General features: G+C 65.1%; 54 protein-coding genes and 1 pseudogene (1 of these 55 running past the window's edge). 39 read left to right on the top strand and 16 right to left on the bottom strand.

Features of this window, described 5'->3' with window-relative positions; all coding sequences use genetic code 11:
- Both AB4Y79_RS08940 and AB4Y79_RS08935 read left to right on the top strand, forming a co-directional pair.
- A protein-coding gene (locus tag AB4Y79_RS08940) for a glycoside hydrolase family 95 protein (RefSeq protein ID WP_441860540.1) crosses the window boundary here: on the top strand, window positions 1–2,204 show its 3' portion. The gene continues 187 nt to the left of window position 1, outside the view; 2,204 of the gene's 2,391 nt are visible here — the last part of the coding sequence; the start codon falls outside the window, past its left edge; it ends in the stop codon at window positions 2,202–2,204.
- 85 nt (window positions 2,205–2,289) lie between these two features.
- Window positions 2,290–3,792, top strand: a complete 1,503-nt coding sequence (locus AB4Y79_RS08935; protein WP_441860538.1) for a family 43 glycosylhydrolase — start codon at window positions 2,290–2,292, stop codon at window positions 3,790–3,792.
- Window positions 3,793–3,809: 17 nt separating this feature from the next.
- Here AB4Y79_RS08935 and AB4Y79_RS08930 read toward each other — a convergent pair whose 3' ends face one another.
- Window positions 3,810–4,640, bottom strand: coding sequence for an IclR family transcriptional regulator (locus tag AB4Y79_RS08930; RefSeq protein ID WP_441860536.1), 831 nt, complete (start codon window positions 4,638–4,640; stop codon window positions 3,810–3,812).
- A gap of 151 nt (window positions 4,641–4,791) precedes the next feature.
- On the opposite strand from AB4Y79_RS08930, the gene AB4Y79_RS08925 reads away from it, so the two are divergent.
- Genes AB4Y79_RS08925 through AB4Y79_RS08910 form a run of 4 tightly spaced genes read left to right on the top strand, consistent with a single transcriptional unit; the run spans window position 4,792 to window position 10,352 of the window.
- Entirely contained in the window at window positions 4,792–7,539 is a 2,748-nt protein-coding gene (locus AB4Y79_RS08925) for a family 78 glycoside hydrolase catalytic domain (protein WP_441860534.1), read from the top strand.
- On the top strand, window positions 7,536–8,528 hold the full coding sequence (locus AB4Y79_RS08920; RefSeq protein WP_441860532.1) for an alpha/beta hydrolase fold domain-containing protein: 993 nt from the start codon (window positions 7,536–7,538) through the stop codon (window positions 8,526–8,528). The genes AB4Y79_RS08925 and AB4Y79_RS08920 overlap by 4 nt, the downstream gene beginning before the upstream one ends.
- Window positions 8,525–9,499, top strand: coding sequence for an alpha/beta hydrolase (locus AB4Y79_RS08915; protein WP_441860530.1), 975 nt, complete (start codon window positions 8,525–8,527; stop codon window positions 9,497–9,499). Before AB4Y79_RS08920 ends, AB4Y79_RS08915 begins: the two co-directional genes overlap by 4 nt.
- A 31-nt stretch (window positions 9,500–9,530) precedes the next feature.
- Window positions 9,531–10,352: a class I SAM-dependent methyltransferase gene (locus tag AB4Y79_RS08910; RefSeq protein WP_441860528.1), complete on the top strand. Its 822-nt coding sequence runs from the start codon at window positions 9,531–9,533 to the stop codon at window positions 10,350–10,352.
- 24 nt (window positions 10,353–10,376) lie between these two features.
- Here AB4Y79_RS08910 and AB4Y79_RS08905 read toward each other — a convergent pair whose 3' ends face one another.
- A complete protein-coding gene (locus AB4Y79_RS08905; RefSeq protein ID WP_441860527.1) occupies window positions 10,377–10,598 on the bottom strand; it encodes a hypothetical protein in 222 nt (73 codons plus the stop codon).
- Window positions 10,599–10,977: 379 nt separating this feature from the next.
- On the bottom strand, window positions 10,978–11,385 hold the full coding sequence (locus tag AB4Y79_RS08900; RefSeq protein ID WP_441860526.1) for a winged helix-turn-helix transcriptional regulator: 408 nt from the start codon (window positions 11,383–11,385) through the stop codon (window positions 10,978–10,980).
- Window positions 11,386–11,458: 73 nt separating this feature from the next.
- Here AB4Y79_RS08900 and AB4Y79_RS08895 point away from each other — a divergent pair, with 73 nt between their 5' ends.
- From AB4Y79_RS08895 to AB4Y79_RS08880, 4 genes are all read left to right on the top strand, one after another.
- Complete coding sequence (locus AB4Y79_RS08895; RefSeq protein ID WP_441860524.1) at window positions 11,459–12,049, top strand: dihydrofolate reductase family protein; 591 nt, start codon at window positions 11,459–11,461, stop codon at window positions 12,047–12,049.
- Complete coding sequence (locus tag AB4Y79_RS08890; RefSeq protein ID WP_441860523.1) at window positions 12,046–12,687, top strand: MBL fold metallo-hydrolase; 642 nt, start codon at window positions 12,046–12,048, stop codon at window positions 12,685–12,687. Before AB4Y79_RS08895 ends, AB4Y79_RS08890 begins: the two co-directional genes overlap by 4 nt.
- Window positions 12,688–12,692: 5 nt before the next feature.
- Window positions 12,693–13,169, top strand: a complete 477-nt coding sequence (locus tag AB4Y79_RS08885) for an AAA family ATPase (protein WP_441860522.1) — start codon at window positions 12,693–12,695, stop codon at window positions 13,167–13,169.
- A gap of 181 nt (window positions 13,170–13,350) precedes the next feature.
- On the top strand, window positions 13,351–13,905 hold the full coding sequence (locus AB4Y79_RS08880; protein ID WP_441860521.1) for a GNAT family N-acetyltransferase: 555 nt from the start codon (window positions 13,351–13,353) through the stop codon (window positions 13,903–13,905).
- 898 nt (window positions 13,906–14,803) lie between these two features.
- Here the strand turns inward: AB4Y79_RS08880 and AB4Y79_RS08875 are convergent.
- Window positions 14,804–15,307 carry a GNAT family N-acetyltransferase gene (locus tag AB4Y79_RS08875; RefSeq protein WP_441860520.1) on the bottom strand — a complete coding sequence of 168 codons (504 nt, stop codon included), beginning with the start codon at window positions 15,305–15,307 and terminating at the stop codon, window positions 14,804–14,806.
- A 114-nt stretch (window positions 15,308–15,421) separates the two neighbouring features.
- Complete coding sequence (locus AB4Y79_RS08870; protein WP_441860518.1) at window positions 15,422–15,895, bottom strand: DUF6278 family protein; 474 nt, start codon at window positions 15,893–15,895, stop codon at window positions 15,422–15,424.
- A gap of 330 nt (window positions 15,896–16,225) precedes the next feature.
- Between AB4Y79_RS08870 and AB4Y79_RS08865 the strand changes: the two genes are divergently transcribed.
- The 4 genes from AB4Y79_RS08865 to AB4Y79_RS08850 all read left to right on the top strand — a co-directional run bounded on the left by AB4Y79_RS08865 (window position 16,226) and on the right by AB4Y79_RS08850 (window position 19,907).
- Window positions 16,226–16,741 (top strand): hypothetical protein, encoded by a 516-nt coding sequence (locus tag AB4Y79_RS08865; RefSeq protein WP_441860516.1) that lies wholly within the window; start codon window positions 16,226–16,228, stop codon window positions 16,739–16,741.
- Window positions 16,742–16,910: 169 nt separating this feature from the next.
- Window positions 16,911–17,606 (top strand): hypothetical protein, encoded by a 696-nt coding sequence (locus AB4Y79_RS08860; RefSeq protein WP_441860515.1) that lies wholly within the window; start codon window positions 16,911–16,913, stop codon window positions 17,604–17,606.
- Entirely contained in the window at window positions 17,599–18,699 is a 1,101-nt protein-coding gene (locus AB4Y79_RS08855) for a hypothetical protein (RefSeq protein ID WP_441860513.1), read from the top strand. The genes AB4Y79_RS08860 and AB4Y79_RS08855 overlap by 8 nt, the downstream gene beginning before the upstream one ends.
- Before the next feature lie 851 nt (window positions 18,700–19,550).
- Window positions 19,551–19,907 carry a DUF6984 family protein gene (locus AB4Y79_RS08850; RefSeq protein WP_441860511.1) on the top strand — a complete coding sequence of 119 codons (357 nt, stop codon included), beginning with the start codon at window positions 19,551–19,553 and terminating at the stop codon, window positions 19,905–19,907.
- 607 nt (window positions 19,908–20,514) lie between these two features.
- Here AB4Y79_RS08850 and AB4Y79_RS08845 read toward each other — a convergent pair.
- Window positions 20,515–21,522 (bottom strand): IS481 family transposase, encoded by a 1,008-nt coding sequence (locus AB4Y79_RS08845; RefSeq protein ID WP_441860509.1) that lies wholly within the window; start codon window positions 21,520–21,522, stop codon window positions 20,515–20,517.
- 213 nt (window positions 21,523–21,735) lie between these two features.
- Between AB4Y79_RS08845 and AB4Y79_RS08840 the strand changes: the two are divergent.
- Window positions 21,736–22,026 (top strand): annotated as a pseudogene (locus AB4Y79_RS08840) (recombinase family protein); the annotation flags it as partial.
- 134 nt (window positions 22,027–22,160) lie between these two features.
- Here the strand turns inward: AB4Y79_RS08840 and AB4Y79_RS08835 are convergent.
- Entirely contained in the window at window positions 22,161–22,628 is a 468-nt protein-coding gene (locus AB4Y79_RS08835) for a MarR family winged helix-turn-helix transcriptional regulator (RefSeq protein WP_441860507.1), read from the bottom strand.
- Window positions 22,629–22,758: 130 nt separating this feature from the next.
- Between AB4Y79_RS08835 and AB4Y79_RS08830 the strand changes: the two genes are divergently transcribed.
- The 6 genes from AB4Y79_RS08830 (at window position 22,759) to AB4Y79_RS08805 (ending at window position 29,305) form a co-directional block, all read left to right on the top strand.
- Window positions 22,759–23,697 carry an SDR family NAD(P)-dependent oxidoreductase gene (locus tag AB4Y79_RS08830; RefSeq protein ID WP_441860506.1) on the top strand — a complete coding sequence of 313 codons (939 nt, stop codon included), beginning with the start codon at window positions 22,759–22,761 and terminating at the stop codon, window positions 23,695–23,697.
- A gap of 2 nt (window positions 23,698–23,699) precedes the next feature.
- Window positions 23,700–24,593 carry an amidohydrolase family protein gene (locus tag AB4Y79_RS08825; RefSeq protein WP_441860505.1) on the top strand — a complete coding sequence of 298 codons (894 nt, stop codon included), beginning with the start codon at window positions 23,700–23,702 and terminating at the stop codon, window positions 24,591–24,593.
- Window position 24,594: 1 nt separating this feature from the next.
- Entirely contained in the window at window positions 24,595–25,806 is a 1,212-nt protein-coding gene (locus tag AB4Y79_RS08820) for an acyl-CoA dehydrogenase family protein (protein ID WP_441860503.1), read from the top strand.
- Between the two features lie 42 nt (window positions 25,807–25,848).
- Complete coding sequence (locus tag AB4Y79_RS08815) at window positions 25,849–26,304, top strand: MaoC family dehydratase (RefSeq protein ID WP_441860501.1); 456 nt, start codon at window positions 25,849–25,851, stop codon at window positions 26,302–26,304.
- Window positions 26,305–26,409: 105 nt separating this feature from the next.
- Window positions 26,410–27,735, top strand: a complete 1,326-nt coding sequence (locus AB4Y79_RS08810) for an MFS transporter (RefSeq protein WP_441860499.1) — start codon at window positions 26,410–26,412, stop codon at window positions 27,733–27,735.
- Between the two features lie 7 nt (window positions 27,736–27,742).
- A complete protein-coding gene (locus AB4Y79_RS08805) occupies window positions 27,743–29,305 on the top strand; it encodes an acyl-CoA synthetase (RefSeq protein ID WP_441860498.1) in 1,563 nt (520 codons plus the stop codon).
- Between the two features lie 25 nt (window positions 29,306–29,330).
- Here AB4Y79_RS08805 and AB4Y79_RS08800 read toward each other — a convergent pair whose 3' ends face one another.
- A complete protein-coding gene (locus AB4Y79_RS08800) occupies window positions 29,331–30,143 on the bottom strand; it encodes a DeoR/GlpR family DNA-binding transcription regulator (protein ID WP_441860497.1) in 813 nt (270 codons plus the stop codon).
- Window positions 30,144–30,232: 89 nt separating this feature from the next.
- Here AB4Y79_RS08800 and AB4Y79_RS08795 point away from each other — a divergent pair, with 89 nt between their 5' ends.
- The 10 genes from AB4Y79_RS08795 to AB4Y79_RS08750 all read left to right on the top strand — a co-directional run bounded on the left by AB4Y79_RS08795 (window position 30,233) and on the right by AB4Y79_RS08750 (window position 42,097).
- Entirely contained in the window at window positions 30,233–30,880 is a 648-nt protein-coding gene (locus tag AB4Y79_RS08795) for a bifunctional 4-hydroxy-2-oxoglutarate aldolase/2-dehydro-3-deoxy-phosphogluconate aldolase (RefSeq protein ID WP_441860495.1), read from the top strand.
- 57 nt (window positions 30,881–30,937) lie between these two features.
- Window positions 30,938–32,233, top strand: a complete 1,296-nt coding sequence (locus AB4Y79_RS08790) for an MFS transporter (RefSeq protein ID WP_441860493.1) — start codon at window positions 30,938–30,940, stop codon at window positions 32,231–32,233.
- 50 nt (window positions 32,234–32,283) lie between these two features.
- Entirely contained in the window at window positions 32,284–32,871 is a 588-nt protein-coding gene (locus tag AB4Y79_RS08785; RefSeq protein ID WP_441860491.1) for an AAA family ATPase, read from the top strand.
- 169 nt (window positions 32,872–33,040) lie between these two features.
- Window positions 33,041–34,039 carry a bile acid:sodium symporter family protein gene (locus AB4Y79_RS08780; protein WP_441860489.1) on the top strand — a complete coding sequence of 333 codons (999 nt, stop codon included), beginning with the start codon at window positions 33,041–33,043 and terminating at the stop codon, window positions 34,037–34,039.
- Window positions 34,040–34,134: 95 nt separating this feature from the next.
- Window positions 34,135–36,600 (top strand): molybdopterin oxidoreductase family protein, encoded by a 2,466-nt coding sequence (locus AB4Y79_RS08775; RefSeq protein ID WP_441860488.1) that lies wholly within the window; start codon window positions 34,135–34,137, stop codon window positions 36,598–36,600.
- Complete coding sequence (locus AB4Y79_RS08770) at window positions 36,597–37,079, top strand: hypothetical protein (protein WP_441860486.1); 483 nt, start codon at window positions 36,597–36,599, stop codon at window positions 37,077–37,079. The genes AB4Y79_RS08775 and AB4Y79_RS08770 overlap by 4 nt, the downstream gene beginning before the upstream one ends.
- Window positions 37,080–37,280: 201 nt before the next feature.
- Window positions 37,281–38,201 (top strand): alpha/beta hydrolase fold domain-containing protein, encoded by a 921-nt coding sequence (locus AB4Y79_RS08765; RefSeq protein ID WP_441860484.1) that lies wholly within the window; start codon window positions 37,281–37,283, stop codon window positions 38,199–38,201.
- 56 nt (window positions 38,202–38,257) lie between these two features.
- Window positions 38,258–39,139: a fumarylacetoacetate hydrolase family protein gene (locus AB4Y79_RS08760; RefSeq protein ID WP_441860482.1), complete on the top strand. Its 882-nt coding sequence runs from the start codon at window positions 38,258–38,260 to the stop codon at window positions 39,137–39,139.
- The gene (locus AB4Y79_RS08755; protein ID WP_441860481.1) at window positions 39,139–40,875 is read left to right on the top strand and encodes an FAD-dependent monooxygenase; all 1,737 of its coding nucleotides are present in this window, start codon (window positions 39,139–39,141) and stop codon (window positions 40,873–40,875) included. Before AB4Y79_RS08760 ends, AB4Y79_RS08755 begins: the two co-directional genes overlap by 1 nt.
- Window positions 40,853–42,097 carry a DUF3500 domain-containing protein gene (locus tag AB4Y79_RS08750; RefSeq protein WP_441860479.1) on the top strand — a complete coding sequence of 415 codons (1,245 nt, stop codon included), beginning with the start codon at window positions 40,853–40,855 and terminating at the stop codon, window positions 42,095–42,097. The genes AB4Y79_RS08755 and AB4Y79_RS08750 overlap by 23 nt, the downstream gene beginning before the upstream one ends.
- A gap of 56 nt (window positions 42,098–42,153) precedes the next feature.
- Here the strand turns inward: AB4Y79_RS08750 and AB4Y79_RS08745 are convergent, their stop codons facing one another.
- The 6 genes from AB4Y79_RS08745 to AB4Y79_RS08720 all read right to left on the bottom strand — a co-directional run bounded on the left by AB4Y79_RS08745 (window position 42,154) and on the right by AB4Y79_RS08720 (window position 47,506).
- Window positions 42,154–42,369 carry an AsnC family protein gene (locus tag AB4Y79_RS08745; RefSeq protein ID WP_441860778.1) on the bottom strand — a complete coding sequence of 72 codons (216 nt, stop codon included), beginning with the start codon at window positions 42,367–42,369 and terminating at the stop codon, window positions 42,154–42,156.
- 68 nt (window positions 42,370–42,437) lie between these two features.
- Window positions 42,438–43,508 carry a quercetin 2,3-dioxygenase gene (locus AB4Y79_RS08740; RefSeq protein ID WP_441860477.1) on the bottom strand — a complete coding sequence of 357 codons (1,071 nt, stop codon included), beginning with the start codon at window positions 43,506–43,508 and terminating at the stop codon, window positions 42,438–42,440.
- Between the two features lie 113 nt (window positions 43,509–43,621).
- Window positions 43,622–43,921, bottom strand: a complete 300-nt coding sequence (locus AB4Y79_RS08735) for a DUF4193 domain-containing protein (protein WP_308928900.1) — start codon at window positions 43,919–43,921, stop codon at window positions 43,622–43,624.
- Window positions 43,922–44,044: 123 nt separating this feature from the next.
- Complete coding sequence (locus AB4Y79_RS08730) at window positions 44,045–44,941, bottom strand: SDR family NAD(P)-dependent oxidoreductase (protein WP_441860475.1); 897 nt, start codon at window positions 44,939–44,941, stop codon at window positions 44,045–44,047.
- 320 nt (window positions 44,942–45,261) lie between these two features.
- The gene (locus AB4Y79_RS08725; protein WP_441860474.1) at window positions 45,262–46,641 is read right to left on the bottom strand and encodes an MFS transporter; all 1,380 of its coding nucleotides are present in this window, start codon (window positions 46,639–46,641) and stop codon (window positions 45,262–45,264) included.
- A 301-nt stretch (window positions 46,642–46,942) separates the two neighbouring features.
- Complete coding sequence (locus AB4Y79_RS08720; RefSeq protein ID WP_441860472.1) at window positions 46,943–47,506, bottom strand: hypothetical protein; 564 nt, start codon at window positions 47,504–47,506, stop codon at window positions 46,943–46,945.
- 331 nt (window positions 47,507–47,837) lie between these two features.
- On the opposite strand from AB4Y79_RS08720, the gene AB4Y79_RS08715 reads away from it, so the two are divergent.
- Both AB4Y79_RS08715 and AB4Y79_RS08710 read left to right on the top strand, forming a co-directional pair.
- Window positions 47,838–49,046 carry an aspartate transaminase gene (locus AB4Y79_RS08715; protein WP_441860471.1) on the top strand — a complete coding sequence of 403 codons (1,209 nt, stop codon included), beginning with the start codon at window positions 47,838–47,840 and terminating at the stop codon, window positions 49,044–49,046.
- 46 nt (window positions 49,047–49,092) lie between these two features.
- On the top strand, window positions 49,093–49,788 hold the full coding sequence (locus AB4Y79_RS08710) for a 4-carboxy-4-hydroxy-2-oxoadipate aldolase/oxaloacetate decarboxylase (RefSeq protein ID WP_441860470.1): 696 nt from the start codon (window positions 49,093–49,095) through the stop codon (window positions 49,786–49,788).
- Between the two features lie 154 nt (window positions 49,789–49,942).
- Here AB4Y79_RS08710 and AB4Y79_RS08705 read toward each other — a convergent pair whose 3' ends face one another.
- Both AB4Y79_RS08705 and nac read right to left on the bottom strand, forming a co-directional pair.
- A complete protein-coding gene (locus AB4Y79_RS08705; RefSeq protein ID WP_441860469.1) occupies window positions 49,943–50,185 on the bottom strand; it encodes a hypothetical protein in 243 nt (80 codons plus the stop codon).
- Window positions 50,186–50,308: 123 nt separating this feature from the next.
- A complete protein-coding gene (gene nac, locus AB4Y79_RS08700) occupies window positions 50,309–51,271 on the bottom strand; it encodes a nitrogen assimilation transcriptional regulator NAC (RefSeq protein WP_441860468.1) in 963 nt (320 codons plus the stop codon).
- A gap of 391 nt (window positions 51,272–51,662) precedes the next feature.
- Here nac and AB4Y79_RS08695 point away from each other — a divergent pair, with 391 nt between their 5' ends.
- The 6 genes from AB4Y79_RS08695 to AB4Y79_RS08670 form a co-directional block, all read left to right on the top strand.
- Window positions 51,663–52,448, top strand: a complete 786-nt coding sequence (locus AB4Y79_RS08695) for a LamB/YcsF family protein (protein ID WP_441860467.1) — start codon at window positions 51,663–51,665, stop codon at window positions 52,446–52,448.
- A 2-nt stretch (window positions 52,449–52,450) separates the two neighbouring features.
- Window positions 52,451–53,182, top strand: a complete 732-nt coding sequence (locus AB4Y79_RS08690) for a 5-oxoprolinase subunit B family protein (RefSeq protein WP_441860466.1) — start codon at window positions 52,451–52,453, stop codon at window positions 53,180–53,182.
- Window positions 53,179–54,192 carry a biotin-dependent carboxyltransferase family protein gene (locus AB4Y79_RS08685; RefSeq protein ID WP_441860465.1) on the top strand — a complete coding sequence of 338 codons (1,014 nt, stop codon included), beginning with the start codon at window positions 53,179–53,181 and terminating at the stop codon, window positions 54,190–54,192. The genes AB4Y79_RS08690 and AB4Y79_RS08685 overlap by 4 nt, the downstream gene beginning before the upstream one ends.
- Window positions 54,193–54,332: 140 nt before the next feature.
- A complete protein-coding gene (locus AB4Y79_RS08680) occupies window positions 54,333–55,088 on the top strand; it encodes an SDR family oxidoreductase (RefSeq protein ID WP_441860463.1) in 756 nt (251 codons plus the stop codon).
- Between the two features lie 47 nt (window positions 55,089–55,135).
- The gene (locus AB4Y79_RS08675) at window positions 55,136–56,077 is read left to right on the top strand and encodes a 2-hydroxyacid dehydrogenase (RefSeq protein WP_441860461.1); all 942 of its coding nucleotides are present in this window, start codon (window positions 55,136–55,138) and stop codon (window positions 56,075–56,077) included.
- The coding region (locus tag AB4Y79_RS08670) for an SDR family NAD(P)-dependent oxidoreductase (protein ID WP_441860775.1) at window positions 56,074–56,234 on the top strand (161 nt) is incomplete at its 3' end. The genes AB4Y79_RS08675 and AB4Y79_RS08670, both read left to right, overlap by 4 nt.

The following is a 56,234-nucleotide window of genomic DNA, read 5'->3' as shown; positions in this document are numbered from 1 at the left end:
ATCCATCCGCCGGACCGGCCACCTTGCAGGCTGTCCGCGCGGCGGTGGAAGGCGGGGACGTTCGACGGGCCGAAGAACTGCTGCTGGCATTCCAAGGCACGCACTCGCAGGCCTACCTGCCATTTGCGGCCCTGACAGTGGACGTCGCCGGCACCGCGGCGGCCGTTGACGGCGGGGCCGCCCGGTGGCTCGATCTCCGGACCGGCACCGCGGGGCACCGGTACGTGGTGGATGGCTCCGAGGTCCGGCACCGGACCTTCGCCTCCCACCCCGACGCCGTCATCATCCACGAGATCACCGCCGACGCTCCCATCACCGTCCGGATCGGGTTGCACGCCGACGGTATCCGGCCCCTTGGACAGGACGCCGCAGAGCATGAGTGGGGGAGCGAAATCCGCCTGCGGGTGCTGCTGCCCAGCGACGTGGCGCCCGCCTTTGAGCGGACTGCCGAGCATATCCATTACGACGGCGACTCCCGCGCCGGAGCAGTCCATGCCGGCATCGCCACGGACGGGGCTACGGACCTCACCGGGGGAGTCCTGGCGGTCACGGGCGCACGTTCCGTGCGGCTGGTCATTGCCACGGGAACGGTCCTCGATCATTCGCATGCAGTCCGGCACGCGAACACTGGGGGTTCCCCTGAAGATCTTGCCGTATTGCTCACCGGCCGGCTGGCGCGAGTCCTCCAGGACTCCGCGGACGCCGTTTTCGAGCGCCACGTTGCCGACCATGCGGAGCTTTACGGCAGGGTCACGCTGGAACTCGGCCCCGAAGCCGGGCCGAGTCCTGGACCGGACTCCGGTCCGTGGAAGCCAACAGATGAGCGCGTGCGTTCCTTCGAAGAGGACCAGACCGACACCGCCCTGGTCTCCCTCCTGTTCCACTACGGCCGGTACCTGTTGATTGCCTCCTCCCGCGCCGGCGGGTTCCCGGCCAACCTCCAAGGCATATGGAACGAGGAACTGCCGCCACCGTGGAGCAGCAACTACACCGTGAACATCAACACGGAAATGAACTATTGGCCGGCGTTGCCCGCCAACCTTGCCGAATGCCACGAACCACTGCTGCAGCTGGTGGACACGCTTGCCCGCACCGGCCCGGCCGCTGCCGCCCTGTACGGTGCGCGGGGATGGGCAGTCCACCACAACACGGATCCCTGGGGCTACCCGTTTGCCGCCGGCGCCAGCGAAGGCGACTCCATGTGGGCCAGCTGGGCCATGGGAGGCACCTGGCTGGTCCAGTCAGCCTGGCAGCACTACGCCTACACCGGGGATGCCGGCCGGTTGCGGGCTTCCTGGCCGGCCATCGAAGGCGCGTGCCTCTTCGCACTGGACTGGATCATCGGGGACGCGGGCACCGGAACGCACACGTCGCCGTCGACCTCTCCCGAGAACCAGTTCGTCGCCCAGGACGGGGCGCCTGCCTCGGTAAGCCGGTCCTCCACCATGGACGTTTCCCTGCTCCGCGGACTCCTCGATTCGGCCCGGCACGCTGCCGCAGCCTTGGCGGAAGAACCACCCTGGCTGGCGGAACTCGCGGACAAGGTGCGGGCCTTGCCGCGGCCGGCCATCGGTGACCGGGGAGAAATCCGGGAATGGTCGGTTCCGGCCACTGAGCATGCACCGGACCACCGGCACACCTCCCACCTGGCGGCCGTCTATCCCCTGCGGCAGTGGAACCCGGAGGCTACGCCGGCGCTCGCCGCCGCCGCTGCCAGGACCCTGGAACTGCGGGGCCCCGAGTCCACGGGCTGGGCCATGGCCTGGCGCATTGCCCTCTGGGCGCGCCTTGGCAACGCCGCCAAGGCCGAAGAGAGCCTCACCCTGGCACTCCGGGTGGCGGGGGAGGGCTTCGACGGGCGCGGCGGGGTCTATCCCAACCTGTTCACCGCCCACCCGCCGTTCCAGATCGATGCGAACTTCGGTGCCACCGCCGGCATCGCCGAGATGCTGCTCCAGTCGGACCCGGCCGCCATCCGGCTGCTGCCTGCCCTGCCGGAATCATGGCGCGAGGGATCGGTGACTGGCCTGCGGGCTGTGGGTGGAATCGAGGTGGACATCCGCTGGTCCGGGGGCGTCCTGGACAGCGCCGTGCTGCGGTCTGCCGCGCCCGTCCACCGGGAGGTCATCTGGAACGGCCACCGGACCACCGTGCGCCTGTCCGGCATCCAGGATGTTGAGCTCCGCCGCGGCAACTTCGCGTAGCTGCCCGCGCCGCCGGCCCCGGAACGCGTTTCAACGAATGAAATAAGGCCACACGCTGGGTCGGGCCAGGCGAAAGGATGGCTGGATGCACTCCAACCCCATCCTTCCCGGCTTCAACCCGGACCCGACCATTGTCAGTACCCCGGACGGTTACTACGTGGTGACGTCATCGTTCGAATACCTCCCCGGACTGCCGGTTTATCACAGCCAGGACCTGCAAAGCTGGGAGCTGATCGGGCATGTGGCCACGCGTGAGGAGCAGGTCCACGTTGCCAACGTCCCGACGCCCGGCGGTGTCTGGGCGCCGACGCTCCGATACCGGGATGGCGTGTTCTATCTGATCGTCTCGGTGTTCCTGGGCGGCCGCGGCTGTGTCGTGTTCACTGCCACCGACCCCGCCGGGCCCTGGAGCGACGGGACTGTCATCGACGCTGTGGACGGCATCGACCCCGATCTCGCCTGGGACGACGACGGGACCGCATACGTGACGTTCGCACGGCACCCCGAAGCGATCCAGCAAGTACGGGTGGAACTTGGGACCGGGACCGCGCTCGAAAAGCCGAGACCTCTGTGGTCCGGCAGCGGCCTCTACGCGCCCGAAGGCCCGCACCTCTACCGGCGCGGGGACTGGTGGTACCTGCTGGTGGCCGAGGGCGGGACGGACAGGGGCCATGCCGTGACCGTGACCCGTTCGCGCCGCCCGGACGGACCCTTTGAGCCGGCGCCGCACAATCCCATCCTGACCGCAGCCGGCACAGGCTCGCCCATCCAGAACACTGGGCATGCGGACTTGGTGGAGCTGCCCGACGGCGGGACTGCCATGGTGCTGCTGGGCGTCCGTCCCGTGGGCCTCACCCAGGCGTTCTCACCGCTGGGCCGCGAGACGTTCCTGACCCCGGTGGACTGGGTTGACGGCTGGCCGCATCCCAGCATGCCCGTGCTGGGCGGCGTCCCGCCGGAACAGGCCCAGTATGACTTCACCGGGGGTGCCGGATTGGATGGCGCGGCCTGGATTGGAGTCCGGCGGACACCGGCGGACTTCACCACGCCAACCGCCCGCGGGCTGGTCATCAGCGGCGACGGGAGCGCCCTTGATGCACCCCGGCCCGCTTTTCTCGGACAAAGACAGCGTCACCTCGGCATCCAATTCCGGGCTGTGCTGGACGTCAGTTCGGGGACGGGCGGCATCGCCGTGCGCAATGCCGAGGACAACTGGTTCGGCATCGAAGCCACCCGGAACGGCGGCGGCGGCGTCACGATCACGGCGAGGGCCGTCGTCGCCGGCTTTGACCGCACCTGGGAGGCGACGCTGCCGCACGGCGACGTTGAACTGGCGATCCTGACCGAACCGCCGTCGCGGGACTTCAGGGCCGGGGCCGTGGGCGGCGACAGGCTCCGCCTCGTCGCCCGCGCTGCAGCGCCGGACGCGCTTTCGGAAGGCCACACTGACGAGGTCCGGCTTACAGAACTGGACGGCAGGCACTGGGCGTTCGAAACCGCCAAGGCCTTCACCGGCCGCGTCTTCGGCGCGTTCGCCGTGGAAGGGGAAATCGTCCTTCGCCGTCTGGAGTATTGCGGCAAGGACTGACCCTGCCGGCGCCGCCCCTACCCCTGCGAGTGCGTCCTGACGTCGGTGCTCACCTGCGCCTGGAAGCCCAGGTTGCGGGACACGGCCCTGGCGGCGGCGCGGACTGCCGGGGCCAGGACGTTCGGCGGCGTGGAGCCGTCCGGAACCACGATGGACAGGGAAGCCACAACGGCGCCCTGCGCGTCGAAGATGGGCGATGCCACGGACACGGTCCGGGACGGCAGGCTGCGGCGGATCATGGCGATGCCGGTGCGCCGCACATCGGACAAGGTCCGGCGCAACTGGCCCTCCGGCATCTCGGATACGCCGGGTTCGATCTCCGGCGGCCGCTTCAGGATGGTTTCCTGGAACTGCTGGTCCGCTCCGGCCAGCAGCACCAGGCCGATGGCCGTGGACCGCAGCGGTGCGCGGCCGCCCACCCGGTACGCCACCTCGGTGGCATCCTTCGCGGACAGCCGCTCGATCAGCACCGCCTGCTCGTTGTCCCGCACCGCCAGCAGGACGTGGTGCCGCGTGACCTCGAAAAGGTCCTCCAGGTAGGGGAGCGCGATCTCCCGCACCCCATGCCCGCGCGGCGACAGCGACGCGACCTCCCACAGCCGGACGCCCACCACATAGCGGCCGTCGTCGAGCCTTTCCAAAGCACCCCACGCCACCAGCCGGGCGATCAGCCGCAGCGCCGTGGGCGCCGGCATATCCGCGTACCGGGCCAACTCGGACAGGGTCAGCGCCCGGCGCCGGTCCGAGAAGACGGCGAGCAGGCTCAGCGCCCGGTCAATGACCGGCTCGCCCTGTTTTGGCCGCTTGCCGCGGGCAGGCGGGGTGTCCGTTTCGGGGGTGGCAGTCATGGCAGTGGTTCCTAGCGCCGTCGATAGTTGGGGTGGCTCGCAGTGAGCTGAACCACAATACTATTCCAACCATTGAAAGCACCCTGTGGGGGACAGGTGGTGGCACACGAAGCTGGAACTCCCAGCAACCGCACTCCAGGAGTCCCGCCGCATGACCGCCGCCACCCGGCTTCGGGCCGAACACCTGTCCGAGGCGATGGGCCTGACCATCCGCGAACCGCGGCTCAGCTGGACACCGTCCGCCGGAACCGTCCGCCAGGTCGCGTACCGGATCACGGCCGGCAACGGCTGGGACACCGGGAGGGTGGAGTCGGCTGAAAGCAGCGGCATCCCCTACAGCGGCCCCGCACTGGATTCCCGCAGCCGGTTTGAATGGCGGGTCCGCACCTGGAACATCGGCCACACGGGCACCGAAGCGGCCAGCGGCTGGTCCGAACCGATGCCCGTGGAGCTCGGCCTCCTGCACGCCTCCGACTGGACTGCGAAGTGGATCGGGCCCGGCGAAGAGGAAGTCCCCGCCCCCGGGGAGCGGCCCGGCTGGGCCCTCACCAAGAACTTCACGCTGGATGCCGCCCCGGAGAAGGCCCGCTCCTATGCCACCGCCCACGGCATCTACGAGGTCTTCATCAACGGCCGCCGCGTCGGCGACCAGCAGCTCACCCCCGGCTCCACCAGCTACAACACCACCCTCCAAGTCCAGGCCCATGACGTCACGGGCCTGCTCCGCGAAGGCGCCAACACCATCCGAGCCATCCTCACCGACGGCTGGTACCGCGGCAGCTTCGGCTACACGCGCGACGCCGACATGTACGGCACGCACACGGCCCTCCTGGCGCAGCTGGAGGTGGAGTCCGCGGCAGGCAGGCAGGTCATCGGCACCGACGCGACGTGGCAGGTGTCCGCCACGGAGATCACCAGCGCGGACCTCATGGCAGGCCAGCGCGTCGATTTTCGAACGGACGACGCCGGCCGCGCACCTTCTGGAGGCACGGCACCCGCCTCCCCGCACGCACCAGGGCCCCGTCCCGCCGTCGTCCGTCCCGGCAGCGTGGGCGCACTAGCCGGTCCCCTCGCCCCACCCACCCGGGTCACCCGCGAACTCACCCCCGTTTCCATCACCCGCCTTTCAAACGGCAACCAGGTGGTGGACTTCGGCCAGAACCTCCACGGCTGGGTCCGCCTCACCAAGCTGGCGGCGCCGGGCGAAACCGTCACACTGGAATACGGCGAGGCCCTGGGCGGAGACGGCGAGGTCACCCGGGACCACCTGCGGCCGTACGATTTCCGCACCCCCGGAGCCTTCCTCGACGCCGGCCAGGTGGACACCGTCGTCTCCTCCGGCGCCCCTGGCGAGGTCTTCGAACCCCGCCACACCACCCACGGCTTCCAGTACGTGTCCGTCCAGGGCCTTCCGCAGGACCTGCACCCCGGAGACATCACGGCCTGCCTGGTCCGGACGGACCTGGAACGCATCGGCACCTTCCGCTGCAGCGACGGGCGCCTGAACAAGCTCCACGACATCGTGGAATGGAGCTTCCTGGGCAACTCTTGCGAGGTCCCCACCGACTGCCCGCAGCGGGAAAAGGCCGGCTGGACCGGAGACTGGCAGCTGTTCGTCCCCACCGCCGCGTACCTGTATGACGTCACCGGCTTCTCCCGCAAATGGCTGCGGGACGTCCGCGCGGACCAATGGGAGAACGGCGTCATCGCCAACATTTCACCGTCGGCCGGGCCCGCCGTCACCTCGGCCGACTTCATGGGCTTCACCAACGGCTCCGCCGGCTGGGGCGACGCAATCGTCATGGTGCCGTGGGAGATCTACCTGGCCACCGGTGACGCCTCGATCCTGGCCGAAAACCGGGATGCAATGAACCGCTGGCTCGGCTTCGTCCGGACCTCCGCCGAGACCCGGCGGCACCCCGCCCGTGCTGCCGCAATCCCCGATCCGGCACCGCACGAGCAATACCTGTGGGACACCGGCTTCCACTTCGGCGAATGGATGGAACCGGACGGACCCGAGCCGGACCTGTTCGCTGCCCGCAACGCCGACCATGGCATCGTGGCCACCGCCTGCTACCGGCACACCACGGACCTGATGGCACGCATCGCCAGTGTCTTGGGCCGCGACGACGAGGCGGCAGAGCTGGCGGAACTTTCATCCCGGATCCGGGACGCCTGGGAAACGGAATACCTCGGCCCGGATGGCCACGTCACCCAACCGAGCCAGGCCAACTGCGTCCGCGCCCTGGCCTTCGACCTGGTTGGCACGGAACGCCGCGCCGGGGTCACGGCGCAACTGGGGGAGCTGATCCGGGACGCGGGCACCCACCTGGGCACGGGTTTCCTGGCCACGCCCTACCTGCTACCGGTCCTGGCCGACAACGGTGAGGTGGACCTGGCCTACCAACTGCTGATGCAGGATTCCGAACCGTCCTGGCTGGCCATGGTGGACCGCGGCGCCACCACCGTATGGGAACTGTGGAACGGCATCGACGCCGCCGGCACCGCACACCAGTCCCTCAACCACTACAGCAAGGGCGCCGTGGTGACCTTCCTGCACCGGTACACGGCCGGGCTGCGCCAGGCGGCAGGAAGCGCCGGCTGGGAGCGGATCATCATCGAGCCGCGCCCCGGTGCCGGACTGACCTCCGCGGCCACCTCGCACCTGGGGCCGCGCGGCCTGATCCAGGTGGAGTGGGCCCGGTCCGCGGACGCGGCATCCAGGGGCTTGAAGGACGACGCCGGGCTGACGCTCACTGCCACGATCCCCACCGGCTCCACCGCGGAGGTGCTGCTGCCCGGCCAGCCGGCCGTCGTCGTCGGGCCTGGAACCCATACTTTCGCTGCCGCCACCCGCGGCAGCGCTGCCAAACCCGAGCTGATGAGGAGCACACTATGACAGTGGACGACGCTACCGAGGTACTCGACCCGTCCCGCCCGGATGTTTCCCGGCCCGGCGGCAGGGACGTTCCGCCGTTCCCGGTCTTTGACGCGCCCGGAACACCGGAGCCGGTCTCGGACGTGTCGGCCGTGCACCGGGAAGTCACGTATGCCCGGGCCATCGGCTTCCGGCCCCTGAAAATGGACATCTGGCTGCCGCGGCACGCGTCCGGCCCTGTGCCGCTGGTCCTCTGGGTGCACGGCGGAGCGTTCCAGCTGGGCGACCGACGGGAACTCCCGCCCACCTTCGCGCCTGACTCCGTGTTCCGGCTGCTCAACGAGGCCGGCATTGCCTGCGCCACCGCGGACTACCGGCACTCCCTCGAGGCGCCTTTCCCCGCGCAACTCCACGACCTCAAGGCCGCCATCCGCTACCTGCGCGAATACGCGGATGAGCTCAACATCGACCCCGACCGGTTCGGTGCCTGGGGCGAATCCGCCGGCGGCCACCTGGTGGCGCTCCTGGGGCTCACGGGCAACCGCGGCGACCTGGAAGGCTGCCTCGGTGCGCAGGGGCACCCCAGCAGCGTCAGCGCCGTCGTCGACTTTTATGGTGTTTCTTCGCTGGCGGACCTTCCGCCGATGGCCATGCCCGCGGGGCTCTTCCCCGAGGCGTTGACCGCGGCCGTCCCGCCGGGCATGTCCCTGCAGCCCAACCACATGCTGGTGGGCGGCTCGAATGACCCGGAGCTGCTGGCCGCGGCCAGCCCGGTCAGCTACGTGGGCGCCGGCGCCGCACCGTTCCTGCTGGTCCACGGTGACTCCGACGGGCTGGTCCCGCATCCGCAGACCGAGCTGCTGGCCGCCGCGCTCGCCGAGGCAGGAGTGGAGCATGAGGTGGTGACCGTCAAGGGCGCCGACCACTGCTTCTTCGGCGCCGAAGACCGGATGGCCGGCATCCTCGCCGCCGGTGTGGACTACTTCTCCCGGAAACTGGGCAGGCCATGACGCCACAAACAGAACCAGCAGCAGTGTCCCCGGAGGCTTCCCCGGCCGGCGCCCCGGAAGGAGCCGCCGACGGTTTCGCCGAATACCTTGCCAGCCCCGAAGGCCCGCGATTCCTGAACCCGGACGCCGTCCGGACGCCCGGGCCTGACGTCCCCATCTGCACCGTCACTGCCGACGGGCGGCACGGGCCGGTGGCCATCCGGATCTACGGCGAAGCGGCCGGAGCCGGCAGCCCGGCGATGGTGTGGCTGCACGGCGGCGGCTTCGTCAGCGGCAGCGTGGACATCCCCGAATCGGATTACCTGGCCCGGGTGCTCGCGGACCAGGGGACGCCGGTGCTGTCCGTGGACTATCGGCTGGCGCGGGACGGCGTGTCCTACCCGGTACCGCATGACGATGCTCTGACGGGGTGGTTCTGGGCTCGGAAGAACGCCAGATCCCTGGGGCTGGATCCGGACCTGCTCTGCCTGGGCGGGGCCGGTGCCGGCGGCAACCTGGCCGTGGGCGCCGCGCTCTACCTGATTGACGCCGGCAAGCCGCTGCCGGCCAAGCTCCTGCTGGCCTACCCCTTCCTGCACGCCGAACTCCCGCCGCCGGCCGGCGGCCTGGACGAGGCGGTCATGGCCGGGCTGCCGCGGCATTTGCGGTTCACCCTGGAGGACTGCATCCGCACGGCGGAGAACTACGTGGGCGGACCTGTCAGCATGGCACCGTCCTATGCGATGCCCGGTTACGCCGACCCTGCCGGACTTCCGCCCACCGCGCTCCTGGCATGCGAGTACGACGACGCCCGCGGCTCGACTGAGCTGTTCGCCTCTTCTTTGGAGCAGGCAGGGGTACCGGTGTCCTATTTCCTCGCCCGGGGCGCGGTCCACGGCCACCTTAACCACACCGCCGGACTGCCGGAGGGGCAGGCGGCGCTGGATTTCCTGGCCCGGGAACTGGCGGCGGCGCATACAGCTCCTCGTTGACCCCGCGGCTACCCGGTGTGAGGATGGCGCCATGAACCAAATCTCCGCCTTTTACACCGGGCCTGGGAGACTTTTGGCGGCGATCAGTTCTGCCCTGGACGCGGCCGGCGTGGACCGCAAAACGCTGCGAGCGGCCGATCTCGCTGCTGTTGACGAGTTCCATATCCGTGGCCGCAGGGCCACCCTGGAAATCATCGAGGCACTCGCCCTCACTGCAGACTCCCGTGTGCTTGACCTCGGCAGCGGACTGGGAGGCCCCGCACGGACGCTGGCCGAGATGAGCGGGTGCACCGTTACAGGAATCGACCTCACGCCTGAATTCTGCGAGGTAGCGTCGGCTCTCTCAGAGTGGACAGGGTTGTCCGGCCGCACCCGCTTCCAGGTGGGGGACGCCACGGCCACCGGTCTGCCGGATGAGTCTGTGGATGCGGTGATGACCGTGCACGTGGCGATGAACATCCCGGATAAGCCTGCGCTGTATGCCGAAGCGTTCCGCGTCCTCCGGCCCGGCGGCAGGTTTGTGGTCTACGACGTACTGCAGGGCGAAGGAGGTGAAGTGCACTACCCGGTGCCGTGGGCCGCTGACTCCTCAACAAGCTTTCCCGCGACCCTGGAGGACATGCGCCGGTTGCTCCCCTCGGCAGGATTCGACGTTATTTCGGAAATTGATTCCTCGGACGAAAGCCTTTCCTGGTTCCAGCACATGCGTGCCAAAATCCAGCGCGAGGGGCCACCGCCGGTGACGTTTGCGGCCTTCCTTGGCGACAGCTTCGCGCAGATGACGGTCAACCAGGTGGCCAACCTCGCCGAGCGGCGGATCCGGACGGTGATGTTCGTGTGTACTAAGACCTGAGCTCCTCTTGCCGGACCCCAGGGTTCATTCGCCGTTGGCAGTTTCCTCGATCCAATCGACTGCTTCGTCGGAGAGGTAAATGCCCTCGGGTGTCTGGTCGCCGATCCACCAGGCGTGCGATGTTACAACTCCGCCGGCCGCCGCGATCTTGTTCACCACGTCCTCGGCAATAACCTCGCCGTTGTGCTCAATTAGCCACGCCTGCGCCTCGGAATCTAACTTGGGCCACCACTCAATTGTGTTCATATTGCAATCCTTCACCCGGGTTTGGCCGATGGAAAGGCGCTGTCAGCGAGGAAGCGTCGAGACCGCCAGTGCCGCCACACGACGAAGCGAAACTCAAAGCTTCACCGCAGCTTCATGACCGGCAGCTATATCGGCCTGCTCGGCGCCTTCGTGGGCGTTTTGGCGGTGCCCTCGCGCCGCATACATCAGCTCGCCATCCACGAGCTCCCGTTAGCCAATCGGCTAGCGGATCGGCGGGGAAGGGACCCCGCCGCGGGCTTCAACACCCACCAAAACGACTGCTCATGGGGCTGCCCAAGATCCTGTTTCCGACGCACGATCGGCACCTCCCTCTCAGCTCGAGCGTGGCCGATTCCAGCCCGGATGATGGCTCCCGCGGCTACGATGCATCTTCGCCGATGTGGCGACCCCTCAGCTCCGCAATCAGCGTGGTCATCGATTCGTCCATGTTCGATATCCGGGGCTGCCCGGATCCTCCAGTTCCCCGCCACTGGGCGCTCCACTCGGCCAATTGGTAGAGGATCGGCACGCACTGGATGCCGGCCTCGGTGAGGCTGTACGTCGCCCGCTGCCCTCGGCGCCCCTCGCCTCGCACCAGAAGACCTGCTTCGACGAGCCGAACGAGCCGATCAGCGAGGATGTTGGATGCTATCCGCTCGCGGGAGCCGAGCAGGAGCGAACGGAAGTTTCGTCGATCCTCGAAGACCACGTCGCGAAGGATCAGCAGGGTCCACCGGTCACCGAAGATGTCTGCCGCATCGGCGATATGGTCCGAAGTGCTCTCCATGGGTCCTCCTTGACACTGGACTTCAACAATCTATAGTGATTGCAACTTACAACCACTATAGATTGGTCGCGCGATGGGCCGCTTCATCTACAACATGAATACCTCTGTCGATCTGCTGATCGAGCAAGTGCCCGGCGATCACGGAGCCGGGTCGTGGCTGAAAATCGACGAGGAGCTGCACCAGCATTTCAATGACGAAGCGAGGCGCCTCGCCATGTTTGTCCAGGGGCGGGTCTTCTACGAGATTATGGAAAAGGCGTGGCCGGACGCCGCCGACGATGCGTCTGCTCCCCGCATTACGCGGGAGTATGGCCGGATCTGGGTCGCCACCCCTAAAGTCTTGGTGTCCAGCACCCGCACCAGCGCTGACTACCACACCCGGATCATCGGCCAAGGCGACACCATAGGTCAGCTCTCCCGGCTCAAGGCCGAGACCGACGGGAGAATCGCCGTCGATGGGGCCACGGTGGCGTCCCAGCTCCTGCGCGCAGGCTTGCTCGATGAGCTACTGCTCTACACCCACCCCAGCATCCTCGGTTTTGGCCGCCCGTTGTTCGACGATAACGACAGGCCGATCGACCTGAAGCTGCTGGAGCAAAAGAGGTTCTCGTCCGGTGTGACGATGCACCGATACCAGGTGCTGTCGATGAAGGAGGAACGGTGACCGATTCCGCTCGTTCGACGCACACCACCATCACCCGCCTCCGGGTGGGTGATCTGCAGGCCGGCGACCAGCGTCTGCCCATCAACGTGCACGTTCTCGATCACCAGGATGCCCGCATCCTGGTCGACACGGGGCTCACCCAGCTGCACCCTGCTGTCGCGGATATGGACCCTCGCATCCAGCCGCTGAACGAACTGCCCGGCTTCGACCCCGACAGCATCGACATAGTCGTCAACACCCACCTGCACTTCGACCATGTGGGAGGCAATCATCTTTTCCCCGGGCGGCCAATCTATGTGCAGCGGGCCGAGTACATCGAGGCGCATGCGGGCGAGTACACGATCCTGGACTGGGTGGATGCCCCGGGCGCCACTTACACGTTGGTGGACGGGGAACTGGAACTCCTTCCGGGTATTCGTCTCATTCGCGCCCCTGGACACTCGGCGGGGTCCCAGATCGTCGTGGTCGAGACAGGCCATCGTCCCTCTGTGCTCTGTGGCGACAGTGCCGTGTTCTACGGCGAACTGGACCAACCTGCAACCGAGGCGCAGCACCTTATCCGCAGCCTTGACCCGAGCGAAGTGTGGCTCTCCCACCAAGACGCTCCCTGGCGTCCGGCCGTGCCGGCGCGGGGCTGAGCACAGTGAACAAGATCCGGGTGTGCCGCGTCGTGATGATGTGCGGGCCGGGTGGTGCAGGAAAGACTACCTTCGCCAAGCGTTTGGAGCGCGAGGGCTGGACACGTTTGTCGTTTGAGGTGGAGTACTGGAATCGGGGAATCAGAACGATGCCCTCCGCAGAGGTTGTCGCCGAAGTTGCAGCAGACCTGAAGGCCCGCTTGCTGCGCCATGTCGCGGCGGGGAACGATGTCGTGCTCGACTTCGGATTCTGGTATCGACGACAACGCGACGAGTTCCGTGCACTGCTCGAGCCGCAGGGCGTTGTGCCTGAAACTGTTTACGTCGCGACGAGTCTGGAGACCATCTTGAGCCGCGTCGGTGACCGGCATGGCAAGCAAGCGGACGATTGGCCGCTAACAGAGCAGACGGCTACGGAGTACTTCAGACGATTCGAGCCGCCGACGCCCGGGGAGGGGCCGCTCGAAATCATTGGAGCGTAGCCACAGCAACGAACCCGGCGTCGCAGCGGATTGCGCTCTTCAGGTGCCCCCGGTCAGTATCAGTACCTTGCGTCGCAGCTCATGGTGGAAGGGGAAACTGATCTATGTGGGCGTATGCCGATCGACTAACGGGCATTCACCTGCCGAGATTAGCGCCGATTCGGAGACATAGGCTGAAACCATGACTGAAGTCATTCGCGTACGAAGACACGTCGACCTCGCTGCAACGGAGCTTGATGCGCTCCAGAGCCTTTTCGACAGCGAGTACCGGAACGAATTTGGCCCGTGGAACCCCGACGCACCCTACGGCTATTCGCCTGCAGATACTCACGTCCTGGCGTTCCGCGGCCAAGCTTTGGCTGCTCATGTGGGATTTCAAATTCGCCGGATCGGAGTGGGCGCCGATGACGTCGTGGTGGCCGGCACCGGAGGTGTCTTAGTCGATGAAGGCTCCCGCGGTACGGGTCTCGGGCGGCGAGTAATGCGGCACGCTCAAAAGGTGATGCGCGGTGAGCCCGGAGTCGAGTTTGGCTTTCTCGGATGCCGAAGGGAAGTGGTGCCGTTTTATGAGTCAGCCGGGTGGGTGGAGGTCTATGCCACGGAACGATGTTTGTCCCGGTTGGATCAGAGGTCCGTCGTCGTGTCTAAGTGCGGCACGAACCTGATCTGCTCCGCCAAACGCGACGCGGGTGAGTGGCCAAAAGGTGACATCGATCTGCGGGGAACGCCCTGGTGACAGAGCAGTCCCAGTGGAGGATCCTCTTCCGGGCGGCTACGTAAAACTGGAAGAACGCGTCTATCCCGGCTCCGGGCTTATGCCTACTTGTGAGGCGAAATGACCCGTACGCCTAAAGCTTCAGCACCGCTTTGCCTGGTACCTGGCAACTGTTGGGCTTGGTGGGTGGATCCCACGGGACTGGATCTAGAGTCTTCTCAAGAAGAGCTGACTGACCGCCCTTTTCATACACAACCACGTGGACGTTTCTGATCCCAGGCCACACCTCGACTACGTTTTGGGTGGATGCGCTGAAGCGCCTTCCCGCAGACTTCTCGAAACAGTCGCTCTTACCCGGGCAGTCAACCTCGAAGTCGAGGCCGTCCACGGGTTGCCCTGTAGCAGTGAAATCAATCGTGAGAATGTTTGGTTTCAGAGATGTGGAACACGACGGCGTGTAGCAGGCAGCCAGGGAAGACGTCACCACGAGTAGAAGCGGCAGTAAAGGCAAGGGCAGGATACGGGGCACCTATTCACGATAACCCTGGAAACCAGTATTGCTATCGAATGGATTTAGTGTTTTGACTGAGGTCCGCAATGCCGGCCCGGGTCCCCGCCAAAGGACCCTTTACCGGTCACCATCTGGGCTGCACCAGGCTGATTCAGATCACTCTTCGTCCTGGTTATCGCCTGAGTTCCGGTGCAAAAGAAGGTCACCTACGGCCTCGAGAGCGCCCTGAACGACAGCCACGATGACTTCCACGAGGACCGACATGCGTCCACGATACGTCTTCTCTCGCGGGCTGTCGGCGAAGCAGGCTGCCCGTATAGAGATCCCTCACTGCGGCAGCCGCGAAAGTCATGGCAGGAGAACGAAACTGCCCGGTTAGGGATCCTCCAGCGGGCGGCCTCGGACCATCTACAGCTGCATACTCAGAACTGTTCGGAAGGGGATATTCCCGCCTCGATCATCAGCGATGCGGTGCATTCCAATTTTCTCAGCCACCCGCTCTGAAGAGCGGTTATCCGGATGGATGATGGCTATCAGTTCCTTGGCTACAAGATCTTCTCGGGCGTAGTCGCGACAAGCAACGGCTGCTTCTGTCGCAAACCCTTGGCCGTGCAGCTCAGAGCGCACGTGGTACCCGACCTCAAGCTTCTGTGCGCCGTTCACCTGCTGCCAGGTCAGGCCGCAGTCGCCTATGAACTCTCCGTTGTGCGTTTCGACGATCCATAGGCCGTACCCGTGCTCCGCGTAGTTCTCACGATTCCATTGGATCCAGCTTGCTGCTTCTTCCCGAGACTTGGGTGCGGGGTAGAAGCGCATCACCTCGGGATCTCCGAGCAACGCGGCCATGTTGTCGAGGTCCGCATCCGTCATCTCACGGAATTGCAATCGATCAGTCGGTTGTGGGGTTGGCATGCAATGACTCTATTTCCAATGGCTGCTAAGCCCGCAAGCCGATCCTTCACCGGACGCGTGGATGCCCGGTCCTCGGTCGGCACGGACGCACTGGTCCTCACAGACCTACTAACCTCACATCCCTTGAGGTTCGTCGCGGCCAATGTGATCAAGTGCGTGGTCGTAATTCATCGCCAGGGTCGGCAGCCCCACATCAATCCGTCGTTGAGCCACATGGATAACCGAAACGCTTGTGTTCCTGCTTATGCGGACCACTGGCGAGCCCTCTTCGACAACTTCCCAGTGGGCTCCCGGGATGGCGTGAGTGAGGACGTCTCCGTAGAACATCCCAATGGCCACCGTGAGTCCCGTAAGGTCCTTCTTGGCCTCCGGGTCCTCACTCAAGGCATCAATTACGGCGAGGCCCTCGCGCGAGCGGGGAAGGGCTATTCCTTTCCCGCGGACGTAGTGGAGGAGTTCGTCATAGCCTCCAACATTTGTCGGTGGAGGCGACGGCTCATCGGTAGCTGGCTTGTACTCTGCATATCTCCGGGCCATCCCTGGAGGCAGTGATTGAAGCGGCTCTTCGGTTTCGTCCCGGTCAGGCATGCCGTCATGCTACCCGGCTGCGGTCCTCGAGCGGCACCGCCAATTAGGAAGGGACCAAAGGGAATTGCGGCGCTCCGTTGCGGATCCCTCACCGGGACATTTAAGGCCTAAAACTCTTCACTTATTTACAGGTTCCCTCGTTTGGTTCATAGTCGAGGCATGAGAGCGGCTGGCATTCTCCCCTCAGACGCTCCTGACCCGCGGGCCGGATGGGCCGAGCGCCTGAAGCTGATGCCAATTCCGGTGATGGGGCTCGCGCCTCAACCATCGTTGGAGGACACCGACAGCGTTGGTGTGACCTGTGGCCAAGATGATCGTGGGTACAACGAGATGACGGCGAGCATCACCTATACGCTCTGGCGAAACCCGGATGACCGCTCAGATCCGGTAAACCTCGCGGACCTCAACGAGAAGACACGCAGATCGATCGAGGAAGTTCCGCCATGGCCGCGGCCCCCTTGGCTGATCGAGTACGTGGAGCGCCTGCGTTACCCGCAACTTGAGGAGGCCGTGCGAACCACCTGGCACCGCGATCCATCCGAGCGTTCTTCGGTTCGAAGCCTGTTGGTTGACCATGTCAACCACATCCTCATGAACCAATATCGGCAAGAGCTCTGGCCGGGCAGCAACCCGTGGGACCAGCACGCCCCCACAGTCACCGGCCGGATGGTCAACAGCCAGGCCAGGACCCTCATCAACGGAGTCGATATGCCCGGTGCAGAGGTCGATACGGACCCGTTCGTCTACGGTATCGGAGCCCAACTGGCAGGCGGCGGGGTGGTGACCGCAGTGCTTCCGCGAGCCGAGCTCATGCGCATCCAGGTTCAGTTCACGACCCGGCGCTAAGACCCCAGCGCCCGTAAGCCGATCCCCAATCGAACGCGAAAACACGTCCGGTAGCCGACCGGCTTTCGGGCCCTGGCCTCTCTTTCCTCATAGTCTTTTCTCAAGATTTGGTCAGCTGGGCTTACAGCGCTTTCCTCTTTGCGTTAGAAATATTCATAGGAAGAAGACAATGAGTGGCATTGACGATCTTATGGCCGAGTCCAATGAGCGCTGGACAGTGGTCATGCGGCGAGTCGAGGGCGTCCAGGACAACGGCCTCGGTGAGGCCATAAAGACGTATTACACCCGCTACTTTCCGCTTGGATTGGTCGTCTCGGTCGCTGTGGGGGCAGGAATTGGAGCCCTGATTTTCCCGGATACTGCAGACAAAGGACCTGTCCTTCTGGGATTTGGGATTTCACTCGCCGCATGTACGGCCTTGATTGGCGAGCTGATCTACAACGCTAAGAAAGTTGTACCGGCTGTGCAGTTCGGAAGGATCGACGTGCTGCTCTCGTTGGAGAGCGACGAACGAAAGCGCATCCGCGGGCAGATCGCCGGAAAAGCACCACTAGATGCCGAGCATCTTTCGGTCGTCAGGGCCGCTGCGGTGCAACTCCGCAAGAACATTGCCGCCCAGCTACTGGTGCAACCGAAGATGCCGCCCTTCTTCATTCCTCAAGCCGTAAATTTCGCTAGACGTGGAGACAGTCTGTTCGGATGGTTCATGACCATCGGCGCTGCAGTATTGGTCACGGCCTTGGGTTCCTTGCCCGTGACTTTCGACTTGCGGCCGTTTCTTGGCAACTACCGGTTCGATATGACCACAGACATCACCCGAGACGCCTGGAGAACCTACAGCTTCAAGGGGACACTCAATGGATAATCATCCCGGAATAGTCATCGACACGGCCATGATTAAGAGGGTGAATACCGATGCACTGTTCACCCAGGGGTACCTCTGCGCCCCAACGTCGGAACCGCAACCTTCGGCAGCTGAAATGGACAGGGCGATCTCGGGAATCAGGATTACAGACCACCCCGACCAACTCTTCCACGCCGTCCAAGTGAGCCAGGGTACGGCAATCTATGTATATCCGGTCAATTCGACCAGCCATGCCCTCGACATCGCGGAAATGATCGCGGACGCGATTTCGACGGTAGGTTTCACCGGAACCGTCACAGCCTGCTCCGACAAGCTAGGGCCCAGGCCGCGAATATCAAGGAGCGCGTTCACGGCCGCAATATGCGCCGTAGATGCCGCCGTTGACAACAACGAGACGCCGCAGCGGTTCCGTGCGCGAAAGAAGAACCTGGATCGTTGGGCAACCACTACCCCTGAATTCAGGAACATCGTGGACGGTCTCGTTCGTTGGGCCGAGAGCAGTGCGACTGGTCCTATCCTCGCCGGCTTGCATTTCACCTTGTCACGATGCGAACCTCACCAGGCCGTAGAGGTGATCACTCGGTGCTGTGAAGACGTGGGATGGGCCGAACTTGTGTTTGCGACGAATGACGGTGACAGGTTCGTGCGCTTCACCGGGGAAGGCTGGATCATTCCGGGCGTCGACACCAAAGCTGACGAGGCAGAAGCACTGAAGACGCTCATCCAACTACTGGAGGAAATGGCGGCCTGCTATGACTACGCGGCCATCGTTCGGACAAGCGTTGCGGGGTCAGCGCGGAGCGTGCTGGTCCAGGCGGAAACCCCCGGTCCAAACGACTTGGTCCTGTCTTCCGACCACGGCGCTATGAAAACCTCCATACCCGGCGTCTTCGGTGCCCAGGTCCTCGGTCCCGGGCACGCCGAGCTCCAACCCCCTGAGCTCTGGCAGGTCACCAACTTCAGCGCCGGCCGAAGAATGTTTACCGCGCCGAATGCGGAGGAATGGTGGGAAGACGAAGAACGCCGCCGTCCTGAGGAGGGCTTTGCTGTGCTGAAGGCGGCGAACAGGGCGCTATTGGGCCGCTGGTACTAGCGTGGCAACTGAATTCGTCATCCCTATCGTGGCGGCCACCGTCACCACCTACGGCAGGCGTAGATCGGCAGCGAATTCAGCCAAGCAATGCTGAGTCGCCGAAGCTGATCGATAGCCGGAGATGCGAAGGGCGCCGTTATTTCAGTGCCCGGTTCATTGCGGGCATCCGGGTGACTCCACCATCGCACTTTGACACGCGTGGACCATCGATCAACATCGCGTTCGTTCAGGGATCCTCTGCCGGACGTAGGTTTCGTTCGTCGACGTTCTGCTTGGGCCGGTGCTGGACTCCCTCTGGGTGGTCCACACGTAGGGTTTTGTCCAAGGCTTCGATCAAGAGCATTGCTTAAGTTCGGACGGCAGGTCTAGCGTCGGGTAACACTTGAGGCCGGTTTTAAGAGTGTCCCCAGTTTGTTCACCTGAGGTTGGTGCGAGTCAGACGTGAAACGGCGAACCAAATTGAGATGGGCCGTCACCTTCACAGCACCCCTTATATGTGCGCTCGTTGGTTTTCTTCTGGGTGGACCGAACGGTGCCTTTATAGGCTTTGGTTCTGGACTTGCGTCAATAATTCTGATGTACATCGAATGGAGGACCGAGCCCCGCAGCAGCGGCTCAAAAATTCCAAGGAAACAGAGTCCAATCAATGGCGATGAAGACTTCGATGGAAGTACCCAGTGACAACAAGCCTGGGAATGTGGGTGCCCCTGGAGTGCCAAGTTCGGATGAGATGCATCGCTTCCCGTTCCAACCGGGCAGGAGACCCTCTGGCGTGTGAGGGATCCTCTACCGGGCAGTCCATGTGGCTCTGCTGGCTCTATACGCTGGCCCTCGAGTATTAGGATTCCGGAATGAGTCCTAGAAGCCTCTTCCCCAGCGAAGTGTTGATCATGAGGACCCTGCTTGACCACGCGTACGAACCGAAGTGGAAAGCTGTCGATGTGTCATCTTTGCGCGTTTCCGACATGAACGACGGAGGAATGGGCAGCCTCTCATTCGAAACCACTAAACCAGACCGGATGTTCGGCCGTACCCTGTCAGAGGGGTGGTTCAAGGATGATGACGGGGTCCCATGCGTGGTCGCCATTCTGCTGGACAAAGAAGACGAAATCTTTGAACTCGACAGCGTCAAAGTCGATTCCTCTCCCCGCCGCCGACTTCCCGAATCAGAGGCGGAGATACGTTTTGATAATCCCCATGGGGACTAGTTTGCTGGCATGCCGCACTGACGGACGATGCGCAGCAGTGGATGATCTGGTGCTGGGCTCATCCGGCATTCCTGCCGCAGAGCTGGCGATGGCAGTTCAGCGAGCTCCTGCCTGGGACTAATTGCGCCAGTGCCGGCATGGAGGCGTCCCGGAGAAGGATCCTCCAGCGGGCACTCAAGCGTCCGCTGAGCCACCCCCTATCGAACGGCGGAGGCGCACGTTAGGCCACCGCCTTACTGGCGGCATATCGTTTCGTGGTCTTCGTTCGGGCCTGTCCGAAGGCTGCGAAACGCTTCTGCTTGTTAAGGACCTATGTTCGGCGCACTATTGGATGAGCATCGGGCGCTGTCGCCAAAGGGGATTCAATATGAGTGGTTCTGATTCAGTGGCAAGCGATCGTTGGGCCAACGTCGAGAGGTCGGCCATCGGTGTGGCTGACTACGGCATAGCTGGGGCCGTCCGCATCTACTTCCTTGTTTACCTCCCGGTGGGAACGGCGTTTTTGATCGCCGTCGGTGCGCTTCTGGCCGTCCCGGTCTTCGGCCTTAGTCCCGATGATTGGCCCACGTATTTGGGTGTCGGCATGTCTATCGCTGCAGTAGGGGTATTAGTCGGAGGGCTGGTCTACGCCCGGAAACGAGTCAATCCCCTGGTGCGTCCCCACCGGCAGAGCGCATTTGCCTCCGAGGCTGCCGTGTGGCCGGTGGTTGTTGTAGAAGTTTAGCCATGGCTGCAGGGCGTCGGTTCGGGCTTGGTTGGACGTGAAGGGTTGGCGGTAGGCCCAGCCTTCTTGGAGGGTGCGATTGAAGCGTTCTGCTTTGCCGTTCTGCCAGGGATGGCGGGGCTTGATCAGAATGTGTTTGGCCCCGAGCGCAGCGAGTGCGTCTTGGAAATCGCGTGAGAGCCGGTAGGCGAACGCGTTGTCGGTCATGACGCGCTTGACCGGTGCTCCGTTGGCCGCCATGGCCGCTGCCGCCCGGGTGAGGAATCCGGCGCAGGTCGGGCCTTTCTCGTCGGGCAGGACCTCGGCGTAGGCGAAGCGTGTGTAGTCGTCCACGGCGACGTGGACGTAGTCAAAGCCTAGGTTTCTGCCCGAGGAGCGGTGGTTGGCCGGGCTCTGGGCCGGGTCGGTCCGCCAGCCGCCTCCCGCCGGGATGCGCCCCAGTTTCTTGACATCGACGTGGATCATGTCGCCCGGGGTGTCGCGTTCGTAGCGGCGGTTCGTGGCACGGGAAGCCCGGATCTGCACCCCGGTCACCGGGTCCAGTTCCCACAGGCGCGGCGTGCCCGTACGGGCCAGAATACGAGAGACCGTCCGGGCGCTGGTGCGGCAGCGCAAGGCCAGATCCGTCGGGCCTTCGCGGTGCTCCACGCGCTGGGTCAGGACGTCGGCAACGACTTCCACCGGAGTCGCATGCGGGCACGACCTTGGTCTGGAGCTGCGGTCTTCAAGTCCATCCCAGCCGTGGGTGCGGTACCGGCTGATCCAGCGGTGGGCGCACGTCCGCGAGATGCCCATTTCCTTGGCTACATGAGCGATAGGACGGCCGCTCATGACGCGTTCGACAAGGATTCGTCTACCGGTCGGGGTCAGGCGGGCATTACGGTGGACCATGAAGACCTCTTAGTCGTTGGCTGTGTGTGGTAACCACCAACCTAAGAGGTCTTCACCTATTCACGATGTAACCAACGTCCTGACTCAATACACCTAGGCTACTCCCGGCGCCGTTCGCCGCGGTGGACGTTGGGGACGGTAGGCAAACGACCACGAGGAAGAAAGCTCGTGATTCGGCATTTCAGAATCTGCGGAACCTCGTGCCCGTAAGCCGGTGGCAGCACGTACGATCCGACTGACCCCGTGGGCCGGCTGCTGTTCAACGTGCTGGGGATGGTGGCCGAGTTCGAGGCGGACCTGATTAGGATGCGCACCCGTGAAGGAATGGCGGTCGCTAGGGCGAAGGGGCGGTTGAAAGGAAAGCAGCCTAAGTTGTCCAAGACGCAGCGGAAGCATCTGTTTACGCTGCACGATGCCGGGGAGCACACGCAGGCGGAACTCGCGGAGCTGTTCGGAGTATCCAGGACAACGGTGTACCGCGAACTCCAACGACGGTCCACATAAGTGCGGGCTGTGCAGAGGACTTTGGACATTTGTGCAGACGACTTCGGAAAATGACACGGAGACCTTCGCATCCCGCATGGCGCACAGCAGGCTCGGGCAAGTGATGACAAAGCCAAGGGAATCCAGGCAGGCGCCTACTCCGCCGCGCCCCACAGTGCCTTGCGGAGCAGCCGCTTCAACTCCTGCGACTCCTCCCTGGACAGGACTGCCAGCTGGTCCAGCTCCGCCGCGTCCAGTGCCGCGCGTGCCTTGGTATGCATCCTGCGGCCCTCGGCCGTGGAGACGATGATCTTGGCGCGCCGGTCCTGCTTCCCCTGCGCCCTTTCCACCAGGCCACGGCGCTCCAGGTCGTCCACCAGGGTGACCACCTGGCTCGGGTCCAGGCTGAGGAAGTCCGCCAGTTCCCGCTGCGTCGGCTCCAGCCCGCTGCACGCCAGCGTCAGGACCGAGAAGGAGCGCTCCCGCAGGCCAAAGTCAGCCAGGGCCTTGTTGTTCAGCACCGAGCCGGCGGCGTGCAGTTTGGCCAGCAGCAGGCCCACATCACTGCCGATCCTCGCTGCCGCAAGGCGGGGGGTCTGAACTTCGGTGCCCAAGGTGGCCATAACAACTCCGGTGTAAAAAACAATCGTTGACTTTTTCAATGATCCGTAATTTCATTGATCCCAACAAGGATCTCACACCGCAGTGGGACCACCCCAACGGCTTCGGCCGGCGCATGCGAAGGAGCAGGCCATGAGCTTGAACGGCAAGGTTGCAATCGTCACCGGGAGCGGGCAGGGCCTTGGCCTTGCTTACGCGAGGGAATTGGCCCGCCAGGGCGCCGCCGTCGTCATCAATGATGTGAATGCTGAGACGGCCGCGCAGGCCGTGGCCCAGATCGAGGCCGACGGCGGACGGGCCACCGCCGTGGTGGTTCCGGTGGGAACCACCGACGCCGCCAAGGCGCTGGTGGCCGGAGCCGTCGACACCTTCGGACGCCTGGACATCCTGGTCACCAACGCCGGGATCCTGCGGGACAAGTCCATCCTGAAGATGACGGACGAGGACTTCGACCTGGTCATCAACGTCCACCTCAAAGGCACGTTCACCTGCGTCCGCGAGGCCTACGCCTACTTCAAGGAAAACAACATCCAGGGCCGCATCATCACCATCGGTTCACCCACGGGCCAGCGCGGCAACTTCGGGCAGACCAACTACGCAGCGGCGAAGGCCGGGATCGTGGGCATGGTCCGCACCTGGGCCCTGGAAATGAAGAAGGCCGGCGTGACGGTCAACAGCGTCATCCCCGTGGCCGCCACGGCCATGACCAAGACCGTGCCCTACTTCCAGAAGGCAGTGGAAGCGGAGGGGCGCGGCGAGGCCATGCCGGCCTTCTTCCGCCATGACCTTGGCTTTGGAACGGCCGACGACGTCGCCGGGCTGGTTGCCTTCCTCGCCTCCGACGAGGCCGCCACCATCACCGGCCAGGCCATCGGCGCCGGCGGTGACCGGCTGCAGGTCTGGACCCACCCGGAAGCAGCCATCACCGAATACCGCGAGGGCGGCTGGACCTACCAGGCTCTGCTGGAGAACGCCGGCCAGCTGTTCACCGCGGAAACCCTCCAGGGCTACGGCGAGGAGTTCCTGCCCCTGCCGGAGGACCTCAAGCCCGAACCGGCCCAGGCCCGCTGATCATGGCAACCGACCGCTACGAGCTGGGCGTCGACGCCAGCAAGCTCGATGCAATCGACATGCACGTACACCTCGAGGTGGACAGCTGCGGGCACGGCTCCCTGCCGGACGCCCTCACCGAAGCCTCGGCCAAGTACTTCAAAGCCGAGGACCGGACGCCCTCGCTGGACCGGATCGCGGAGGTTTACCGCGAACTGAACATGGCCGCCGTCGTCTTTACCGTGGACGCCCGCACCCAGCTCAAGCACGAACCCAACAGCATCCCGGAACTCATCGCGGGAGCCGCCCGGAACAACGACGTGCTGATTCCGTTCGGCAGCGTGGACCCGCGCACCGGCGAGGACGCCATCGCCGGGGCCAAGCGCCAGGCCATCGAGCTCGGCGCCCGCGGCTTCAAGTTCCACCCGTCGCTGCAGGGGTTCGATCCGTCCAACGAACGCTTCTACCCGCTGTGGGAGACGCTCCAGGAACTGGGCCTGCCGGCCATCTTCCACACCGGCCAGAACGGCATGGGCGCGGGCCTGCCCGGCGGCTACGGGATCAAGCTCGCCTACTCCAACCCGCTGCTGCTGGACGCCGTGGCCGCGGACTTCCCCGGCTTGCAGATCATCATGGCCCACCCCTCGGTGCCGTGGCAGGATGAGGCGAACTCCATTGCCACCCACAAGGCCAACGTGTTCATCGATCTCTCCGGCTGGTCGCCCAAGTACTTCCCGGAGTCCCTGGTGAAGGCCTCCAACTCCTACCTGCAGGACAAGGTGCTGTTCGGCACCGACTTCCCGCTGATCACCCCGCAGAAATGGCTCGGTGCCTTCGCGGACCTGCCGCTGAAGGACGAGGTCCGGCCCAAGATCCTCAAGGACAACGCGGTGCGCCTCCTCGGTCTGGGGGCTTGAGATGGGAAGCACGACGGCGGAAACCGGCTTGGGTGCCCGGCTGTACGAAGCGGCGGACTGGTACGACGCCGAATCCCTGCTCACCCAAGACGAGCGCCAGGTCCTGGCCCGGCTCCGGGACTTCCTGAACAGCGAGGCAAAACCCCTGCTGGCCGAGTACTGGGAAAGGGGTGAATTCCCCGAACATCTCGCCCGGCCGCTGATCGACCTGGACCTGATGGAACCTGCGGAGCTCACCGAAGACGGCCCCGCACGCGGGATCTACCAAGGCTTCCGGATCTTCGAACTTGCCCGCACCGATGCCTCGCTGGCCACCTGGTACACCGCCCAGGCCGGCCTGTTCCGGACCGCCATCCGGGTGGGCGCATCGGCGGAGCAGCAGGCCGAATGGATGCCCGAGGTCATCGATTTCTCGCTCAAAGGCGTCTTCTCACTCACCGAGCCCGAGCACGGCTCGGACATCGCCGGCGGACTCTCCACGACGGCCCGGGGGCAGGCCGACGGCAGCTGGATCCTTGACGGTGCCAAGCGCTGGATCGGCGGTGCCGCCACCGCGGACGTCCTGGCAGTGTTCGCCAGGGACGTGGCGGACGGACAGGTCAAGGCTTTCCTCGTGGACCGGCAGGCCGATGGCGTCACGCTGGAGAAGATCCAGGGGAAGACGTCGCTGCGCATGATGCAGAACGCCCACATCACCCTCGAAGGGGTTCGGGTCCCGGAAGCCATGCGCCTGCACAACGTGGACTCGTTCAAAGACGTCGCGGCGATGCTCCGGGCCATGCGCTCGGACGTTGCCTGGATCGCCACCGGCATCGCCGCCGGAGCGTTCGAGGCCGCCCTCGCCTACGTCAACGGGCGCCAACAGTTCGGCCGCAGCCTTGGCTCCTTCCAGCTGGTCCAGGAGAAACTGGCCCGCATGCTCGGAAACGTCACCGCGTCCCTGTCCCTGGTGGTCCGGCTCACCGAACAGCAGGCCAAAGGCATCTACCGCGACCAGGACTCGGCCCTTGCCAAGATGCAGACGTCCCTGTTCATGCGCGACACCGTCGCGCTGGCCCGCGAAGTGGTGGGCGGCAACGGCATCACCCTGGCCACGGACGTGGCCCGCTTCCACGCCGACGCCGAAGCCGTCTACTCCTACGAAGGCACCCACGAGATCAACGCCCTGATCATCGGCCGCGCCCTCACCGGCGAAAGCGCCTTCACCCGCTAACCAACCCTTTCCTACCCAACGAACAACTGCCAGGAGGCAACGATGCCCAATCTCGTCGTCGATTTCGACACCCTGCTCACCCTGTCCGGCAAGGACCTCGGCACCACCGACTACCGCCAAATCACCCAGGAACAAATCAACCTCTTCGCCGACGCCACCGACGACCAGCAATGGATCCACACCGATCCCGAACGCGCCAAGGACGGACCCTTCGGTGCCCCCATCGCCCACGGCTTCCTCACGCTCTCCCTGATCATCCCGTTCTGGGGCGAGCTGTTCGACGTCGAGGGCGTCACCACCAAGGTCAACTACGGCCTGGACAAGGTCCGCTTCACCTCCCCGGTCAAGGTCGGCTCCAAAGTCCGCATGCAGGCCACCATCGCCGACGTCACCGAAGTCAAGGGCGGCGCCCAGATCAAGGTCAACGCCACCATCGAAATCGAAGGCCAGGAGCGCCCCGCCGTCGTCGCCGAATTCCTCGCCCGCTTCTACAAGTAGGCCGCACTAACAGCAGTAACCCGTCACCACATCGGCGGCACCACACGGCGCCGCCGCCTCAGGCAACCCCAAAAACCCCACATTCCTCCGTCTTTAGGAACAGCCATGTCCGGACACACCACGCTCGCACCCGCGGGCACGGCCGCCAAGCGCAAGGAAGCGCGCACGGTCATCCTGTCCAGCTATTTGGGCAGCACCATCGAGTTCTACGACTTCCTGTTGTACGCCACGGCCGCAGCGGTGGCCTTCCCCAAGGTCTTCTTTGCCGGCACGGACGAATGGGTGGGCGTGGTGGCGGCCTACGCCACCTTCGCCGCCGGGTACGTGGCCAGGCCGCTGGGCGGCGTCATCTTCGGCCACTTCGGTGACAAGGTGGGCCGCAAGGGGATGCTGATCATCTCGATGGCCATGATGGGCATCGCCTCCACCCTCATCGGCCTGATTCCCGGCGCCGGCGTCATCGGGCCGTGGGGCGCCGTAATCCTGGTGCTCCTGCGGGTCTGCCAGGGCATCGCCGTCGGCGGTGAATGGGGCGGCGCCGCCCTCATGGCGCTGGAACACGCCGACCCGAAGCGGCGCGGCTTCGCGGCGTCCTTCGTCAACGCCGGCGCGCCCACCGGCGCCGTGCTGGGCACCTTGGTGATGGGTGCCTTCTCGGCCCTCCCGCAGGACGCTTTCCTTGCCTGGGGCTGGCGTGTGCCGTTCCTGCTGTCCTTCGTGCTCCTGATCGTGGGCATGTTCGTCCGCCTCAGGGTCTCGGAAAGCCCCATTTTCGCCGAAGCGGTGGCCAAGGAAAGCGCCCGGGGCGCCAAACCCAAGATCCCGCTGCTGGACGTGCTGCGCCGGCCCAAAGCGCTGATCATGATCATGTTCGCCGGCGCCGCCGGGTTCGGCCTGCAGGTGGTGCTGCCGACTTTCTCGGTCACCTACGCAGTATCCAAGGGTGCACCGCAGCAGGGCGTGCTGTACGCATTCGCGGGCGCCTCGGCCATCTCCATCATCTTCGTGCTCCTGGGCGGCCGCCTGTCCGACCGGTTCGGCCGCCGTCCGGTGATGATCGCCGGTTTAGCGCTGTTCATCGCCTACCTGTTCCCGATGTTCGGCATGCTCGGCTCGGGCAACGTCGGCCTGGTCTTCGTGGCCTTCACCGTGGCGCTGATCCTGCATTCATCCCTCTACGGACCCCTGGCAGCCTTCGTCTCGGAACAGTTCGGCACCACGTCCCGTTACACCGGGGCCGCCGTAGGGTACCAGCTGGCCACCCTCATCGGTGCAGGGTTCACCCCGGGCATCATCGCCGGCCTCTACAAGGATTCCGGCCAGAGCATCGTTCCCGTGGTGGCGTTCCTGTCCGTCATGGCCCTCGTGTCGATTGTCTTCATCGCGCTGACGCGGGAATCTAAGAACAACGACCTCACCACGGTCCGTTAGGAGAACCATGGACAACAACGGAGTTGGATCCTGGCTGCAGCGCCGCCGGCACAAATCAGGTTCCAAGGCGGCCCTCATTTCCGGCACCGGCACCCTTGGCTATGACGAGCTCGCCGAGCGGGCGGACCGGTTGGCCAACGCGCTCCGGGACAGGGGAGTGGCACAGGGCGACCGGGTGGCCTACCTGGGCGAGAACCACCCGTCCTTCGTGGAAACGTTCTTCGCCTGCGGCCTCCTGGGTGCCATCTTCGTGCCGCTCAACACCCGGCTTGCGCCTCCTGAACTCCAGTTCCAGCTTGAGGATTCCGGGGCCCGGCTCCTGGTCAACGCCGCCGCCCTGGAACCGTCCGCCTCCGCCGCGGTGGAGGGGACGGCGGTCACCCACCGCCTGGTCATAGCGGCCGACGGCGGAACGGAACCTTCCGGCGCTGAGTCACCCGCCGACGTCGAGCACTCCGTCACGGTGGCACACTACGAAGAGGCGCTGCAGGCGGCGGTGCCGGACCACCTCGACGTGCCGGTGGGGCACGACGACGGGGCAATGATCCTCTACACCTCGGGGACCACGGGCAAGCCCAAGGGTGCGCTCCTGACCCACGGGAACATCACGTGGAACTGCATCAACACCATCGTGGACATGGACCTGAACCGCAACGATGTGGCGCTGATGATCTCGCCGCTGTTCCACGTGGCATCGCTGGACATGGGGCTGCTCCCGATGCTCCTGAAGGGCGCCACCGTGGTGCTGGAGGCCAAGTTCGATCCCGCCAGGGTCCTGGAACTGATCGAGCAGCACAAGGTGACCACCCTCAACGGGGTGCCCACCACGTTCCAGCTGCTCTGCGAGCACCCGGGCTGGGCCGCGGCGGACCTCAGCACCCTGGACAAGCTGACGTGCGGCGGCTCCGCCATTCCGCGCCGGGTGCTGGATGCGTACGAGGACCGCGGTATTGGTTTCACCAGCTGCTACGGCATGACCGAAACAGCGCCGGGAGCCACCATGCTCCCCGTGGCCCGCTCCAAGGACAAGGCCGGCTCGGCAGGCCTGCCGCACTTCTTCACCGACGTCCGGATCGCCGAGCCGATGGGCGGCGCCGTGGCCCCCGGTGAAGTGGGGGAGATCCAGATCTCCGGGCCCAACGTGATCAAGGAGTACTGGAACCGGCCGGAGGGCACGTCGGCCAGCTACGCGGAGTCGGTCTGGTTCCGCTCCGGCGACATGGGCTACCGGGACGCGGAAGGCTTCCTGTTTGTCTCGGACCGGCTCAAGGACATGATTATCTCCGGCGGGGAAAACATCTACCCGGCCGAGGTGGAGGCCGTCATCGCGGAGCACAGTGCCGTGGGCAGCGTGGCCGTTATTGGCGTTCCGGATGACAAGTGGGGCGAGGTTCCGCAGGCGATCGTGACCCTGCGCGAGGGGGAATGTCTGACCGTGGATGAGTTGCGGAGCTTCCTGGACGGCCGGCTGGCCCGCTACAAGATCCCCAAATCCCTGGTGGTGGTGGCCGAGATGCCGCGGACAGCGAGCGGGAAGATCCGCAAAATGGAGCTCCGCAAACAGCTCTGACCGTTTACGGCGCCCAGCGGGAGGGTCAGGCCTGCGCGGGCTTTCCGAGCGAGGCTGTCCGGACAGTAACCCCGAGGTCGCGGATGTTCTCCTGCATCTCCTGCGGCAATTGGTCGTCCGTCACAACGCCGTCCAGCTTCTCAAGCGGGGCCACATTGAAGCGGGAAACGGTGCCGAACTTGGTGCTGTCCGCCAGCAGGAAGCACGACGACGACGCCTCCAGCGCGGCGAGTTTCACCTCCACCTTGTCCATGGAGGGAGTGGTAATTCCCCTGGACATGTTCCAGGTACCCGTGCTGAGGAAACACAGATCGATGTTGACGGCCTTGACTACGTCGGCTGCGATCCGTCCACAGCTGGAGGCGCTGGACGGATCCACGGCGCCGCCCGTATGGATGGTTTCGATGTGGGGATAGGCAAAGAGGCTGGTGACCACATAGAAGTCGTTGGTTACCACGGTGACATTCTGGCGCCCGGCGAGGTACGGAACCACCGACTGGCACGTGGTGCCGGCATCGAGGAACACCACCATGCCGTCTTCCACCATCCCGGCGGCGAGTTCTGCGATGGCCTGTTTGCGGGGGAGTTCCAGCTGCGCGCGGAATTCACGTTCGCGGGGCGGTTCCTGGCTGGTCCACTCGGCCAGCCGCACGCCTCCTTGCACCGACACCACCTGGCCTTGGTCCTCCAGGGCCGTGATGTCCCGACGTACCGTCATATGGGAGACGTTCATGTATTCCGTGAGGCCGCGGATACTCAAGATTCCCTCCCTTCGCAGCAAGCGCAGGATCTCCTGGTGGCGCTGCTCCGGGATCAGGGGACGAGCTGTTGGACTCACGTGGTTCTCCTTTGGCCGTGGCAGCTTCATCTTAACAAGTTTTAACAGAGTGTTCCCATTTGTGAATCTTTGGGCTAATCTCTTAATCGATGTTAAACAAATTTGAGACCCTTGAGACCATCGTCCGCACCGGAGCGCTCCTCATCGCGCGGCTCGACACAGCCGACGAGGCCTACCGAGTCGCCGAGGCTGCCATCGATGGCGGCATCCGTGCCGTGGAAGTGCCGCTCACTGTGCCGGGTGCACTCGGTGTTATCGAACGCCTGGCTGACAAGTACGGCGACCAGGGAATCGTGGTGGGTGCCGGAACGGTGCTCGACGCCGAGGCCGCCTACGCTTCGGTGTCGGCCGGGGCACGGCTGTTGGTCAGTCCCCAACTGAATCCCGCCATGATTGCCACGGCCAACCGTTACCAGGCGGTGACCGCCAGCGGGGCCTTCACGCCCACCGAAGTACTCAACACGCTTGAGGCGGGGGCGGACATTGTGAAGCTGTTCCCGGCCGAACTCGGTGGCCCGTCCTACGTCAAGACCATTCTGGCGCCCCTGCCCCAGGCGCCAATCATGCCGTCCGGCGGGGTCAGCCCCGCCAACGTTGGCGACTGGTTTGCCGCCGGAGTCACCGCCGTCGGCGTTGGCAGCTTCGTCACCAAGGCCGCCCAGCAGGACGGCGACTACGGCAAAGTCGCGGAGGCCGCCCGCACCTTCCTCGCAGCAATCGAAAAAGCCCGCCGCTAAGGGCGGCCCCCCAATACCGGCAGCCCGTTGCCGACAGAACACAAAGGAGTGAGCTGCATGAGCCAAGCTTCAGCAGAAATCGACGCGTCCACGGAAAAGCCCGGGCGAAACGTGCGGATCAGGTGGTACCTGATTGCGCTGCTCGTCATCGGCGGCATCGTCAACTACCTGGACCGGAACAACCTCAGCATCGCCAACACCACCATTGCCAAGGAGTTCGGCCTCAACGCCCTCCAGATGGGGCTGCTGCTGTCCGCCTTCTCGTGGCCCTACGCCATTGCCAACCTGCCGGCCGGCTATTTGGTGGACAAGTTTGGTCCGAAGAAAATGTTCGCTTGGGCAGCAGGGCTGTGGTCCATCGTCTCCATGCTTTCCTCCATGGCGAACTCCTTTGGATTCCTCTATGCGGCCCGCGTCGCCCTGGGCATCGCAGAGTCGCCGTTCTTCACCTCCGGGCTCAAGGTGGCTGACAAATGGTTCAACAAGAACGAGCGTGCACTGCCCGTCTCGATCGTTAACACCGGTTCGCAGATTGCCAACGCCATTGCCCCGCCGCTGCTGACCTTCCTCATGCTCACCATGAGCTGGCGGGGCATGTTCCTGGTCATCGGTGCCCTCGGCGTCATCGTTGCCCTGGTCTGGCTGCGGATCTACCGCGATCCCACCATGAAGGAACAATTCATCATCAAGGGCGAGGAGTTCGAGGAGCAGCTGAAGCCCAAGGAGAAGCCGGCCGGCTGGGGTGAACTGCTCAAGAAGAAGAACACCTGGTTCATGGTCCTGGGCGCCTTCGGCATCTTCTACACGGTCTGGGTGTACCTCACGTGGCTGCCCAGCTACCTGCAGACCGCCCGTGGTTTCAGCCTCAGCCAAATTGGCTGGCTGGCCGGACTGCCGTTCCTGTGCGGCATCGCAGGCGTGCTTGCCGGCGGCATCTTCTCCGGCAAAATGATTGCCCGCGGCGTCCCCGTGATCCGTGCCCGCAAGATCCCGATCGTTGGCGGAGCGCTCCTGGCCGCAGCCGCAGTGTTGCCCGTGGCCTACGTCGAGAACACGGCCCTGGCCATCGTCCTGCTGTCCGTTGGCTACTTCGCGGCCCAGGTTCCCATCGGCGTACTCTGGACCCTTGCCTCGGATATTGCCGAGCCCAACCAGGTGGCTTCCCTGGGCGCTATCCAGAACTTCGGCGGCTTCCTCGGAGCCGCGGTGGCGCCCATCGTTACAGGCCTTATCCTTGATGCCACTGGCGGCAACTACACCTTGGTGTTCCTGATTGGCGGTGTGCTGCTGATTGTGGGCGCCGCGTCATACGGCTTCTTCGTCAAGGACCGCCGCAAGCCGGCCGCGGCGTAACGCCCACGTTCCGGGCCTCCACCAAGCCACAGTCCAAGGAAGAACAAGCAGTGACCAGTACCATCCCCAAAGTGTTCTTTGTGATCGGGCCCGCGGGCTCCGGGAAATCCAGTGTCAGCCGCCATCTCGCGGAGCGGTTCGGCGCCGCGCACATCGACAAGGACACCGCCACCACCCGGTTCACCGAGCTGCTGCTGAAGCTCAACGGCTCGGACCCGAACGAGCGGGACAACAACGAGTTCTACCAAAACGTCATCATGCCGCTGGAGTATGCGTCCATCCTGGACCTGACCCGTGACAACCTGCGGGCGGGCAACTCGGTAGTGCTGGATGCTCCCTTCGGCCGGTTCTTTCCGGACGATGACTACCTGGCCAAGGTCCGGGCCGAGCACCAGTGGCCCGACGCCGAACTCATCGTGGTCCACGTCCGGCTGGCAGGGGAGGCGTTGCGCCGGCGCCTCATCGCCCGCGGGTACCCTCGCGATGAGTGGAAACTGGCCAACTGGGAAACGTTCTGGGCGGGCGCACAGGGTGATTCCTGCCGGTGGAGGGACGCGCGCCACCTGGACTTTGACAACAGCGGCGCTGCCGTTGACGTCAACGATTTCGCTGCCGCGGTGACCGCCGGGGCCGCGTAGGGCACAGCTTAAGGTCAACGGAAGGCCAGGGGTCGACGGCGGGAAGGGCCGCCGTCGACCCCTGGCCTTTTTGCTTCCCGGGGCAGAGCCGCCAGCACCCGGGCGTTTCCTGTTACCCGTTCCGGTCATCAATTGGCGGAATCCTATAGGACAGTGCCACGATGATTGGATGCTTGAGGCAACTAAACCCCACAATTCCCCGGACGGGACGCCCGTCAACCCGGCACTGGAAGCGGAAAGCAGGATCGCCCGCATCGCGGTGACGGTGTTCCCCATCCTGGTGGTCGTCGCCGGCATCGCCGGCTTCCTGCTCCCCGGCGTCTTCAAGCCCATGGGACAGAGCGTGCCTTACCTGCTGGGCATCATCATGTTCTGCATGGGCCTGACGCTGACCCCGCCGGATTTCGCGGCGGTGGCCAAGCGGCCGTGGGCGGTGGCGCTGGGAATCGTTGCGCACTACGTCATCATGCCGGGTGCAGGCTGGCTGATTGCCGGCGCCCTCAACCTCAGCCCCGAACTCGCCGTCGGCGTCATCCTGGTGGGCTGCGCACCCTCCGGGACCGCCTCGAACGTGATGGCGTTCCTGGCCAAGGGCGATGTGGCCCTCTCCGTGGCAGTAGCATCCGTTTCCACCCTGATCGCCCCGATCGTCACCCCGCTGCTGGTGCTGTTCCTGGCCGGTTCGTACCTCCAGATCGACGCCGCCGGCATGGTGTTGGACATCGTCAAGACCGTGCTGCTGCCGGTGGTGGCGGGCCTCCTGGCCCGGCTGTTCCTCAAGAAGGCCGTGGCGAAGGTCCTGCCCGCACTGCCGTGGGCCTCCGCCGTCGTGATCTCCCTGATCGTGGCCATTGTGGTGGCCGGCAGCGCCAGCAAGATCATCGATGCCGGGGCTATCGTGTTCCTCGCCGTGGTGCTGCACAACGGCTTCGGCCTGGGCCTGGGCTACCTTGCCGGAAAGCTGGGCCGCCTGGATGACAAGGCGCGCCGTGCCCTGGCCTTCGAAGTGGGGATGCAGAACTCCGGCCTCGCATCGACGCTGGCCATCGCCCACTTCACCCCGCTGGCCGCGCTTCCATCCGCCGTGTTCTCCCTGTGGCACAACATCTCCGGCGCCATCGTCGCAGCCTGGCTCGCCCGGCGCCCACTGACGGACAAGAAGGCCTAAGGGGCCCGTTTCCCGCCATCCATTCCGGGTACGGAAGCGGTAGGGGGCAGCGCCGCCCGCGCGTTCCCCGCCAATTCCGAACGGGAGAGGGAGAGATGGCTCGAGTCGACCGAATAGCTGAACCCTGGGGAACGCGGACACCATACGGCAACGGCGGCGACTGGCCGGTTCGCGTGGACACCCACCTGGCCGAGGGGGTCGTCCCGGAGGACGTGGACAGATGGGTCCAGACGGCGTCGCTCCTGCACTCAAACGGCGACGCCATGGACATCGCCGTCAAGGACAACAGGATCGTCGGCGTGCGGGGACGGGCCGTGGACCGGGTCAACCACGGAAGGCTGGGGCCGAAAGACCTGTACGGCTGGCAGGCGAATGCCTCACCGGACCGGCTCACCAGACCCCTGATCCGCGAGGGCGGCAAGCTGGTGGAAACGGACTGGGACACGGCCATGCAGCGCGTGGTGGACCGATCAAAGGCGCTGCTGGCCGAACAGGGCCCCAGCGCAATCGGCTTCTACACCACCGGCCAGCTCTTCGCCGAGGAGTATTACACCCTCGGAACCCTCGCCCACGGCGGCATCGGCACCAACCACGTGGACGGCAACACCCGGCTGTGCACGGCGACGGCGGGGGAGGCGCTGAAGGAATCGTTCGGCTGCGACGGCCAGCCCGGCTCCTACACTGATGTGGACCACGCCGATGTCATCGCCCTGTACGGGCACAATGTGGCAGAGACCCAGACCGTTTTATGGGCCAGGATGCTTGACCGGCTCGCCGGCCCCAACCCGCCCAAAATCATTTGCGTGGATCCGCGCCTCACACCGGTGGCAAGGGTGGCGACAGTGCACCTGGCCCCGCGGCCCGGCACCAACGTGGCCCTGATGAACGGCATCCTGCACGAAATCATCAGTAACGGTTGGGTGGACCGCGAATACATCCAGGCGCACACGGTGGGGTTCTCTGAGCTGGAAAAAGAGGTCAAGAACTATCCGCCCGACCTGGTGGCGGAGATCTGTGGTGTCCCGGCGGAGGAGATCCGGGAGGCCGCCGGCATCATCGGCCACGCCGAGCGGCTGCTGTCCACGGTGCTGCAGGGTTTCTACCAGTCCAACCAGGCCACCGCCGCCGCCGTGCAGGTCAACAACGTCAACATCATCCGCGGCATGCTGGGCAAGCCCGGCTGCGGCATCCTGCAGATGAACGGACAGCCCACGGCGGAGAACACCCGCGAATGCGGGGCCGACGGCGACCTTGCCGCCTTCCGCAACTGGTCCAACGACGCGCATATCCAGGACCTGGCGAGGGTCTGGAACGTGGACCCCATGTCGATTCCGCATTACTCGCCTCCCACCCATGTCATGCAGATGATGCGGTATGTGGAGGACGGCTCCATCCGGATGCTGTGGGTCAGCGGCACCAATCCTGCCGTTTCGCTGCCGGAGCTGGCGCGCATCCGCAGCATCCTCCAGCAGGACCGGCTGTTCCTGGTGGTGCAGGACATCTTCCTGTCCGAGACTGCCCAGCTGGCCGACGTCGTCCTCCCCGCCGCAACCTGGGGCGAAAAGACGGGAACCTTCACCAACGCGGACCGCACGGTCCACCTCTCGGAAAAGGCCGTGGATCCGCCCGGTGAGGCCAAACCGGATCTGGAGATCTTCATTGACTATGCCCACCGGATGGGCCTGCAGGACAAGGACGGGCAGCCGCTGATCAAGTGGCACGATCCCGAGTCCGCCTTCGAAGCGTGGAAGGAATGCACCCGCGGCCGGCCCTGCGACTACACCGGCATCACGTACAGCAAGCTGCGCGGCGGCTCCGGGATCCAGTGGCCGTGCAACGACGATAACCCGGACGGCACCGAACGCATCTACGCCGACGGAAAGTTTTGGGCACACCCGGAGTACTGCGAAACCTACGGCCGGGACCTGATCACAGGCGCGCCTGTGGAACCGTCCGAATACAAGGCCCTGAACCCTGAGGGCAAGGCCATCATCAAGGCCGCCGAGTACGTCCCGGCGCATGAGCTGCCCAGCCAGGACTTCCCGCTCCAGCTCATCACCGGCCGCACGCTCTACCAGTTCCACACCCGTACCAAGACAGGGCGGGCGCCGGAGCTGCAGGCGGCCGCACCCGACGTGTGGGTGGAGTTGTCAGCGGACGACGCCGGCGCTTACGGAATTGCCGAGGGCGACCTTGCGGAGGTGGAGACACCCCGTGGCTCAGTCCGTGCGCGGGTCCGGATCAGTGGGATCCGCAGCGGGGTGCTGTTCCTGCCCTTCCACTACGGCTACTGGGACACCGCCGGCGGCCATCAGCCGGACGGTGCCGGCCGGGCTGCGAACGAACTGACCATCACTGACTGGGACGCCGCATCCAAGCAGCCCATCTTCAAGACAGCGGCGGCGAGGATTACCCGGATTTCCGCCGGCGACGGTCCGTCCCCGGCGCCCACCACCACGGCATCGGCACCGGTGGGAGACTTTCCCGAGGCGGCCAGGACCAGGGGAATTGCCACCGCGTTGGCAGATGAATCCACCGGCACTCCAGGAGGGGCGCGATGAAGTTCGGGATTGTCCTCAAGGAAATGCACCGCTCCGAAAACGACCTTGCGTACCACCTGCTGGTCATCTCGGAGCGGCACAAGGTGGACCACGAGATCTACCACCTGGCACGGGACCTGGCGCGGTGGTCCCAGCAGCATGTGCGGGACATCGCGGCGATCGCCGGGAACTACGGCCAGGACTTGGATCCGGAGCCGCGCGGCGAAGCGGGGCCTATGGAAGCGCTTCGCGAGAAGGGCAGTGAGATGGTGGGCCGGCGGCCGGAAACCGGAATGCTGCTGCTGCGGGACCTCCGGGAGCTGTACCTGAAGGCCTGTGGTGTCTCGGCCGACTGGGAGCTGCTGGCCCAGGCTGCCCAGGGGATGAAGGACCAGGACCTGCTGGCCTTGGCGCAAAAATGCCATCCGCAGACGATCCGCCAGATGAAGTGGGCCAACGGCAAGCTGAAGGAGTCCGCCACGCAGATCCTGGTCAGCTGATCTTCCGCGCTGCATCATCCGCACACCCGTACGACCCCGCACTGCCCTGATCCAGTTTCATTCAGTGAAACTGTCGGCGCGCGCAGTGCCGCCGATGGCCCAGAGTTGAGTCCATGAACGCGGACCGCACCATGGTCCCGGTCCCGGCATGCCGGGTAGAGACAACAGGACAGAAACGGCGCGGCACATATGGAGTCAACGATGACGGCACTGCGGATCCTCCGGGGGATCGAGTTCGCCCGGCCACAGAACGCGGGCCCGCTGCTGCTTGACCTCTACCTTCCAGAGACGGCGGACGCGGGGCCCGTGGTTGCCGGGGACGCAGGGAAAGGCCGGCGCGGGTCCGGCCTTCCCGCCGTGGTCCATTTCCACGGCGGCGGATGGCGGACGGGGGAGCGCTCCTCCCTCGGGCCGGGCGTGGACGGGTTGGGGCTCAGCCCCATCGAAGAGCTGGCCGGGGCCGGCTTTGTGGTAGCCTCGGCCGATTACCGCCTGACGGACACAGCCACCTTCCCGGCGCAGCTGCTGGACGCCAAAGCGGCGGTCCGCTGGCTCCGGGCCCACTCGGCTGACTACGGGGTGGACCCGAACCGGATCTACGCCTGGGGTGACTCCGCCGGCGGCCATCTCGCCTGCCTCCTGGGCCTGACGGCCGAAACCATTGCGTTCGGTGCGCCAACGGGCACTCAGGACCCTGATGGCGACGACGCCGTTGCCGCCGTCGTGGCCTGGTATCCGCCCACCGACCTGCTGCGGATGGGTGCGCAGGCGCGGCCTGATGCCGTGGCAAGCGCCGACGACCCCGGCTCCCGTGAATCCCTCCTGCTGGGTGCGCAGCCGGCCGATGCCCCGGACAGGGCCAACGCCGCCAGTCCGGCCACCTACGTACACCCGGCCGCGCCGCCCTTCCTGCTGATCCATGGCACGGCGGACCGCTTCGTCCCCCTTGCGCAGTCCACCACCTTCGCCGCCGCGCTGGAAGCCGCGGGCACCGCCGTCGAACTCCTCCTGCTGGAGGACGCGGACCACATGTGGCAGCTCCCGGACCGCAGCACCACGGCCGTGGAACAGGCCACCGCCGCCACCATCGAGTTCTTCCGCCGCCACGCGGACCAGCACTGAATTCCAACACCACGCCCGGAGCGCACGCACCAGGGAACCGGACCTGAAAGGCCCCCATGCAGTTCATCGGCATCACCCACCACGGCGAACCCTGGGCAGCAGCCCTCGCCGGTACCCGCATCCTCCCGCTCGTTTCCGTCACCGGATTCTGGGCCGACGCCGAGGGCTGGCAGGACAAGGCCGCGGGCCTGGTTGCCGGCGCGGCGGAAAATGGCACGTCCGACGCCGGCGCCTGGCTGGAGCGCGGCAGCCTCACCGAGGTGCCGCTGGTCCCTGCGTCCGCCCGGGTTATCTGCGTCGGGCTGAACTACAAGGCGCACGTTGCCGAAGGCAGCTTCAAGGACCAGGAACTGCCGCCATACCCCACCCTTTTTGCCCGGTGGACGGCGTCCCTGTCCGTGGGCAATGTTCCAGTCCCGGTCCCGGCGGGGGAAGACGGGCTGGACTGGGAGGGCGAGGTGGCCTCTTACATCGGCCGCCGCGTCGAATCCGCGGACGAACCCGCCGCGGCGGACGCAGTCTTTGGCTACTCCACGTTCAACGACATCACCTCACGCAAGGCCCAGAAGCTCACCTCACAGTGGACCCTTGGCAAGAACGGCGACTTCAGCGGCCCGCTGGGGCCCCTGGTCAGCCGCGACGAAGTGGGCGACCTCCGCGATGGCCTCCAGGTCCGCACCCGCGTCAACGGCATCGAAGCCCAAAACGGCAACACCCGGGACATGATCTTCTCCGTCCCCGCCATCATTGCCCTCATCAGCCAGACGTTCACACTTCACCCCGGCGACGTCATCGCCACCGGAACCCCCGAAGGCGTGGGGTACGCCCGCAACCCGCGGTGGCTCCTGCAGCCCGGCGACACCGTGGAAGTGGAGATCGAGAAGCTCGGCACCCTGACCACGCCGGTTGGGGACCTCTCCCTTCGGAGCCGTGCCTGATGAATGCCTTCCAGCGCGCTGCGGACATTCCGGCGCAGGCCCAGGTCCTGATCGCCGGCGGCGGCCCCAGCGGGTTGTTCCTGGCATTGGACCTGGCCTCGCGGGGCATCGCCAGCACCGTCATCGAACCCCGCACCGCCGTGGACCACACCCGGCCGCGGGCCAAGACCACCAACGCCCGCACCATGACCCACCTGAGCCGGCTGGGGCTCGCGGACCTGCTCCGGGACGAGGCGCCGCTGCCGCTGGAGTACGGGCAGGACGTCATCTTCTGCACCGGGCTCACGGGCCCCTCCGCCCACGAGCTGCGCCGGTTCCGCAACGCCTTCCAGCTGGTCGCCGGCCGGTACGGCCCGCAGCCGGAGTGTGGCCAGCAGGTTCCGCAACCGGTCCTCGAGGACGTCCTGCGCTCCGCCGCAGCGGACAACCCCCTGGTTACGTTCGTGACCGGGTGGGCCGTAACTGACGTCAGCCCTGCCGGCGGCGACGCTGCCACCGGGCCGCACGCCGTCGTCGTCACGGATTCCTCCGGTGCCCGCCGCACCATCACCGCCCGGTTCCTCATCGGAGCCGACGGCGGGTCCTCCACCGTGCGCCGCAGCCTCGCGCTGCGGCTGGAGGGCGGCTCCGCGGCGCTGTCCAACGTCAGCATCCTATTCCGTTCGCAGTCCCTGGCATCCGCCATCGCACTGGATCCTGCCGTCCAGTACTGGGTGGTGGGATCGAAAACCTCCGGCATGGTGGGGCCCATGGACTTGGCCGGCACCTGGTGGGCGATCGTCCAAGGCGTGGATCCGGCCGTCAACGTCACCACGGAAGACGCCGCCGCGATGGTCCGCTCACTCGTGGGCTCGGAGGTGGACATTGATGTGGTGGCCACCGATCCGTGGACCGCCCGGATGCTGCTGGCCCCGGAGTACAGCCGCGGCACCATCTTCCTGGTGGGCGACGCCGCACATCTGAACCCGCCGTGGGGCGGCCACGGCTTCAACACCTGCATCGGCGACGCCGCCAACCTGGCCTGGAAGCTCGCCGCCGCCATCAACGGATGGGCCGGGCCGGAACTGCTGCCCAGCTACGGGGAAGAACGCCGGCCGGTGGCAGCCCGCACCATCCGCGACGCCGCGGAAAACGGCAAGGCACTGGCCTACCACTTCGCCGATCCGCACCTGGCGGCCGCAGGACCCCGGGGCGACGCCGCGCGGCAGGCTGCCAACGCGGCGCTGGCCGTGAAGCGGAGCGAGTTCGACTCCCTGGGCCTGGTGCTGGGGTACTCGTACGCGGACTCGTCGCTGGTGGTGCCGGACGGCCTGCCCGTACCGGCGGAGGATCCCGTCCACTACGTTCCCTCCGCCACCCCGGGCGCCCTGCTGCCACATGCCTGGCTGGCGGACGGCGCCTCCCTGTACAGCCATTTGGGGACCGGATTCACCCTGCTGGCCGACGCCGGCGCGCTGGGTGGGGTGCCGGCGTCGGAGGTTTTCCGGCCGGTGCTGGCGGCCGCGGCCCGGACGGGCGTCCCGGTGACCGTCGCCGTCGTCGGACCATCCGACGACGGCGCGCAGCTTTCCGCCGTATGGGGCGCCGGTATCCTGCTGGTCCGCCCGGACCAGCACGTGGCGTGGCGGGGGAATTCCGCCGCGGCCGCGGGCGCAGCCTTGTCCGCGGCGGCCGGTTGGTCGCCCACTTCACTTGAGACCACCAGGAGCATCCGTGCAGACGCCGTCCTTCCGTGACTACCTGTTCGCCCCAGACCACCCGCGCGTGGCAGGGATCCGCGGCCTTGATGCCCGCGAGTACGCGGCAGCGGCGAAGAGCGATTCGTTCGCCGGGCCCATGATCGAGGGGTGGCAGCAGCTTTACCCGCAGCCCTTCACCGGGATTACCAGCGACGGCGTCCGGCGGGAAAGCTTGTACCCGCTTGCCCCGGCACGGCAGGGCGAAGAGGTGCCCACCGCGGAGATGGTGGCTGCGGCCCGCAAGCTCCTGGATGCTGCCACTGCGGACCAGGCCCGGAAGCTGGGCTACGCCGTGGACGCCCCCGAATGGCAGAGCTGGGCCAACCCGGAGTTCATGCAGCACGACACGGGTCTCCGGCTCGATGAGCTCGAGCCCGCGGTGCGCGACGCCGTGCTTGGCGTGGTGGAAGCCAGCCTGAGCGCCGAAGGGTTTGCGCTGCTGCGCAACCTGATGCGCATCAACGGTTTCCTGGGTGACCTGGTGGAACTGCCACTGCTGATGAACGAGTTCAGCTATAACTTCGCCCTCTATGGCCACCCCTCGGAAACCGAACCGTGGGGGTGGCAGCTCTTTGGCCACCACGCGGCGCTGAACTGCCTGGTGGCGGGGACGCAGCTGGTGATCTCACCGGTATTCATGGGCGCCGAGCCGGACGTGATCGACGCCGGCCCGCACCGGGGCGTCAAGGTGTTCAAGGAGCGCATCGCCCTGGCCCGGACACTGATGGGTGCCCTGCCAGCGGAACTGCGGTCAGGCGCTGTTGTGTACGGGGCAATGGTGGACCCCGCTATGCCGGAAGGCCGCCTCCACCCCGGGGATGAACGGCATCTGGGCGGCTGCTTCCAGGACAACCGGGTGATCCCGTACGAGGGCGTCCAGGTTGCCGACATGCCCTCTGGGGCGCGTGACTTGCTGGACGCGGTGGTGGACGACTTCATCGCCTACCTTCCCGACGGCCCGCGCGCAGCCCGCCGGCGCGAAATCCGCGAGCACTACGGCGAGACGTACTTCAGCTGGATCGGCGGCTGGGAGGGGGAGGACGCGTTCTACTTCCGGCTGCAGAGTCCCGTGGTGGTGCTGGAACTGGACCACCATACCGGCGTGTTCCTCAGCAACGACCAGCCGGCCCCGTTCCACATGCACACCGTGGTCCGCACCCCCAACGGGAACGACTACGGCCGCGAACTGGTGAAGCAACACCACTCGATTGCTCCGTAACTGTCGTTTTGCATGCCGAAAACGACACCTACGGAGCAACGGATTGATTATTAGGCCTATTGTTTCCCGTATTTGCGGTGCACTGCCTGCTTGCTGACGCCCAGGCACAGGGCAATCGCTTCCCAGGACAACCCGGCCTGCCGGGCCCGCCGGACCAGGGACGCCTCGGTGCGTCCCACTTCCTTCTGCAGCTCGGCCACTGCGTACAGGGCCTCCGCGGGCCCTTTTCCATCCATTGATGCCACCAGTGCCTTCATCCGCTCCACCTCCATGCCGTCAACTTTAGTTGACACGCAAAGGCCCGTCAACATATGTTGACGGGCCGTTTTGTCCGGTGCGATTACAGGATGTCCAGGGCGGCGCGGCGCTGCGGCGGAGGCCCCACGACGGTCAGGTCCATCTCGGCCTGGGCGCGGCCGAAGCCTTCCATGTCCATGTACGGTTCGCCGCCCTCGGTGTACATGTAGTCCTCGGTGGGCTTGTTGAAGTACTCAAAGAACCCGTTGAAGACCGAGGGCGTCAGGAAGCCCACCATCTGGGTGTTGTGGGCATCGAGCGCGAACGAGTGGACGGTCCCGGCGGGGGCGTGCAGGAAGTCGCCCTTGGTCAGGAGCACCTCGCGGCCGTTGGCGTAGAGCCACATCCGGCCTTCGGTGCAGAGGAAGTTCTCCGTGTGCTGCGAGTGGAAATGCAGCGGAATGTAGGGGGATTTGGCGCCCTTGGTGTGCACGGCGAAGTAGTTGGAGCCGGTATTGGCGGGCCGGGACAGGTAGGTGAACATCGTCTGGTAGCTGGCCAGCCGCTCACCCTCGCCGGCACTGAGGAAGTAGGGGCTCTGTGTGGGCGGCAGGCCGGCGTCGTGCTTGAACGACGGCGCCACGCGCTCAACGTCGGGGAAGGTGATCCCGAACTCGGCGCCCACCTCGGCCTGCTGCTGCAGGCTGGCCTTGTGCCCGGGCCGGACCGGCGGGACGTGCGAATCGATGGGGGTGCCGACCCGCTCGTAGTAGGCTTCGCCGCCGCCGGGAGTCATCCAGTTCAGGAAGCGGGTGTAGTGGCTGGCCATCCTGTAGGCGTGCGGGGTGTTCGGCGGGATGACCACCGAGTCGCCCGGCGTGAGGATCCGGCTCTCGCCAGGCAGCCAGACGTGCAGGATCCCGTCGAACACGTACAGCGTCTTGTGCTCGATGCTGTGGCTGACGAAGGGGGACTCGGCCCCCATGCCGCCGGAAATATAGGCTGCGCTGAAGATCCCTCCCGTATCGGCGGCGCGGGCGATGACCGTCACCAGCTGGCCGTTGATTTCGTAGCGTGCGCCTTCACCGGACGCCATGTAATACGGGACTGCCTCACCGGGCAGCGCGTTGGCCACCGGGAGCTGCTTGTTCATTTCCTCAACGCTGAGGGACATGGTTTCCTTCTTTCCAGTCGGCCGGCCAGTGCCGGAGCGTGACCTACATCATGGCTGTCTCCCGCCCTGTCCACGAGCCTGGATTCCAATGGTTGAAATCCAAACCTGTCCTGCTATCCCTCACATTCCTTGCAGTACTTCTTGCCGTCCTTCTCCCGGGCCAGCTGGCTGCGGTGGTGGACCAGGAAGCAGGACATGCAGGTGAATTCATCCGCCTGCACCGGTACCACCTGGATGAGGAGTTCCTCGTTGGAAAGATCGGCGCCGGGCAGCTCAAAACTGTCCGCGAGGTCCGTCTCGTCCATGTCGGGACCGGCCTCCCGGCGGCCGGACTTATCGGACTTCAGCTCCTCCAAAGCGACGTTCGGCTCTTCCTCGGGAGTAACCCGCGGAGCGTCGTAGTCAACTGACATGTGGTGTTTTCTCCTGTCGAGCTGCAGTTGCCCAGATTGTTCTGGACAGATCGACAACGCAGGGGCGCGTCAACAAATTCCCTGCCCGGTACTCCGGCCCGTCCGTTGCCGTGCAGGAGGTGCTCACGCGAAATCCGTACCGGCCAGGCGGGCGCAGGCCTCCCACAGGCGCTGCCGGGCCTCCGGGTCTGAGCCCATGCCCGGGGTGGGAAGTTGCTTCCGCTTGGCCCACAACTTGCCGGTCACGGCTGCAGCCTCGGGCGAGGTCGCCAGCCACAACGGCGTGTCCGCAGCCCGATCCGCCGTCTTGCCCAGCGTGTTGGTGATCCAGCGGAACGGACCGCCCACGTCCTGCAGCAGCCCCGTGCTCCGCACCAGCCCCGGGTGCACGGCGTTGGCCACCACGCCCGTGCCGCGCAGCCGTTCGGCAAACTCCTGCGTCAGGAGGACCCGGGCCAGCATGGTGGGCGGTGTGGAACGGAGAAAACTATATTTACCCGTGGCGGTCTGCAGGTCATCGAACGGGAGCCGGACATTGCCGTATCTGGAGGCGATATTGACAATGCGTGACGGCATGGCGGCCGTGGCGCCCTTTTTGAGGGCGTCCAGCAGGAGCCCGGTCACCAGGAAATAGGACATCACGTTCGTGGCGAAGGTGAGCTCCAGCCCTTCGGCGGTTTCATGGCGCTCCTTGCGGAAGACACCGGCGGTGTTCACCAGTACGTCCACCCGGTCATGACGGGAAACCAGTTCCGCCATAGCCTCACGGATGGACGATTGCAGCGACAAGTCACATGCCAGGGGCTCCAGCTCCGCGGCCGGGACGCGGGTCCGTATATCCGCCATGGCCGCCAGGGCGCGGGCCTGGCTGCGGGCCACCACCACGACGGCGGCCCCTTCGCGGGCGAGGCCGGCAGCCACCGCCCGTCCAATGCCGCCGGCTGCCCCGGTCACCACCGCAATCCGCCCGTCCAACCGTGCCATCGCCATCGCCTCCACATCGCCAGCAGTTGCCGCCACTATCCCAACACTTATCAGGGCAGCTGGCCAGAGCCTCCCGGGCCGGAACCAGGGTACCTGGGTTGCTACGGTGCAGCGATGCCCCTGGTCAGCTTGCGGATCTCGTCGTGCTTCAGGCCGGTGGCTGCGGCCGTTGAAGCCCGCCGGCGTGCAGCAGCCAGCCGAAGCGGCCCTGTCGACAGGAAGACCTCTTAGTTGTTGGCTGTGTTGGTGCCGTCACTAAGAGGTCTTCACTTGTTCACAACGGAATCAACGCCGTGGGACGTACAGCGAGTCCGTGATCATCTCAAGGGAGAAATCCTGTCACCCTGTTTTTCGGGCTAACCAGCGAGGCCGCGGGCAGCTGAGCTTGGGGACACGGTCGCGGCCGTGAGGACGGACGTTTCCCGTTCGCTTTGCTGTACCTCGTCGAGTTCCTTGAGCGTGTACTTTTTGGTCTCCTTGGCGGTGAGGGCCGAGATTCCTGCCAGGACCATGAACCCGAGGGCGACCATTGACGGGCCGACCCAATCTTTCAGGTCCGGGCCAGCGAGTGCTGTCGAGAGAACGGGGCCGATGACGCCGGAGATGGCAAAGCCGATCTGGGTGCCAAGAGCGAGCCCGGAGACGCGCAGCCGGCCGGGGAACATCTCTGCGAAGAATGAGGGCCAGGATGCGTTCACCATTGAGTAGAAGAGGGAGTAGTTGATGATGCCGAACAGGAAGATCAGCGACCAGTTGCCGGTCGTGATTGACCACAGGTAGGGCACCATGGTGACGCCCACGCCGCCCGTTGCGATGAGGAACATCGTCTTGCGGCCGATCTTGTCCACAAGGAATCCTGCCAGGGGCGTGATTCCGAGCGCGATCACTGCCGAGACGGTAGTCGTCAGAAGCATGGTCGGCTTATCCAGCTTGTATCCGGCGGTCCCGAATGCTACCGAGAAGGTCTGCATCATGTAGCTCGTGCCCGCGATGAGCGCACAGAATACGATCCGCAGCACCGCGCGCCAGTGGAAGCGCAGAAGATGCCTGAGGGGGGCGACGTTCACCTTGGCGGCCTGGACCTTTACGAACTCGGGCGGCTCCTGGATGTGGCGGCGGATCAGGTAGGCAGCGACGACTACGAAGGCGGAGGCCCAGAACGGAAGCCGCCAACCCCAGCTCAGCAACTGCTCCGAGGGCATAGCGGCGACAGGGATGAAGACCAGCAGGGTGAGCAGCGTGCCTGAGGAGGAACCCAAGGTGGTGAAGCTCGCGAGGAAACCGCGACGGCCCTCGGAAGCGTGCTCCAGGCTCATGGTGATGGCACTGGGCTGCTCGCCGGAGAGGCACAGTCCTTGGATGACGCGGATCAGCACGAGCAGGACGGGAGCAAGGGGACCGATCTGGGCGTACGTGGGCAGGCAGCCGATCAGGAAGGTGCAGCCGCCGATGCCGAACAGTGTGATCATCATGACGAATTTGCGGCCACGTCGGTCACCCATCGGCCCAAGGATGAGGGAGCCGAGGGGGCGTACTGCATAGCCGACCGCGAAGGTGATCATGGCGAGCAGCACGCTGATGCCCTGGGGCAACTCGGGTGAAAAGAAGAGGACATTCAGAACCAACGCCGACGAGGTGCCGTACACCGCGAAGTCGTAGTACTCCAACGTCGTGCCGATCCAGGCCGCGACTGCGGCCCTAACCGGGGTCTTCCTGGGAACTGTGGTTTCTGTCATTTCGTCTCCGTGGGTGATGGGTGAACACCGGTTGCCGCTATACCTGGGCTCTCGGAAAGAGATCTTGAGTGGAATGTCCGGTTGGTCCTGCTGTGAGCTCTCTCGCAAATCGTGTTTACGGCTTTGCGGACCGGCCCCAGACATCAAGTTAACGTTTGCGGTATGGGTCACACAAAGTCGGCTTTTATGTACCTACATAGCGATTTGTTATGGCTTGGAGCCGAAGAACCGGAGACCTTGGACAACAGGAAGCACTCCATGGGAGAGCGGAAGGCCGCCGGCAGAGGACCAGTCGGGACGATTACTGCGGTTGGGCCACACGCAAGCCGACGCCCCTGGTCATTTTGCGGATTTCGTCCGACTTAAGGCCGCTTGCCCCGGCAAGTTGGTAGTCGTCAAGGAGCCGGGATTTCCTGGCCAGGGCCAGTACCTGCGTTCGTTGTTCTTCCGCGTCACTCCGAGCGCCTTCGGCTGCCGCCAGCTCCGAAGCCAATCCCGCAATAAGGTGAAGATGGCCGCTTCGGGTTTGGCTGGACGGGTACAGCTCGCCGCGTGCCAGCGTGGCAGACCGGATACTGGCTGCAGGCTGTCCGGCGGCCTTCGCGACGGCGGCAACCTTCACGCCATCGCACACGGCCTGGGCAAGGCAATCACCCAGCTCGGCGGTGAGGGCACGTACCCTGCTGGACCGAAGTGCGAGGGTCCTCCTCAGCTGGGCCAGCATGGCCAGGGCTTGTTGGGCCCGGGCCGTGGCGGGGTCCGGCTTCGGGACGCCGCGGTACCGGTACGCTGCTACGCCGGCCGCGCCCGTTCCGGTGCTGGCTGTACGAGGAGGTATCCGATCTTGAATTTTTCTGCCGGCCACCTCTGCTCCTTGTCTCCGTTGGTGTTTCCATGCCCGCACGGCTTCCCGCCGGCAGGCGTACCTCTCCTGCGGTTCGGCCCGTCGGCCTTGAAGGCGTAGCGGGGGCCGACGCTGTGCCTTCATTGGGCCCGTTATCCACCCTGCAGGTTACGCATCAGGCAAGCCGGTAGGGCAATACCGAAAGTGCGTGGAGCAATAGGCGAAAGTTCTAGGTGCTCCGTCATAAGGGCTGCTTATCTGTCCACGCACTTTAGGTCTTATCCAAGGGGGCGGCTCCTTCCCTAGGCTCGATTGAACCACCCTCATCCGTACCGGAAGCCTGGAAGACACCATGCCTGAATTCGTGCCCGCATCACGCGTAACTCGTATCAAATCCTCACCCAGCGTTGCCGCGGCGGCCCGTGTCCGGGAGCTCAAGGCCGAGGGCCGCCGGATCCTGGACCTGACGGTCGGCGAGCCGGATTTCGACACGCCTCAGCACATCAAGGACGCTGCCGTCGCAGCCATCGACCGTGGTGAAACCAAGTACACATCGGTCACCGGGACGCCCGAACTGCAAAAGGCCATCCTGCAGACGCTGCACCGCAAAACCGGGCAGCAGTACACCGCCGGCGAAATCACCATCGGGGGAGGCGGCAAGCAGGTCATCTTCACCGCGTTCATGGCCACCCTCGATCCGGGCGACGAGGTTGTCATTCCCGCACCGTACTGGGTCTCCTACCCGGACATGGTGCTCGCCAACGAAGGCACCCCCGTCATCGTTTCCTGTGGTGAGGACACCGGTTTCAAACTAACCCCTGAGGCACTGGCAGGCGCACTGACGGAGCACACCAAGTGGGTCATCCTCAACACGCCCTCCAACCCCACAGGAGCGGTGTACTCCCGCGAAGAACTGGCAGGCCTGGCCGCCGTCCTCAAGGACCACCCTGCCGTCTATGTCCTCACTGATGAGATCTACGACGAGATCCACTTCGGCGAGGAGCCCATCACCAGCCTGGTGGCAGTTGCCCCTGGGCTCAAGGACCGGGTGCTGGTCACCAACGGGGTCTCCAAGGCCTACGCGATGACCGGATGGCGGCTGGGTTACGCCGGCGGACCGGCGCCCCTGGTGGCCGCCATCAACAAACTGCAGTCCCAGATGTCCTCCTGCCCGTCCTCCATCAGCCAGGCCGCTGCCGCCGAGGCACTCACCGGAGACCAGGCATTCGTCCGCGAAAGCGTGGATGTGTACCGCGAACGGCGTGATGCGGCAGTCTCCGGGCTGAACGCCGTCAAGGGCCTGCAGTGCACGACGCCGGATGGCGCCTTTTACGCCTACGTCAACTGCGCCGGGGTCATCGGCAAGACAACGCCCGATGGCAGGCAGATCACCAACGACGAGGACTTCACGCTGTACCTGCTGGAAGCAGCATCTGTTGCCGTCATCCAAGGTTCGGCCTACGGGCTGAGCCCTTATTTCCGGATCTCCTACGCCACCGGGCTGCCGGTGATCGAGGAATCCATTGCCGCCATCGAAAAGGCCGTCACGGCGCTGGCCTGACCCATCCACTACTTTGCCCACGCTTTCTACAAAACAGGAGCACCCCATGATCCACGTCAAAACGAAATTCGACAGGCCCTCGGAAGACGCCATTCAGCGCCTTTCCAAGTTCTCCTCTGCCACAGTGCATGAAGCGCAGGGCCGCAAGGGCGCCTTGAGTTCGAAGATCAAGCCGATTGACCGCAGCATGACGTTCTGCGGACCCGCAGTCACCGTGGTCTGTGCACCGCGGGACAATCTGATGCTTCAGGTGGCCATCCACTACGCCCAGAAGGGCGACGTTGTCCTGGTGGCAGCCGGTGAGTACGAGGAAGCCGGGACATTCGGCGATGTGCTCGGCAACGCCATGAAGGCGAAAGGCCTGGCCGGCATGGTCACGGACTCCGGCGTCCGCGACACCAAGGACCTGATCGACCTCGGCCTGCCGGTGTTCTCCGGCAGCGTCTGCATCAAGGGGACCGTCAAGGAAACCATTGGCCCGGTCAACCATCCCCTGGTGTTCGGCGACGAGATTGTCTACCCGGGCGATGTCCTGCTGGGCGATGCCGACGGTGTGGTGGTGGTCCGCAAGGATGAGGTCGAGGAAGTCATCAAGCTGTCGCAGGCACGCGTGGACGCTGAAGACGACCTCATCCGCCGCTACAAGGAAGGCGGCACCACCATCGAGTTGTGCAAACTGACCGACGTGCTGAAGGCCAAAGGCCTGCTGGTGGAGGACGCCGAACTGGAGCCAGCGCTGTAGCTTCACACCCATCGACTGCTGAGTAACTGCCGTTTTGACCCCTCATAACGTCAATTACTCAGCAATCGATGGGGTTAAACCACAGAGGCCCGGCGTTCCTTCTGGAACTCCGGGCCTTCTCTTGGCCGCCGGCGGTGCGGTGGTTCAAGCCACCTCAGTTCATCCCGGGAAGAAGGTACGCAGGCGGCCCCACCTGGGAGTCGTCCAGGTACCACATGGTGGATCCCCGCTTGCCCGGCGGCATCATGCTGCCCTCGAAGACAAACACCGGATCCGAGGCAGCACCGTCTTCGGCCCGCCAGAAACCATTGGTGGGGCAATGCGAACCGGTGCTGGCCTTAAGGTGGATCCTTCGTTCCGGGGATTTCCGGTATTGCAGGCTGGTGATCTTTTTCATGCTGGGCTCCAAGGGAATCATTTGTGCCGGGTAAACGCCATTGGCGAACCTTTATGGCTTTTATCCTAGGACGCAGCCAATTCCATGGATAAGACTAATGGAGCGTGACCTGATAAGGGCCGCTTATGATGCATCCGCGGCAGCGGAGGGGGTTTCGCTGGAAAGCGGCTGGTATTTGCTGCGCAGCATTTCCTGGAGCATTTCCTTCAGTACCAGCAGTACGGCGGAACCGGCCTCTGAGAGCGGTTCGTGGTCCGGAGTGCACAGCGCGATCTTGCACTGCAGTGCAGGCCCGGTGATCCGCAGGACCCGGAAGTCCTCCTCATGGAACAGGGCATCCGCGGCCGACTTGGGCAGGATGGTCGCACCCAGGTCGCTGCGCAGCAGCCTGGTCAGGGACGGCACCGATTCCACTTCCCCCACCAGATGCAGCGTGAGGCCCTTGCTGTCGAAGCCCGCCTCCACCACCTGGCGCAGGGTGTGGATCCGTTCGGGCAGGAACAGGCCCAGGGTGGCCGCCGCTTCCAGGGCGATGGTGCCGGCCCCGGGGTCCACCGGAAGCTCCCGTGCGGCGTTGACCACCAGGTACAGGTCCTCGACGATGAGGGTGGTGAATTGCACACCCCGAATGGGCCCTGGTTCATAGATGAGTGCCATGTCCAGTCGCCCGTTCTTGATGGCCTCGCTGAGCACGCCGCCGTAAATCTCGGTCAGGTGCAGCACGATGTCGGGGTAGCGCCGCCCTACTTCGCGAATAATCCGCGGAGTGAGGCTTGAGGCCATGCTGTAGGGAGCGATTGCTATGGAGACGCGCCCGGAAGGTGCCGCTCCTGAAGCTGCCACATCGATCCTTGCCTGCTCCACTTGGCGCAGGATGGTCTGCGCGTGCCGGTACAGGGTATGGCCAGCCGCCGTGGGCTCCACGCCCTGCTTGCTCCGGATCAGGAGCCGCTGCTTCAGCTCCGTTTCCAGGGCCGACACCTGCTGGCTCAGCGCCGGCTGGGCGACGTGGAGGGCGGCGGCCGCCTTCGTGATGCTTCCTGAGTCGACGATCTTCACGAAGTACGCCAGCTTCCGGGTGTCCATAGCGCTCCTCTTTTCCAGCGGGGGACGGCACAGCATGCGGGGTCATACGTTGGTGCTATGGCGGGACAGGCAATACGTCTTTGTGTGATCCGAGTCCCGGGCATAGGTTAATTGCAGATGACTTTCCAATGACCAGAGCATTCTATCCCCACCCAAGCCATCGCCGGTTTTGATGGCGGCATATGTTTTGTGCATAAATAGGGAAACAATTTGTGGAAAGGCCAGTCTTGTCGTCACGAAACAATGGCCGCCTACATTTTTTGGATCGCCAATAGCGCCTCTTAAGGTCATAACTGTTCCCTATAGCGTGATACCGCATTCGTCTTTGTGTGGCTCATATACCGGTGCCACACTTATTTACGCCCGCAGCACCAGCAGAGGAAGGCCCGCAATGCCCACAGTTGATCTCGTAGCGGATCTTGGTGAAGGTTTTGGCGCTTACTCGATCGGCGACGACAACGCCCTCCTGGAAATCGTGTCCAGCGCCAACATCGCCTGCGGCTTCCACGCAGGGGACCCTGACATCATGGACGCCACCGTGGCTGAATGTGCCAGGACGGGAGTCGGCATCGGCGCCCATCCGAGCTTCCCGGATCTTCGCGGCTTCGGCCGCCGCGCCATGGACCTCACCGCTGACGAAGTCCGCAACGACGTCATCTACCAGCTGGGAGCCCTGTCGGCGTTTGCCGCCTACCACGGCGGTACCGTCTCCCACTTGGCTCCCCACGGCCGCCTGGGCAACCTGGTGGCCACCCGCGCGGACTACGCCGGAGCCGTATCGGATGCCGCCGCCCGGGTGGACCCGAAGCTAATCATCCTGGCGCAGGACGGTGAACTCGCCACTGCGGCGGCGGAGCGCGGCCTGCGCGTGGCCATCGTTGGCATCGCGGACCGCGCCTACCAGGATGACGGCACACTGGTGCCGCGCAGCCGGCCCGGCGCCGTGATCCACGACCCCTCCGTCATTGTCCAGCGCACTGTGCGGATGGTGACCGAAGGACTCATCGAAACAGTCTCCGGCAGCGACATCGCCATCCATGCCGACACGGTGCTGCTCCACGGCGACAACCCGGGCGCCGTCGAACTTGCCCGCCTGATTCGCAGCGAACTGATTGCCGCAGGCGTCACCATCGCCCCGTTGGCACAGGTGCTCGCCGCAAAGCAAAAGGTTTCCTGACCATGGCCGCCCCAACGACAACCAGCCAGACAACGCTGGACATCTACGAGTCAGGCGACGCCGCCCTGCGCGTGGTGGCACAGTCCGGTGACGCAGAATCCAACTGGGCAACGGTCCACTCCCTGGCCGGCTGGCTGACGACCGCCGGCGTCGAAGGCATCCATGGCGCCGTTCCCACTTACGATTCCGTACTGGTCGAATTCGATCCCTACCTCACCTCCGCCCGCCAGGTCAGGGCGTTCGTCCTCCTTGGGATGCGCCAGCTGGACTTTGTTGGCACCAACCTGCGCGAGCCGCGCCGCTTCGAGGTACCTGTCGTGTACGGCGGCAGCTACGGGCCGGACCTGGAAAGCGTGGCAGAGCACCAGGGCCTGGATGTCCAGGACGTGATCGCCCGGCACACGGCCAAGACCTACGTCATCCGCTGCCTCGGAGCGCCGGCAGGCTCGCCCATGATGGACGGACCGGACTTCCCGGTCCCCGTCCCCAGGCTTAAAGACCCGCGGCTGTCCGTACCCGCCGGTGCAGTATCCGTGGCCGGACGCCAAGCCGTGATCGCGCCCGCAGTCGCACCAGGAGGCTGGTGCGTCATCGGCCAGACCCCCCTGACAATCCTGGACGCAGCACGCGAACCCCTGGTGCCCTACGTCCCCGGCGATGAACTGCGCTTCTACCGCATTCCCGCGGAGGACTTCGGAAACCACGAGGGGCAGTTCCTTGAGGCGCGGCCATGACCGGGTCACTTGTCGTCCTTCAGCCCGGACACTCCGTAGTCACCGACCTTGGCCGGACGAAGGGCCCTGCATTCGGACTTCCCGTCAACGGGGCCCTGGACCAGTTTTCGGCCAAGGCCGCGAACATCCTGGCCGGCAACGGGGACAACGATCCGCTGCTGGAACTCACCGCCCTGGACTTCAGGATGCGGGCCACCACGGACCTGCTGATCGCCGTGACCGGCGCGCCGCTGGACCTCTCGGTGGGCGGCCGCGACTGCCCCCAGTGGGAGCCCGTCTCCGTCCGGGCCGGCGAAACAGTGACTGTCCGCGGAATCCGCACCGGTCTCCGGGCCTACATCGCTGTCCGCGGATCTTTCACTGTCCCCACGCTGCTGGGCAGTTGCGCACCGGACACAGTGGTGGGCTTCGGACTGAAACTTGTTGAGGGCACCCGGCTTGCAACGCAAAAGACCACCGCACCGATCACCCAGCCATACTTCGGCCTGCCGCTGTTCCGGCTGGGGCTGGCAAAGCCGGAATTCACCACCCATCCGGTCATCGACGTCACCGACGGGCCGGACGTAGCCGAATTCGGCGACACCGGAGACCTGCTTTTCACCACGCAGTACACCGTGAGCCCCCGAAGCAACCACATCGGACTCCGGCTCGGCGGCGCACTGCCTGAACGCCAGCTCACCTCCGAGGTCCTCTCCCGCGGTGTCCCGGTGGGGGCTATCGAGGTTCCGTCCCGGGACGAACTGCTGGTCCTGCACCGGGGACGCGGCGTAACGGCGGGCTATCCGGTCCTGGGAGTCGTCACGAGCCGCTCCCTGGATGTCCTGGCACAGTCCAGGCCTGGACATACCGTCACCTTCAGAAAGACAACCGTGGCCGAAGCAACAGCCATGTACCGCTCGGCCTGCCTGGAACTGGACAGACTCCGGAACACCATCAACACAGTCTTCGGACTCCTCGGGGTCGGCGCCGGCCAGCGCTGGTACGAACTCAGCCCAGCGTCAGGAGCCTGAACATCATGAATGCCCGTCCCACCGCCCAGGACCGCACCCACAAACCGCTGCGCGATCCCTAACCTCCCTGCCAACCGGGGGCCACTACGTCCAGCCCATTGCCGGACGCAAGAGCCTCACTTCCCACTTTTGGAGTACCTGTGCCTTTTTCCGACTACACCACAGCCCTCGTCACCGGAGCGTCCACCGGCATGGGCGCCGCTATCGCCGAACGGCTCGCCAAGCGCGGACTGACCGTGCACGCGGTGGCCCGCAACGAGGAACGCCTTGCCGAACTGGCCGACCGCACGGGAGCAGTCCCGCATGTGGTGGACCTGACCGACACCGCCGCCCTGGCCGGCGTCGTCCGTGACCTGAAGGTGGACGTCCTGGTGAACTGCGCCGGCGTCTCCCGGCCCGGCAACATCCTGGATTCCTCCGAGCAGGACATCGACGAACTCATCGACGTGAACCTGCGCGGCCTGCTGCAGCTGACCCGGCTGGTGCTGCCCGGCATGGTGGAGCGGGACCTGGGCCACGTGGTCAATATCAGCTCGATCGCCGGGCTCTATAACTTCTACGGCCACACCGCCTACCATGCCACCAAGGCCGCCGTGCACCAGATCTCCCGGCAGCTGAGGAACGACACCGTGGGCAAGCGCATCCGCGTCACGGAAATCTGCCCGGGGCGGGTGGAAACAGAGATCTTCGGCCGCAACATGGGTGGAAGCCCCGAAGCCATGGAAGAAGCCTGGCAGACCTACTACGAGGGCTACGAGTCCCTCACCACGGATGACATCGTCAATGCCCTGGACTACGCCATCGAGACCCCGCGGCATGTGAATGTTGGCATGCTGGAACTCATGCCCACCTTCCAGGTCCCGGGCGGCCTGACTTTCGACCGCCGCGAAGCATAACGATCCGCCCGCAGCACCTTCCCACCATCAACCGATAGGCCCTACCGATGCAGTTAGTACAGACCGTCAGTTTCCCCGAACCCCAGCTACTCGCCGACCTTTCGCCGCTTCCCGAAGGACTCCGCGGCGTCGTGTGGGACATGCAGGGGGCACCGGACGAGACCCACGGAAGCATCGACGGCGTCATCCTTCCGTACATCGACGCCGGGGCAGTGCTGGGTTCCCTGGGTAAGGTCCCGGACCTTAAGTTCGTGCAGACCCAGTCAACAGGGTTCGACGGCGTCCGCGAGGCTGCGGGGCCGGGCGCCGCAGTGGCAAACGCCTCAGGTGTCCACGCGGCTGCCACCGCAGAGCTGGCCGTGGGCCTCATCCTGGCCAAGCTGCGGGGCATCGACCAGGCCGTCAAGGACCAGCAGACCGAAAGCTGGAAGCCGCAGCGCCGACAGTCCCTGGCCGACCGGAAGATCCTGTTGCTGGGCATCGGCGGGATCGGCAAGGAACTGGCCCGCCGGCTGGAGCCGTTCGAAGTCACGGTGACCCGGGTGGGAAGCTCAGCCCGGACGGATGCAGACGGGCACGTCCACGGCCCGGACGAACTGCTTGAGCTTGCCGCCGGCCACGACATCCTGGTCTCCGTCCTGCCGCTGAACGACAAGACCCACCACCTGGTGGGCCGGGACGTCCTGGCCGCGCTGCCCGACGGCGCCTTGGTGGTCAACGTGGGCCGTGGCGCCGTGGTGGACACCGACGCCCTGACCCGGGAAGTGGTGTCCGGCCGACTGCAGTGCGCCATCGACGTCGTTGATCCCGAACCGCTGCCCGCAGGCCACCCGTTGTGGTCGGCGGAGAACGCCCTCATCACACCGCATGTGGGCGGCAACGCGTCAGCCTTCGAACCACGAATCCTGAAGCTCCTGAAGCGCCAGCTCGAGGCCCTCGCAGCCGGTGAAACCCCGGCCAACCTGGTCCAGCAGGGGCCGTTCGCATGAGCGCGCTCTTTGATTTGTCGGGCCGGGTTGCGTTGGTGACGGGTTCGAGTCGGGGGATTGGCAGCGCGTTGGCCCGGGCGCTGGCCGATGCCGGCGCAACAGTGGTGTTGAACGGTGTGAACGGGGAGCGGCTCAAGGATGCCGCGGCCGCGATGGC

Origin of the sequence: Pseudarthrobacter sp. YAF2 (assembly GCF_052113345.1) — a bacterium.
GTDB lineage: Bacteria > Actinomycetota > Actinomycetes > Actinomycetales > Micrococcaceae > Arthrobacter.
Note: the sequence above shows the minus strand (reverse complement) of the source record. Positions and strands in the feature narration are given on the sequence as shown.

Coding starts and splice junctions, on each gene's coding strand:
- AB4Y79_RS08935 (WP_441860538.1), top strand. CDS start 2,290: ATGCACTCCAACCCCATCCTTCCCGGCTTCAACCCGGACCCGACCATT.
- AB4Y79_RS08930 (WP_441860536.1), bottom strand. CDS start 4,640: ATGACTGCCACCCCCGAAACGGACACCCCGCCTGCCCGCGGCAAGCGG.
- AB4Y79_RS08925 (WP_441860534.1), top strand. CDS start 4,792: ATGACCGCCGCCACCCGGCTTCGGGCCGAACACCTGTCCGAGGCGATG.
- AB4Y79_RS08920 (WP_441860532.1), top strand. CDS start 7,536: ATGACAGTGGACGACGCTACCGAGGTACTCGACCCGTCCCGCCCGGAT.
- AB4Y79_RS08915 (WP_441860530.1), top strand. CDS start 8,525: ATGACGCCACAAACAGAACCAGCAGCAGTGTCCCCGGAGGCTTCCCCG.
- AB4Y79_RS08910 (WP_441860528.1), top strand. CDS start 9,531: ATGAACCAAATCTCCGCCTTTTACACCGGGCCTGGGAGACTTTTGGCG.
- AB4Y79_RS08905 (WP_441860527.1), bottom strand. CDS start 10,598: ATGAACACAATTGAGTGGTGGCCCAAGTTAGATTCCGAGGCGCAGGCG.
- AB4Y79_RS08900 (WP_441860526.1), bottom strand. CDS start 11,385: ATGGAGAGCACTTCGGACCATATCGCCGATGCGGCAGACATCTTCGGT.
- AB4Y79_RS08895 (WP_441860524.1), top strand. CDS start 11,459: ATGGGCCGCTTCATCTACAACATGAATACCTCTGTCGATCTGCTGATC.
- AB4Y79_RS08880 (WP_441860521.1), top strand. CDS start 13,351: ATGACTGAAGTCATTCGCGTACGAAGACACGTCGACCTCGCTGCAACG.
- AB4Y79_RS08875 (WP_441860520.1), bottom strand. CDS start 15,307: ATGCCAACCCCACAACCGACTGATCGATTGCAATTCCGTGAGATGACG.
- AB4Y79_RS08870 (WP_441860518.1), bottom strand. CDS start 15,895: ATGCCTGACCGGGACGAAACCGAAGAGCCGCTTCAATCACTGCCTCCA.
- AB4Y79_RS08865 (WP_441860516.1), top strand. CDS start 16,226: ATGACGGCGAGCATCACCTATACGCTCTGGCGAAACCCGGATGACCGC.
- AB4Y79_RS08860 (WP_441860515.1), top strand. CDS start 16,911: ATGAGTGGCATTGACGATCTTATGGCCGAGTCCAATGAGCGCTGGACA.
- AB4Y79_RS08855 (WP_441860513.1), top strand. CDS start 17,599: ATGGATAATCATCCCGGAATAGTCATCGACACGGCCATGATTAAGAGG.
- AB4Y79_RS08850 (WP_441860511.1), top strand. CDS start 19,551: ATGAGTCCTAGAAGCCTCTTCCCCAGCGAAGTGTTGATCATGAGGACC.
- AB4Y79_RS08845 (WP_441860509.1), bottom strand. CDS start 21,522: ATGGTCCACCGTAATGCCCGCCTGACCCCGACCGGTAGACGAATCCTT.
- AB4Y79_RS08835 (WP_441860507.1), bottom strand. CDS start 22,628: ATGGCCACCTTGGGCACCGAAGTTCAGACCCCCCGCCTTGCGGCAGCG.
- AB4Y79_RS08830 (WP_441860506.1), top strand. CDS start 22,759: ATGAGCTTGAACGGCAAGGTTGCAATCGTCACCGGGAGCGGGCAGGGC.
- AB4Y79_RS08825 (WP_441860505.1), top strand. CDS start 23,700: ATGGCAACCGACCGCTACGAGCTGGGCGTCGACGCCAGCAAGCTCGAT.
- AB4Y79_RS08820 (WP_441860503.1), top strand. CDS start 24,595: ATGGGAAGCACGACGGCGGAAACCGGCTTGGGTGCCCGGCTGTACGAA.
- AB4Y79_RS08815 (WP_441860501.1), top strand. CDS start 25,849: ATGCCCAATCTCGTCGTCGATTTCGACACCCTGCTCACCCTGTCCGGC.
- AB4Y79_RS08810 (WP_441860499.1), top strand. CDS start 26,410: ATGTCCGGACACACCACGCTCGCACCCGCGGGCACGGCCGCCAAGCGC.
- AB4Y79_RS08805 (WP_441860498.1), top strand. CDS start 27,743: ATGGACAACAACGGAGTTGGATCCTGGCTGCAGCGCCGCCGGCACAAA.
- AB4Y79_RS08795 (WP_441860495.1), top strand. CDS start 30,233: ATGTTAAACAAATTTGAGACCCTTGAGACCATCGTCCGCACCGGAGCG.
- AB4Y79_RS08790 (WP_441860493.1), top strand. CDS start 30,938: ATGAGCCAAGCTTCAGCAGAAATCGACGCGTCCACGGAAAAGCCCGGG.
- AB4Y79_RS08780 (WP_441860489.1), top strand. CDS start 33,041: ATGCTTGAGGCAACTAAACCCCACAATTCCCCGGACGGGACGCCCGTC.
- AB4Y79_RS08775 (WP_441860488.1), top strand. CDS start 34,135: ATGGCTCGAGTCGACCGAATAGCTGAACCCTGGGGAACGCGGACACCA.
- AB4Y79_RS08770 (WP_441860486.1), top strand. CDS start 36,597: ATGAAGTTCGGGATTGTCCTCAAGGAAATGCACCGCTCCGAAAACGAC.
- AB4Y79_RS08765 (WP_441860484.1), top strand. CDS start 37,281: ATGACGGCACTGCGGATCCTCCGGGGGATCGAGTTCGCCCGGCCACAG.
- AB4Y79_RS08760 (WP_441860482.1), top strand. CDS start 38,258: ATGCAGTTCATCGGCATCACCCACCACGGCGAACCCTGGGCAGCAGCC.
- AB4Y79_RS08755 (WP_441860481.1), top strand. CDS start 39,139: ATGAATGCCTTCCAGCGCGCTGCGGACATTCCGGCGCAGGCCCAGGTC.
- AB4Y79_RS08745 (WP_441860778.1), bottom strand. CDS start 42,369: ATGGAGGTGGAGCGGATGAAGGCACTGGTGGCATCAATGGATGGAAAA.
- AB4Y79_RS08740 (WP_441860477.1), bottom strand. CDS start 43,508: ATGTCCCTCAGCGTTGAGGAAATGAACAAGCAGCTCCCGGTGGCCAAC.
- AB4Y79_RS08735 (WP_308928900.1), bottom strand. CDS start 43,921: ATGTCAGTTGACTACGACGCTCCGCGGGTTACTCCCGAGGAAGAGCCG.
- AB4Y79_RS08725 (WP_441860474.1), bottom strand. CDS start 46,641: ATGACAGAAACCACAGTTCCCAGGAAGACCCCGGTTAGGGCCGCAGTC.
- AB4Y79_RS08715 (WP_441860471.1), top strand. CDS start 47,838: ATGCCTGAATTCGTGCCCGCATCACGCGTAACTCGTATCAAATCCTCA.
- AB4Y79_RS08710 (WP_441860470.1), top strand. CDS start 49,093: ATGATCCACGTCAAAACGAAATTCGACAGGCCCTCGGAAGACGCCATT.
- AB4Y79_RS08705 (WP_441860469.1), bottom strand. CDS start 50,185: ATGAAAAAGATCACCAGCCTGCAATACCGGAAATCCCCGGAACGAAGG.
- nac (WP_441860468.1), bottom strand. CDS start 51,271: ATGGACACCCGGAAGCTGGCGTACTTCGTGAAGATCGTCGACTCAGGA.
- AB4Y79_RS08695 (WP_441860467.1), top strand. CDS start 51,663: ATGCCCACAGTTGATCTCGTAGCGGATCTTGGTGAAGGTTTTGGCGCT.
- AB4Y79_RS08690 (WP_441860466.1), top strand. CDS start 52,451: ATGGCCGCCCCAACGACAACCAGCCAGACAACGCTGGACATCTACGAG.
- AB4Y79_RS08685 (WP_441860465.1), top strand. CDS start 53,179: ATGACCGGGTCACTTGTCGTCCTTCAGCCCGGACACTCCGTAGTCACC.
- AB4Y79_RS08675 (WP_441860461.1), top strand. CDS start 55,136: ATGCAGTTAGTACAGACCGTCAGTTTCCCCGAACCCCAGCTACTCGCC.